Annotated in this window: 49 protein-coding genes, 1 tRNA gene and 1 pseudogene; 18 read left to right on the top strand and 33 right to left on the bottom strand. The window is 45.9% G+C overall.

Features of this window, described 5'->3' with window-relative positions:
- Window positions 1-279 precede the first annotated feature (279 nt).
- The 7 genes from Q1A23_RS11955 to Q1A23_RS11930 all read right to left on the bottom strand — a co-directional run bounded on the left by Q1A23_RS11955 (window position 280) and on the right by Q1A23_RS11930 (window position 7,500).
- Complete coding sequence (locus Q1A23_RS11955) at window positions 280-423, bottom strand: hypothetical protein (RefSeq protein ID WP_299823659.1); 144 nt, start codon at window positions 421-423, stop codon at window positions 280-282.
- Window positions 424-466: 43 nt separating this feature from the next.
- Window positions 467-1,030: a hypothetical protein gene (locus Q1A23_RS11950; protein WP_299823657.1), complete on the bottom strand. Its 564-nt coding sequence runs from the start codon at window positions 1,028-1,030 to the stop codon at window positions 467-469.
- A gap of 227 nt (window positions 1,031-1,257) precedes the next feature.
- A complete protein-coding gene (locus tag Q1A23_RS11945) occupies window positions 1,258-1,827 on the bottom strand; it encodes a hypothetical protein (protein WP_299823655.1) in 570 nt (189 codons plus the stop codon).
- A gap of 328 nt (window positions 1,828-2,155) precedes the next feature.
- Window positions 2,156-2,926: a DUF4238 domain-containing protein gene (locus Q1A23_RS11940; RefSeq protein WP_363322046.1), complete on the bottom strand. Its 771-nt coding sequence runs from the start codon at window positions 2,924-2,926 to the stop codon at window positions 2,156-2,158.
- Window positions 2,916-3,251: a DUF4238 domain-containing protein gene (locus Q1A23_RS19600; RefSeq protein ID WP_363322045.1), complete on the bottom strand. Its 336-nt coding sequence runs from the start codon at window positions 3,249-3,251 to the stop codon at window positions 2,916-2,918. Before Q1A23_RS19600 ends, Q1A23_RS11940 begins: the two co-directional genes overlap by 11 nt.
- A 407-nt stretch (window positions 3,252-3,658) precedes the next feature.
- Window positions 3,659-5,539: a UvrD-helicase domain-containing protein gene (locus Q1A23_RS11935; RefSeq protein WP_299823653.1), complete on the bottom strand. Its 1,881-nt coding sequence runs from the start codon at window positions 5,537-5,539 to the stop codon at window positions 3,659-3,661.
- Between the two features lie 11 nt (window positions 5,540-5,550).
- On the bottom strand, window positions 5,551-7,500 hold the full coding sequence (locus tag Q1A23_RS11930; RefSeq protein ID WP_299823651.1) for an AAA family ATPase: 1,950 nt from the start codon (window positions 7,498-7,500) through the stop codon (window positions 5,551-5,553).
- Window positions 7,501-8,055: 555 nt separating this feature from the next.
- On the opposite strand from Q1A23_RS11930, the gene Q1A23_RS11925 reads away from it, so the two are divergent.
- Complete coding sequence (locus Q1A23_RS11925; protein WP_363322044.1) at window positions 8,056-8,346, top strand: hypothetical protein; 291 nt, start codon at window positions 8,056-8,058, stop codon at window positions 8,344-8,346.
- 448 nt (window positions 8,347-8,794) lie between these two features.
- Here Q1A23_RS11925 and Q1A23_RS11920 read toward each other — a convergent pair whose 3' ends face one another.
- The 7 genes from Q1A23_RS11920 to Q1A23_RS19595 all read right to left on the bottom strand — a co-directional run bounded on the left by Q1A23_RS11920 (window position 8,795) and on the right by Q1A23_RS19595 (window position 18,872).
- Complete coding sequence (locus Q1A23_RS11920) at window positions 8,795-9,826, bottom strand: sodium:calcium exchanger (RefSeq protein ID WP_299823649.1); 1,032 nt, start codon at window positions 9,824-9,826, stop codon at window positions 8,795-8,797.
- Window positions 9,827-9,953: 127 nt separating this feature from the next.
- Window positions 9,954-11,981 (bottom strand): heavy metal translocating P-type ATPase, encoded by a 2,028-nt coding sequence (locus Q1A23_RS11915; RefSeq protein WP_299823647.1) that lies wholly within the window; start codon window positions 11,979-11,981, stop codon window positions 9,954-9,956.
- A gap of 6 nt (window positions 11,982-11,987) precedes the next feature.
- On the bottom strand, window positions 11,988-12,359 hold the full coding sequence (locus Q1A23_RS11910) for a DUF3703 domain-containing protein (protein WP_299704601.1): 372 nt from the start codon (window positions 12,357-12,359) through the stop codon (window positions 11,988-11,990).
- Window positions 12,360-12,388: 29 nt separating this feature from the next.
- Window positions 12,389-12,835 carry a transcriptional repressor gene (locus tag Q1A23_RS11905; protein ID WP_299704598.1) on the bottom strand — a complete coding sequence of 149 codons (447 nt, stop codon included), beginning with the start codon at window positions 12,833-12,835 and terminating at the stop codon, window positions 12,389-12,391.
- Window positions 12,836-12,845: 10 nt separating this feature from the next.
- On the bottom strand, window positions 12,846-14,033 hold the full coding sequence (locus Q1A23_RS11900; protein WP_299823645.1) for an efflux RND transporter periplasmic adaptor subunit: 1,188 nt from the start codon (window positions 14,031-14,033) through the stop codon (window positions 12,846-12,848).
- Between the two features lie 25 nt (window positions 14,034-14,058).
- Window positions 14,059-18,447, bottom strand: coding sequence for a CusA/CzcA family heavy metal efflux RND transporter (locus Q1A23_RS11895; protein WP_299823643.1), 4,389 nt, complete (start codon window positions 18,445-18,447; stop codon window positions 14,059-14,061).
- 107 nt (window positions 18,448-18,554) lie between these two features.
- A complete protein-coding gene (locus Q1A23_RS19595; protein WP_363322043.1) occupies window positions 18,555-18,872 on the bottom strand; it encodes a DUF6660 family protein in 318 nt (105 codons plus the stop codon).
- Window positions 18,873-19,174: 302 nt separating this feature from the next.
- Between Q1A23_RS19595 and Q1A23_RS11890 the strand changes: the two genes are divergently transcribed.
- Both Q1A23_RS11890 and Q1A23_RS11885 read left to right on the top strand, forming a co-directional pair.
- Window positions 19,175-19,378, top strand: a complete 204-nt coding sequence (locus tag Q1A23_RS11890) for a hypothetical protein (RefSeq protein WP_299823640.1) — start codon at window positions 19,175-19,177, stop codon at window positions 19,376-19,378.
- 599 nt (window positions 19,379-19,977) lie between these two features.
- Entirely contained in the window at window positions 19,978-20,523 is a 546-nt protein-coding gene (locus tag Q1A23_RS11885; protein WP_299823636.1) for a hypothetical protein, read from the top strand.
- Window positions 20,524-20,641: 118 nt separating this feature from the next.
- On the opposite strand, the gene Q1A23_RS11880 is transcribed toward Q1A23_RS11885, so the two are convergent.
- The 3 genes from Q1A23_RS11880 to Q1A23_RS11870 form a co-directional block, all read right to left on the bottom strand.
- Window positions 20,642-23,284: a DEAD/DEAH box helicase family protein gene (locus tag Q1A23_RS11880; protein WP_299823633.1), complete on the bottom strand. Its 2,643-nt coding sequence runs from the start codon at window positions 23,282-23,284 to the stop codon at window positions 20,642-20,644.
- Window positions 23,285-23,331: 47 nt separating this feature from the next.
- Window positions 23,332-24,942 (bottom strand): site-specific DNA-methyltransferase, encoded by a 1,611-nt coding sequence (locus Q1A23_RS11875; RefSeq protein WP_299823630.1) that lies wholly within the window; start codon window positions 24,940-24,942, stop codon window positions 23,332-23,334.
- Window positions 24,943-25,101: 159 nt separating this feature from the next.
- On the bottom strand, window positions 25,102-26,076 hold the full coding sequence (locus tag Q1A23_RS11870; protein WP_299823627.1) for an ADP-ribosylglycohydrolase family protein: 975 nt from the start codon (window positions 26,074-26,076) through the stop codon (window positions 25,102-25,104).
- Window positions 26,077-26,208: 132 nt separating this feature from the next.
- On the opposite strand from Q1A23_RS11870, the gene Q1A23_RS11865 reads away from it, so the two are divergent.
- Window positions 26,209-26,436, top strand: a complete 228-nt coding sequence (locus tag Q1A23_RS11865; protein ID WP_299823624.1) for a hypothetical protein — start codon at window positions 26,209-26,211, stop codon at window positions 26,434-26,436.
- 112 nt (window positions 26,437-26,548) lie between these two features.
- On the opposite strand, the gene Q1A23_RS11860 is transcribed toward Q1A23_RS11865, so the two are convergent.
- The 3 genes from Q1A23_RS11860 to Q1A23_RS11850 all read right to left on the bottom strand — a co-directional run bounded on the left by Q1A23_RS11860 (window position 26,549) and on the right by Q1A23_RS11850 (window position 29,190).
- Complete coding sequence (locus Q1A23_RS11860; RefSeq protein WP_299823621.1) at window positions 26,549-26,851, bottom strand: hypothetical protein; 303 nt, start codon at window positions 26,849-26,851, stop codon at window positions 26,549-26,551.
- A gap of 325 nt (window positions 26,852-27,176) precedes the next feature.
- The gene (locus Q1A23_RS11855) at window positions 27,177-28,409 is read right to left on the bottom strand and encodes a hypothetical protein (RefSeq protein ID WP_299823618.1); all 1,233 of its coding nucleotides are present in this window, start codon (window positions 28,407-28,409) and stop codon (window positions 27,177-27,179) included.
- Between the two features lie 358 nt (window positions 28,410-28,767).
- The gene (locus Q1A23_RS11850; RefSeq protein WP_299823612.1) at window positions 28,768-29,190 is read right to left on the bottom strand and encodes a hypothetical protein; all 423 of its coding nucleotides are present in this window, start codon (window positions 29,188-29,190) and stop codon (window positions 28,768-28,770) included.
- Between the two features lie 239 nt (window positions 29,191-29,429).
- On the opposite strand from Q1A23_RS11850, the gene Q1A23_RS11845 reads away from it, so the two are divergent.
- Window positions 29,430-29,951 (top strand): hypothetical protein, encoded by a 522-nt coding sequence (locus tag Q1A23_RS11845; protein WP_299823609.1) that lies wholly within the window; start codon window positions 29,430-29,432, stop codon window positions 29,949-29,951.
- Between the two features lie 254 nt (window positions 29,952-30,205).
- Here the strand turns inward: Q1A23_RS11845 and Q1A23_RS11840 are convergent.
- A tRNA-Arg gene (locus Q1A23_RS11840) sits at window positions 30,206-30,279 on the bottom strand.
- A 176-nt stretch (window positions 30,280-30,455) separates the two neighbouring features.
- On the opposite strand from Q1A23_RS11840, the gene Q1A23_RS11835 reads away from it, so the two are divergent.
- A complete protein-coding gene (locus tag Q1A23_RS11835) occupies window positions 30,456-30,878 on the top strand; it encodes an organic hydroperoxide resistance protein (protein ID WP_299823606.1) in 423 nt (140 codons plus the stop codon).
- Window positions 30,879-31,051: 173 nt separating this feature from the next.
- On the opposite strand, the gene sucC is transcribed toward Q1A23_RS11835, so the two are convergent.
- Window positions 31,052-32,254, bottom strand: coding sequence for an ADP-forming succinate--CoA ligase subunit beta (gene sucC / locus Q1A23_RS11830; protein WP_299823604.1), 1,203 nt, complete (start codon window positions 32,252-32,254; stop codon window positions 31,052-31,054).
- Between the two features lie 148 nt (window positions 32,255-32,402).
- On the opposite strand from sucC, the gene Q1A23_RS11825 reads away from it, so the two are divergent.
- The 9 genes from Q1A23_RS11825 (at window position 32,403) to Q1A23_RS11785 (ending at window position 46,768) form a co-directional block, all read left to right on the top strand.
- Entirely contained in the window at window positions 32,403-33,497 is a 1,095-nt protein-coding gene (locus Q1A23_RS11825) for an AI-2E family transporter (RefSeq protein ID WP_299823602.1), read from the top strand.
- Window positions 33,498-33,582: 85 nt separating this feature from the next.
- The gene (locus tag Q1A23_RS11820; RefSeq protein WP_299823600.1) at window positions 33,583-34,248 is read left to right on the top strand and encodes an ABC transporter ATP-binding protein; all 666 of its coding nucleotides are present in this window, start codon (window positions 33,583-33,585) and stop codon (window positions 34,246-34,248) included.
- Window positions 34,249-34,730: 482 nt separating this feature from the next.
- The gene (locus Q1A23_RS11815; protein ID WP_299823598.1) at window positions 34,731-35,516 is read left to right on the top strand and encodes a hypothetical protein; all 786 of its coding nucleotides are present in this window, start codon (window positions 34,731-34,733) and stop codon (window positions 35,514-35,516) included.
- Between the two features lie 371 nt (window positions 35,517-35,887).
- A complete protein-coding gene (locus Q1A23_RS11810) occupies window positions 35,888-36,460 on the top strand; it encodes a hypothetical protein (RefSeq protein ID WP_299823596.1) in 573 nt (190 codons plus the stop codon).
- A gap of 132 nt (window positions 36,461-36,592) precedes the next feature.
- On the top strand, window positions 36,593-38,530 hold the full coding sequence (locus tag Q1A23_RS11805; RefSeq protein ID WP_363322042.1) for an ATP-dependent DNA helicase RecQ: 1,938 nt from the start codon (window positions 36,593-36,595) through the stop codon (window positions 38,528-38,530).
- A 471-nt stretch (window positions 38,531-39,001) separates the two neighbouring features.
- The gene (locus tag Q1A23_RS11800) at window positions 39,002-43,690 is read left to right on the top strand and encodes an Ig-like domain-containing protein (RefSeq protein ID WP_299823594.1); all 4,689 of its coding nucleotides are present in this window, start codon (window positions 39,002-39,004) and stop codon (window positions 43,688-43,690) included.
- A 5-nt stretch (window positions 43,691-43,695) separates the two neighbouring features.
- Window positions 43,696-44,691, top strand: coding sequence for a PorP/SprF family type IX secretion system membrane protein (locus Q1A23_RS11795; protein WP_299823593.1), 996 nt, complete (start codon window positions 43,696-43,698; stop codon window positions 44,689-44,691).
- A gap of 11 nt (window positions 44,692-44,702) precedes the next feature.
- Window positions 44,703-45,899, top strand: coding sequence for an OmpA family protein (locus Q1A23_RS11790; RefSeq protein ID WP_299823590.1), 1,197 nt, complete (start codon window positions 44,703-44,705; stop codon window positions 45,897-45,899).
- A gap of 134 nt (window positions 45,900-46,033) precedes the next feature.
- Entirely contained in the window at window positions 46,034-46,768 is a 735-nt protein-coding gene (locus Q1A23_RS11785; protein ID WP_299823587.1) for a head GIN domain-containing protein, read from the top strand.
- Between the two features lie 85 nt (window positions 46,769-46,853).
- On the opposite strand, the gene Q1A23_RS11780 is transcribed toward Q1A23_RS11785, so the two are convergent.
- The 4 genes and pseudogenes from Q1A23_RS11780 to Q1A23_RS11765 all read right to left on the bottom strand — a co-directional run bounded on the left by Q1A23_RS11780 (window position 46,854) and on the right by Q1A23_RS11765 (window position 49,161).
- Complete coding sequence (locus tag Q1A23_RS11780) at window positions 46,854-47,957, bottom strand: serine hydrolase domain-containing protein (RefSeq protein WP_299823584.1); 1,104 nt, start codon at window positions 47,955-47,957, stop codon at window positions 46,854-46,856.
- Between the two features lie 513 nt (window positions 47,958-48,470).
- Window positions 48,471-48,695 (bottom strand): VF530 family protein, encoded by a 225-nt coding sequence (locus Q1A23_RS11775; protein WP_299823582.1) that lies wholly within the window; start codon window positions 48,693-48,695, stop codon window positions 48,471-48,473.
- A gap of 46 nt (window positions 48,696-48,741) precedes the next feature.
- Window positions 48,742-49,011, bottom strand: a pseudogene (locus tag Q1A23_RS11770) (nuclear transport factor 2 family protein); the annotation flags it as partial.
- A 15-nt stretch (window positions 49,012-49,026) separates the two neighbouring features.
- The gene (locus Q1A23_RS11765) at window positions 49,027-49,161 is read right to left on the bottom strand and encodes a hypothetical protein (RefSeq protein ID WP_299823580.1); all 135 of its coding nucleotides are present in this window, start codon (window positions 49,159-49,161) and stop codon (window positions 49,027-49,029) included.
- Between the two features lie 103 nt (window positions 49,162-49,264).
- On the opposite strand from Q1A23_RS11765, the gene Q1A23_RS11760 reads away from it, so the two are divergent.
- A complete protein-coding gene (locus Q1A23_RS11760) occupies window positions 49,265-49,888 on the top strand; it encodes a YdcF family protein (protein ID WP_299823578.1) in 624 nt (207 codons plus the stop codon).
- Window positions 49,889-50,135: 247 nt separating this feature from the next.
- Here the strand turns inward: Q1A23_RS11760 and Q1A23_RS11755 are convergent, their stop codons facing one another.
- Together Q1A23_RS11755 and Q1A23_RS11750 are read right to left on the bottom strand one after the other, a co-directional pair.
- Complete coding sequence (locus tag Q1A23_RS11755; protein ID WP_299823576.1) at window positions 50,136-50,516, bottom strand: SRPBCC domain-containing protein; 381 nt, start codon at window positions 50,514-50,516, stop codon at window positions 50,136-50,138.
- A 107-nt stretch (window positions 50,517-50,623) separates the two neighbouring features.
- Entirely contained in the window at window positions 50,624-51,754 is a 1,131-nt protein-coding gene (locus Q1A23_RS11750; RefSeq protein WP_299823574.1) for a helix-turn-helix domain-containing protein, read from the bottom strand.
- Window positions 51,755-51,780: 26 nt separating this feature from the next.
- Between Q1A23_RS11750 and Q1A23_RS11745 the strand changes: the two genes are divergently transcribed.
- Window positions 51,781-51,939: a hypothetical protein gene (locus Q1A23_RS11745; RefSeq protein ID WP_299823573.1), complete on the top strand. Its 159-nt coding sequence runs from the start codon at window positions 51,781-51,783 to the stop codon at window positions 51,937-51,939.
- Window positions 51,940-51,941: 2 nt separating this feature from the next.
- Here the strand turns inward: Q1A23_RS11745 and Q1A23_RS11740 are convergent, their stop codons facing one another.
- Window positions 51,942-52,736 carry a S1/P1 nuclease gene (locus tag Q1A23_RS11740; RefSeq protein ID WP_299823571.1) on the bottom strand — a complete coding sequence of 265 codons (795 nt, stop codon included), beginning with the start codon at window positions 52,734-52,736 and terminating at the stop codon, window positions 51,942-51,944.
- Between the two features lie 181 nt (window positions 52,737-52,917).
- On the opposite strand from Q1A23_RS11740, the gene Q1A23_RS11735 reads away from it, so the two are divergent.
- Window positions 52,918-53,865, top strand: a complete 948-nt coding sequence (locus tag Q1A23_RS11735) for an NADP-dependent oxidoreductase (RefSeq protein ID WP_299823569.1) — start codon at window positions 52,918-52,920, stop codon at window positions 53,863-53,865.
- A 75-nt stretch (window positions 53,866-53,940) separates the two neighbouring features.
- Here Q1A23_RS11735 and Q1A23_RS11730 read toward each other — a convergent pair whose 3' ends face one another.
- From Q1A23_RS11730 to arr, 4 genes are all read right to left on the bottom strand, one after another.
- Window positions 53,941-54,378, bottom strand: coding sequence for a GNAT family N-acetyltransferase (locus tag Q1A23_RS11730; protein WP_299823567.1), 438 nt, complete (start codon window positions 54,376-54,378; stop codon window positions 53,941-53,943).
- A gap of 159 nt (window positions 54,379-54,537) precedes the next feature.
- Window positions 54,538-56,151 (bottom strand): M1 family metallopeptidase, encoded by a 1,614-nt coding sequence (locus tag Q1A23_RS11725; RefSeq protein WP_299823565.1) that lies wholly within the window; start codon window positions 56,149-56,151, stop codon window positions 54,538-54,540.
- 307 nt (window positions 56,152-56,458) lie between these two features.
- The gene (locus Q1A23_RS11720; RefSeq protein WP_299823563.1) at window positions 56,459-57,004 is read right to left on the bottom strand and encodes a dihydrofolate reductase family protein; all 546 of its coding nucleotides are present in this window, start codon (window positions 57,002-57,004) and stop codon (window positions 56,459-56,461) included.
- A gap of 5 nt (window positions 57,005-57,009) precedes the next feature.
- Entirely contained in the window at window positions 57,010-57,450 is a 441-nt protein-coding gene (gene arr, locus Q1A23_RS11715; RefSeq protein WP_299823561.1) for an NAD(+)--rifampin ADP-ribosyltransferase, read from the bottom strand.
- Window positions 57,451-57,671 lie beyond the last annotated feature (221 nt).

The following is a 57,671-nucleotide window of genomic DNA, read 5'->3' as shown; positions in this document are numbered from 1 at the left end:
TAACTCATCTATCAATTTCAGTTCTTAAACATAGATTGTTTGACCGGGATTGTTTACCCTGTAGAATTACAGATAAAGGATTTCTCCTGTGCAGCCAGTTAGTTAACTAAACCAACACCGTTTTCTTAATGGTGCAAGGAAAGGGAGAATAGCATGTATCATGCAGGAGACAGCACGTTCACTCAAAATCGATAGGGTACACCTTTCTATGCCTAACTGCCAACCGTAGGGCATCCATGTTCACAGTCCTCACTCCATATTTGGTCTTTCTCGTATCTATCACGACCCGCTGTTCGCTGCCACCTTCACCAGTCTGGTAGGTGAATACCCGCTGCCCCATCCGAGGTTATCTCTATAGCGCTGCTCCCCGTCCAGTCCGAATGGGGAGTACGTGTTGCAAAGCAGGCTACATATTTCGAGCATGGTCAAAAAAACCACCGAGAGGAGGCTTGTGCTATAAGTGGTATTAGTACAGGTAGTCGGGGTAAGTCGTCTTATATTTAGTCAAAAAGGTCTCCACTCGTATTATCGTAGAAATAACAGTGCCTCTTTTTACTCCGGCTCGGTTAAGATACCTATCGTCTAAGGTGTCTATTCCTTCAAAATTTCTTGCCGCTCTTAATTCAGCACGTTTACTTTCATAGACTTCTATAAAGGCTTTAACATCAAATTTCTCCATTTCTTTGAGGTTGATGTAAATCTCCATCAAGTCATTAAACTCATCCGTTTTAAAGGCCTTAAAGTAGTCCTTCTCAGTATGGGCCTTATAGATATTGGTGTTAATAAGGTTATAGTGGCTCACACCTATGTTGCTACTTTCACCCTTAAATGCTTCAATCATCGAATCATACTCGGTGATGTGGACCTTTAGTTTCTTCTCTTGCAGAACTAAGTCGGTATAAATCATTTTTCTGATTGTCTCCAAGCGCCTGTGCTCAACAACAGCGTCATAACCGGCTTTGAGTAGCAGGGCAATGAGGGCACCTAAAAAGGCGGTAAGTATCTGGTTAAATGTGATGACTAACAGCATGGGTGAAGTGTCTTTTATCAAAGATAATAATCTTGGAAACTCATGAATCAAAGCAGCGATATTAGTCGCAGGTTTGATACACTAAATATGACTCTCCTAGATGGTTTAGTATCCCGGTGAGTCAATTGTATACTTGTCATAGATTTCTTTACTGGTTTGCTGAACTCAGAGAAGGTAGCCAAGGGGTTCAGCATGACCGGGAAGCAAGAAATTGACAATTTCGTTTATTAATATTGCCTCGTTTTCATTAGAAAAATTTTGTGTTTGTCAGCTAACTTCAATTGACCAGAATTAGAGATAAACTTCATTGATTTTAAATAACCAAACCTCTGATGTCCCTCTACAAGTTGGTATGGTGGTTCCATTTCGCTCCACAATGGTTTTATTGAATGCAAGGGGGCCACTTCAAGTATTATAGGTGGTGTCCTCCATGTTCCATAAGACTTCCAGTACTCTTTATCAATGTCTGTGCAATAAAAGTCATTAATTGTAGTGTATCCACCTCTTTTAAAAACTAGAGGCTGAAAGTCTTTTATCACGTTTATGTCTTCGAGCATTTCGTATGGCCATTCACACAATTCAAATTCTACATTTTTAAAGTCCAACCAAGAGTAATTTCTAATAGTATGGGGTTGACGGTGATGTGGATGAATCCATTGCCTAAAAACCTCTTCTGGAATATGTGCATATTCTTTTTTGAGCTTAATCCGTGAGTAGTACTCTTCAAATGGTTCAATAATACCATCCATGTTTACGTTCGACTCTAGGTCTAACCAACTCTTGCTTTTCAAGTCCATTTGATTTCGTATGTGATGTTTAAGGACAATATAATAAGGGGAGCTGAGGGTATTTTCAACTTCTGTACATCCTTAATCAAAGAAGGTGTAGGGTTTCACTCATTTTCTATGCTATAAGTTAACACCTACACGAGCCGAGTTGAATAATGTCTACGCCCCAAGTGGGCAACGAGCAGCAAAGGCTCCTTCTCATCCAATCAACTCGCAGAGAACACCGTGCGGAAAAATCAGACGGAGCCTTTCACCTGCTCTTGGTGCTTATTAATACTCTACAAAAGCTTCCGGTAACAATATTAAGTACGAACAAATCTTGTAAACCAGAAATTATTTATATGTCAAGGCCCATTGCTTTCATTTGGTTGTATGTATGCTGTAAGTCTATACTTTCTTCATATAGCTTATGATGTTTTAGGTTCTTCATAAAGTCAACTAATTCATGATTATTATTTGTGACTCCTTTTTCTGTGAGTAATGCCATAGTGCCTAATAATTGTATCTTTTCTTTAAACTTATTAATAATAGGGTGGTTGTCAGTGGCAGGTTTTCCATATTCTTCATGGTCGATAAGGAATTTGTCGACACCAGTACTAGTGCCAATAATCCATCTTTCAGCATTTTCAAATACACTATTGTTTAAAACAACATGTTGAAAGAAATCATCTTTGTGGTAAAACACCATATTAATAATAGCTTCTTCTTTCTTCGGTGCAATGAATAAAGCATGCTTAGGGTCTAATGGCACATATATTGAATTTCTAGCATCAAATAGATTAAAGCCATCACCGAGAGAGTTACTTATTTCTACTGGATTGTCACTTGTGATAAACTCTTGGTCTCCGATTAACTCAATCACAACCAATCCATCAAGAGCCTTAAACTTCACAAATTCATTGAGTAGAGCGAGTTGTGTTTTTATATAGTCGACTCTATTTGTTTCTTTTATTTCTTTTTTTATTTCGGTAAATGACTTTTCACTTGTGTCTATTTTATAGCCTAAGAACTCTACTGTATTTGCTTCTGAATCTTTCATCACTTGTTCTACAAGTTCAGCAGCAAAAGCCACAAAGCGGTTTAAAACTTTGGGGGTTCTAAAATACATGCTGAGTGTAGTGTATAAAATGAAGGTTCGTTCTTCTTCCGTGATTACTTCCTTTTTTTTCTTGAACTAGAAGCCTATAAACGTCCGGGTACTTACTCTCTATATTGTCAGCAAAGAAGTTCTCAATATCATATTTATTGTCACCCTCTAAGTGTTTTAAAGTATAGAGGTCGGTTTCCACACAGATGTCGGCTATACTTATTACAGGTACAGTTTTTCCAGTTAATTTATTAAAAGCTGTAATCAAAAATTTGTCATCATTTTTTGTATGAGCAAAATTTCTTAAATAAGTCCGAGGTATGAAATGCTGATGTGGTTTTTTCATTTTGAGTTAAAATAATTATTTCAAGAAATTAGCGTCATAAAAATAGCTTACTATTTATGAATACGATTATTATGTATAATACGTGGCTGACATTGAGCGTCGACCCACTTTCTTGTCTCAACCTTTTTTTGAATACACACTTTAGGTCACAGTCCTAGTTGATAGAGCACTATCTCATTTAGACCTCCTGAATTTACTCTATGCGGGGAGTGAAGGTGACTTTTAATCACGCTTTAACTGCCATGTCATGTAACTGCCCAGTGTGGTCACCCTGACCTTTCTTCTGCCGAGCCTGTCTGTCAGCCCATCTATGACCTTCATCATACGACTGTGCCTCTCACCATATAGTGATTTAGGGGTTCACCCTTATTAACCGAAGTACAGATAGTTACATATACACTTTTGTTTTAAAGGGAAAGTTTTATCAACTCCCATCCGTTCTCGGCCAAGTCTGTCTCGTGACCTTCGATATGCTCTTTATATACAGCAAGGCAGAGTAGGTGTGAAGGCCGTGTAGCAGCAACATAAGACGTCCTAAGCCTTCCTCTGTTCGTTGCTATGTCCCTTGGCTTGTTCTTACCCGTCAGAAATGGCAATATTTTTTTTATATCATATGTTCTGTAAAATGTTTCCAGAAACAGGGTGGCGCAATGTGTCTCTCCCTTTACACCATGTATGGTATTAAACTCAATTTCAACACTGGTTCCCCCTTTGGAGAAGGTGTATATATTGCCGCTCGAACTATTGCTGTCATCGGTAATAGGTGTTTGTTGCTGGGGGGTGAAGAATTCTTGGACACATTCGGGACCTTTCGAATAAAAGCTTAGCAGGGAATGTGCTGAATTTTTAAGCTCCTCTAATGGGAAAGAGCCTTGCCTTATGCTTTGAACCCAGTCACTCAGGTTAAGGGACAGGAGACTGTAGTCCTTTGGATAAACATCCTTTAAGTATCTTTCGAGTCGTTTAGCTGTAAAGGGTTTATCTGATGCATCTTTTACATGGGCTAGTGTTAGCGCACGTGCCAGTGCACTTAACAAAGTATGTCTTATCATTCCCGGGGTTGGGTAAGTAGAGCTAAAAACCTGACGTATGTAGCCATCAATGTTATCAAAACTGACTCTGCCCGGGGCAGGTGGCTGCTTTTCGAAAGCATCAAAGTATGAATTTATCCCCTTACCTGTGCTTTGCTCTTCCTTTCTAAAACCAATTGCTTTGAACACTCCGTTGCCTTGGTCGGTAAGACGATAGTCGATAATTAATTCACCAAACTTGTCCTTAACAAGGTGAATCGTTTTATTATCGAATATGATGATTTTAGGTGGTATTTGTAGCCCGTTCTCCCACCCATGTAATGTCTGCCGATGGACACCAAGGCATTCGACCCTCTCGGCAATAGCCTTGGAGAATCTAACGCTTTTATTCAGTTCCAGTCTATTAGTCGGTACCCAGTGCTCCTCCTCGGTAGCCGAGTTCTGACCATAGATAGCCTGATTAACATCACCAACCTTTTGAAGCAGTACCTCTGGTACATTAAATAAATGGTGAATAATGTGATACTGGTACGCTTGCATATCCTGCATTTCATCGACAAAGACATGGGCAAACCTCTGACGTATGGATTCTGCCAGCTTAGGAAATTTGCGTAGGTACCTAGACGCTAGGGAGTAGGCGTCATCAAAGCAGAGATACCCTTCGTGTAGCAACTTTTCCTTATATGCTTTAAGCTGTATAGCGCTGTTGGTGGTGGAGGCAACACCTAATGGTGTTCCGTTAATATCCTTTGCCACATTGAAGGTATTGTAGCAGAAACGGGCGTTCTCTATATCAAAGCTCCTTCTTGCGAAATAAGTCTGTGCTGCTATGTACTGGCGACTCTTGCTTAGCTGCTGCGCCCGCTGGTAGTAGCCTTCATCATCAATGCAGTAGGGAGACTTTTTATAGTAGTATCTATAGCCTGGTATCGCCAAATACTTGTCAATAAATGACTGTATCGTCCCTAAATGATTTGGATAGGTTATAAACCTACCGGAGTGGCTAGGCAGCTTCTTCTTAATTTCTTCTACTGCAACATTAGTATGCGTAATCACCGCTATACCTGACCTATGGGCATTAGGTTTCTTTTCACCTAATAGAAGGAGCTTTGCGGCCAGAGTTGTCGTCTTGCCGCTTCCGGGACAGGCTTGTAAATCCAAAGACTCGAAGTTCTGGATAAAGTTAATCTGTTCATCATTGAAGACAATACCGAATTGTTGTTGCATCCCTGCAATGTCCTGGGCGTCTATATGCATGGCTGGATGTGTTAAACTGACGGGGCTGTTGTGGTGACACGGTTTCTTGCACTAGATACCGGTGCGCTTGCAGGAGATGAAGTTACGTGAGTTATTGCCTTTACCAGATAATCTAGAAATTGGTCGGTCTTCACTTCCTGCACCGAAGATTCTGCCTTACATCGCTTGTCCAGCAATACACTGAACAACTGAGCTACTACAGCCTTTGACACCTTTTTCTTCATGACAGGTGCGCATATCTCTATGGCCACTTCCTCACGTCCTTTGCTAATCCAGTCACCTGTGAGCTTTGTTGTCAATGAAGCTTTGACCTCTTCCTCATATTCCCTTGTTAACGGCTCTTCTAAGTTCTTCGTTTTCGAAGCCAGTTGAATCGCTAGGTATAGTTCATTCCTAAGAACGCTGAGCGCTAACTCATACTCTAAGGTCCAATTCTTAGAAACCGCTGTCAATATATCCGGGCCTGAGAACTTACTTTCCTTTTCTGCAATGATTTCACTGACTCTATCAGGTGTGAAGTCATCCTCTGTCTTCCTGTTCGGCTTCACCAAGCCTTCACTCTTTGCTAAAGCAGGTGGAATGTCTCTGTCCGTGACGCAGGCCACCGGTATGCCTGTGCTCTTGCCATCCTGACGCTTGAACACGTTGGCGTACCTGAGAAGGGCAGTACTGTTTACGTTCACGATAGAGACCCCATACTTATGTAGTGGCTTGCCAATATAGTTGGCTAGTGACGGCAAGAGAAGGTTCTCCGAAGGCCCTTCGACTAGTATTACACTATTTGCGAAGAACAGATTTGCCTTTGTATCATCTAGGAATCTTCTTAAAAACTCATAATCCCCGGAGGAAAGCTTGGTGTAGCTGGGTCCCAAAGGGAAGGCTGCACCGTTTTTGCAAAGAACTAGGTTCTCAATCTTAACCTTCGATGCTAAGGCGGGACTATGTGTTGTTATGATAGCCTGAAATCCAAGCTCACTAATATTTTGCTCAATAAAACTGACTAGGTTAATTTGGGACTGTGGGTGTAGGTGAGCCTCAATCTCCTCTATTAGGGCCAGTTTTAGGCCATCATAATCTGCCGCACTCCTCAGAAGTAGAAGCTCTGTGGCGATGAACAATAGGTTGTTTGAGCCAAGGCCGAGGTTATCGTGTTGGGTGTGGCCATTATGGTTGAAAATATTCAATTCCAGCTTTTCCAGTATCTTCCTAAGGTCTGTGTTTGAGACGGAGATACCTGACATCAATTTATTATTGGCTAGACCAAACTCTTTAAGGTAGTTGCCATTTATGCTGTCAAGTATACTTTTTCCATCACCGTTTTCGAAGTAGTCGGCGACATTGGTATTAGCAGCTTCCATGATGGACTCTAGCTCATGCTTATTGTCCTTCTTGAACACCTCGTGTGATGCCAAAATCTGGGAAAGGCGGGACCCTCTTCTTGGTATTAACTCTTGATGTGCGTCCCTAAGAGGTTTTAGGTAGGTGGCCCTAAGCTTCTCTCTAACTTCCGATGTAAGAACAATGCCTTCGTCATCCGCCCCGGCACGTACATCATACACTACTCTGTTATACAAGCCTGCCGAATCACTGATTTTGGCACGTAGCCCAAGCCTTAAAATATACTCGCCATTCTCATCAAAGCTCAACCATTCAAGGAAGGAAGCAGAGGCTTGGGACGAAAGTCCTGCCAGTACGCATTCTATACTAAGCGTGTTGCTCCTGTTGCCGTGCCTATCAACGTGAAAGTCCTCTTCCTCCAATCTGACCCAATCATTGCTCTGTGTCCCAAGCAGAAGTTTGAGGCTGTCTATGATGGCTGTTTTTCCAGAATCATTCTCACCAACAAGCACATTGAGTCCTCTATTGAGGTTAAGACTTAGTCCATAATCCTCATTACCTTGGTCATCAAGGCTTGTCCCGTACTTCCTAAAGTTCTTTATTCTAAGGCTCGCTATATACATCTCCTCTATATTTTATATCTAAATATAGGAATATTATTGAAACTGATAGCTTGTTAAGAAGGCTAGTGCTGAAATAGCGGATATAAGCGTTTGCAGGTATGTCTGCTCAATCTCAGAAATGCTGTGAAGGTTTAAAAACCGGGTGCGGAATATTGTAATCCTTCGGATATGAAATCCGACAAAATTATATTAAATCTATTGTTGAGTAGAAATGTTTAGGACACTTCTATTCTTCAATGAGAACATGTTTACTCATGTATCAAAGCAGCAATATTAGTCGCTGGTTTGATACACTTAATATGACTCTCGTAGATGGTTCAGTAACCCGATAATTCGATTGTATACTTGTCATAGATTCCTTTACTGGTTTACTGAACTCAGAGAAGTTACCCAAGAGATGCAAATGTTCAGCAGGACCCGGTGGTTATGAATCCACAGTTGTTTTTAATCAATGATATTAGTGAGGCTCTTGGTAACTTATTCATCCAATTTTTGAGCTTATCAATGTATATCCTATCACCGATGAAGCGACATTTTTAGGAATTTGGGAAGACATTGCCGCTGGTGGTGTACTTCACCATCATGTTCGTGGTCAGTTTCATCCTCGGTAAGGTGCTGGTCGCTAACTACTCCAAGAACACGGCCATCTCCTTCACCGCCACGGGCAACAACTTCGAATTGGCCATTGCCGTGGCCATAGGTATCTTTAGCATCAACTCCGGGCAGGTCTCTGCTGGCGTAATTGGCCCGCTGGTGGAAGTGCCAACACTGATTCTGCTTGTGGACGTGGCATTCTGGTTCAAGAGGAAATGGTACGGGAAGGAAGAAGGACTCGTCACCTCCTAGACATGCCTATAATACACGAGCCGGAGCCGTCCAGTAAAATGGGTGGCCTCCTATGATTGTTTATGAGTTGACGGAGGTGGAGAGAGATAGGGGAGGAGTATATGAAATTACAAGTAGGGGTCCGCTGTGGCCTCCTACTTGTCTGTTTTACTTATATACCCGCTTAACCCGAAGGTGACATCGACTGGCAGTATCGTCGCTGACACTACTCTTGCCACTTGATTCGTTAGTTGAGCAGGCTCATTCGCTATCAATAACCTTATAATACTATCAAGCCACATGAGTGGCAGGGGACACCTTGTGACGTGCACCCATATTGGTTACCATAACTATCTCCGCTGCCTTCTAACCCTGCTTGTGTGGGTTGAGGCGAAGGCAGGCGCCTTACCACTAGGTGACTGTGCAACCTTCCTTCTGTATAGGCCTGAAACTCCACCTCTCCTTTGAATTAGTTTCTCGCTGATTCACCGCCTAGTATATCCAGCACCCCAAATAATACGACTGCCACATACACTAACAGCAAGGCACCAAAGGCAAAGATTTGCCACCTCCTGAAGCCGTGCTCTTTATCTGGACCTCCCCAATGGATGAACACAGCATATAAAATACCTACCAGCCCGGCAAAGCTCAGAATGGTAACAAAGAGCGGGAAGTTCTGCACCGGTACTGTCACCAGAGCGAGGGGAAGGAAGGCCACAGTCAGAGTAACGGCGTGGTCTCCGATTACACTTGTAACGCCTGAGGTTATCTGGCCTGACTTTGCTACGCTCCAGGTGGCAAAGACCTCTGGAAGTGCGGCCATGGGTGCGGTGATGAACAGGCCCCCCACGATTTTCGACATTCCTAAGGCAGTAACGATGTTCTCTGTGGCGCGAACCGTCAAGACTGCGCCTAACCCTAGGGCTGCAAGGCCTGCCACTGCTAAGTAAATCTCTTTCTTCTTCCATTCCACCCTTTCCCCATCCTGCTTTCCCCGGAGCAGGGCTTGGGCTAGGTACAGCACATACATGCCCAGCATAATCCAGCCGTCAATCGGTTGCAATCCCCGCCATTGCTTTGGTACTGTAAGGATGGCCACTACCGCCACTATTATAAGGTATGGGATTGCCTGCACTGTCACTGCAGTTCGGTCTACTTTCAGTAAATGCTCCTGAACGTGCTGCCCGTGTCCCTCATCAGCGTTTTCCTTCGTGAGGTGACGGGTAGCGATGTATGCTGTCATGACCATTAGGGGAATAGCAATCACGTTTGAGCCAAACATTGTGCCCAGACCTATGTCAGCCACTCCCGTTGCGGCGCTTGCAACGTTAATGCCAATCTCAGGGCTTGCTGCTGCTAGACCAACCAAAGCCCCGCCTGCAGCCACAGAGAAGCCCCACTGCTTCCTTAACTTCTTCAGGGGCTTAGCTAGGTGCTCGGCTCCCCAATGCGCTGCCCAAACAGCCGCAATCAATACCAATGCCCAAACCCAAGGACTCATATAGTACCCCCTTTCACTGCAATGGATTTAAGTGTAATTTCTTTTTCTCTTTACCTTAGCCAAAGCCTTTCTCTCTCATTGAGAAGACCTACGGAAGATGGTTTCAGCAATGGGTACAACCGACGGATTAGTCAAAATGCATTCGTTGAATCCGCACTGCATTCAGAATAGCCAGAAATGCCACGCCTACATCGGCAAAGACAGCCTCCCACATGGTCGCCAACCCTCCGGCACCCAGTATCAGCACGATGGCTTTCACCCCAAAGGCCAGGGCAATGTTCTGCCAGACAATCTGCTTGGTCTTCTTGCCGATATTGATTGCGGTAGCTATTTTGGCGGGATTGTCCATCTGAATCACTACGTCCGCCGTCTCAATGGCCGCGTCTGAACCAAGGCCACCCATGGCCATGCCCACGTCGGCGAGCGTAATCACGGGCGCATCGTTGATGCCATCGCCCACGAAGGCTACCGTTCTGCCCTCAGCCTTCAGTTTCTCCACATGGCTCACCTTGTCCTGCGGGAGCAGTCCGCCATAGGCCGCGTCCAACTTCAGCTCGGCTGCCACTTTCTGCACAATGGAGTCCTTATCGCCGGAGAGCATCACCAGCATTTTCACCCCCAACTCCCGCATTCTCTTTACAGCAAGCGGAGCGTCTTCCTTCGTCTTGTCAGCGATGGTGATATAGCCTGCGTAGGTTCCGTCCACGGCCACTATCACTATCGTCTCCACAATTTCTTTCAGGCTAGGGTCATACGGTACCTTGTACTTATCCAGCAGCCTGGCATTACCAACCAATAGAAGCTTGCCGTCAACACTCCCTTTTAGACCGTGGCCGGAGATTTCCTCCACCTCACTGACCACGTGTTGCTGGTATACCTGACCCGCCTCTGAGACGATGGCCTGTGCGATAGGGTGCGTGGATTTGCTCTCGAGCGCAGCCACGGCCGACAGGAACCACTCCTTCTCGGGCAGTACCGTCTCCACACGCTGCACTTGAAACACCCCCTCGGTCAGCGTACCGGTCTTATCCATCACCACCGTGTCCACCTGCGTCATCAGGTCCAGGAAGTTAGACCCCTTGAATAGGAGTCCGTTACGTGAGGCTGCCCCAATACCACCGAAATAGCCGAGCGGTATGGAGATAACCAGGGCGCAGGGACAGGAGATTACCAGAAATATCAGCGCCCGGTAGAGCCACTGGTTGAAGTCATAGCTCTCCACAAGGAAATAAGGAATAAAGACAAGGCCAATGGCGAGGAAGAACACGATGGGTGTGTATACCTTGGCAAACTTGGTGATGAACTGCTGCGTCTTGGCCTTCCGGCTGCCTGCTTCCTCTACCAGCTTCAGTATTTTTGAAAGGGCGCTGTTCTCATACGCAGAGGTGACTCTCAGCTCAATAACGCGGTCCAGATTAATCATACCTGCCAATACTGTCTCACCTTGCTTTTTCGTGTCAGGTTTTGACTCGCCTGTCAGTGCGGCTGTGTTGAAGGAAGACTTTTCGGCGAGCAGTTCCCCGTCCAGCGCCACTTTCTCACCGGCCTTCACCTGCACCACATCGCCCACCTGCACCTCTTTCGCCTTCACTGTGACGATGCCGTCATCTGTCACCAGTCCCACTTCATCAGGCCTGTTGTCGATGAGCGCCTTGATGGAACGGCGGGAGCGCAGCACGGCCGCCTCCTGAAAATGCTCCCCAATCACATAGAACAGCATCACGGCCACGCCCTCAGCATACTCCCCAATGTAGAAGGCACCCAGGGTGGCCATGCTCATCAGGAAGAACTCGTTGAAGAAGCTGCTCCTAAGGCTCTTGATGGCATGCCATACCACGCGCCAGCCAACCAGCACATAGGCTATGCCATAGGTTACAAGCCGCACATATCCGGAGAACCAGGGTGTGTCGAGGTAATCCAGCAGAATACCTCCCAACAGCAGCACAAGGCTAATGGCCGTTGGAATGTAGGAGGACTTTGCCTCCTCCTCGGCATGCTCATGCTCCATAGCACCAGCCTGCTTGGTCCTGCCATCCGCAGTGCAGCATTCCGCACCTACATTGGGTCCAGGGGCCTCCGCAGTTCTGGGAGAGGTAATCTCCAGTGGTTTGAAATCCTCTTCTATGCTTTTTGATGTACTATCGCTCTTATTCATAATATTCTAATGGTTAATAGCAGATGCTATGATTCGCTTTAAGTCATTCGGGATGGGCATTGGCCGGAGGGGCGGAACATTGGCTCCGCCTGTGTTGCCCACTGGAATCTTTCCGGCCCAGGACTTTACCCCACCTACCAACAGACGGGGAAGCTGTCCAATCACTTCTGTCGTGTTCTTTGTCCTGAGACCGAATCTAAGCATCTTCCAGTGTACGGTTGTATGCTCCAGCGGGTATGGCTGCCCCAGGATATGCGCTCTTTCTAAATGCTTCCAGGCAGCGACAGGATTGCCCTCTCTCCAGCAGGTGTGGTAAGCGGTCAGTTCCTGTCGGTAAAAGGGCCTGAGCTTGGCGGGCATGTTCCAGTTGAGTTTCATGATGTGCTTTCTTGTCCAGTTATGTAAAGCTACGCCTCATCGCCCTGCAATCGCATTGCATTTTTGGTGGCGCAACTGCCGCAGAGGCCCTTCACCACCAGGCTAGCCTCCTCCATGGTAAAGTTGTCAGGCAGCGGAATCTTTGGGATGCGTGACATCGGAAGGCAAAATGTTTCCTGGCATTTGCTGCAAGAGAAATGAACATGCAGGTCTTCAGGTGCACATGCACAGCCTTCTTCGCAGAGCGCATACTTCGTAGAACCTGTTCCGTCCTCTATACTATGTACAAGTCCTTTATCCTCAAAGGTTTTAAGGGTACGGTATAAGGTAATCCGGTCTGAGCGAAGGAAGTGTGCCTCCAAGTCATTCAGGCTCACTGCCGAAGACTGGCCTTGCAGGAAGTCCAGCACCATCAAGCGCATGGCCGTCGGGCGGACGCCCTTTTCTTGCAGGATAAGTTCTAAGTTTTGTAGCATAGGGAATTGTTTAATGATGGCCTCCTTCTTCTTCCGCATTTCGCATCTTGGAAAGCAAAGAGTAAGCTCCTTTGGTTACAAAATTGGCGGCAGCGGTATCAATCCCGGCAGGAAGCGCCACCTGCACGTAGCCTCCTTCCTCGGTCCCTCGCTCCACGGGCACCATGCGGAAACGCTTTATCACCGTCTCGCCTTCTTTTTCATCGCCTGTGTAAAGGAAGATATAATTGTTGCCATTGTCATGCACCACAGCAGCCTCCGGTAGGGCCAGTACTTCCTGGCCGTTCAGTGCCACCCTCGCCTGCACGTACATGCCCGGCAGGAGGTCTTTGTCTTCTTCCTCCATGTGGGCGTGCACCTGCACCGTCCGCTCCGCGCTTATCTCTTTTCCAATCAGGTAGACGGTGGCCTCGTGCCTTGCCACTGTCTCATTGGGCAGGGAGTACAATACTTTTTGCCCCTTTTTCAGCGTCGGCACGTCCTTCTCAAACACCGTCAGCTCCACGTGAAGGTGGTCGGTATCAGCGATGCGGAACAGTACGTCCGTCGGGTTCACAAACTGCCCAATGCTGGCGTTGATGTAAGTCACGAAGCCCTCAATCGGGGCATAGATGGGGAGAATGCGGCTGATGTTACCTTCCCGCAAAGAAGCGGGGTTGACGCCGATGATGCGCAGTCGCTCCCCCAGCCCCTCGACCTGTGCCCTTACAGACTTGTACTCGGAAGCAGTCCGCTGATACGTCTTGGCTGAGGTGACCTGCTCAGCGGACAGTTCTTTCTGCCTTTCGTACTCCAGTTCCAAAAATCCAAGGCGGCTTCTGGCATCCAGGTAATCCTGCTGCAGTGTCACAAACTCAGGGTTCTCAATCTTTGCAATTAACTGCCCCTTCTTTACACGCATGCCTTCCAACAGCTCCGTGCTCTTCACATAGCCGCCCAGGGGAGCGCTTACAGATGCCATGTTCTGTGGCGGCAGGTCCAGCTTGCCTGTCAGCGTCAGGGTGTTACTCAGGTTGCGCATCTCAGGCTTGCCCAGCGCTATGCCAGCCACCCTATACTGCTGCTCAGTTAGCTCTGCCTCGTTGGGGTTCTCTTCGCCATGCTCCTCCGTGGCCACTTCCGTCGGTTCAGACTCACTGCCGCAGGATAAAAAGAGCAATGCACCTGTTAGGTAAAATATATAGATAATCCTTTTCATATGGGATAGATTCTGCTTTTGTTGGTTACTGTTGGTTTTCTGTAATGTAGTGGAGTTCAATGACAGCCCTGTCATAGGCGTAAAGTGTTTCCAGATAGTTCGCCTGGATGCTCAACGCCCTGCTTAGGCTCAGGATATAGTCTTGATAGTTGATTTCCCCTACCCGGTATGCTTTGGTGGCGTGGTCTATGATGAGCCGCGCCTGCGGCAGTGCCGTGCGTTCATAGTAATCCAGGCTTCCCTGCAGCTTCAGCGCCTGCTGTAGCGCGGCCGCTATATCAGCCCGCAGCTCGTTGCGAGTATCCTGTAGGTTCAACTGGGCTACGTCCGTCTGTATCTTGGCAGCCTCTATACGGCTCCTCTGTGGCTTTGCCCATAGCGGGATGGCCACGCCGAAGGACACCTCCTGCGGCGGCTCGAACTCTTCTATCCCTCTTTTTCCATGACTTCCGGCAATGGTTCGGTTCGTGTAGCCTAACTGCAGGTCCGGCAGTAGCCTGGCCCGCTCCAGTCCTTTCTCCGCCTGCCGCACCTCAACCTGTTGCCGGGCCAGGAGGAGTCTCGGATTCTGCTCCAGCATTTCCTCGGTTATGCTTGGCAGAGGCAAGCGGTTCAATGTCGTGTCTGCCGTGGCTATCAGCGTATCGGTGGCCAGCAATGCCTGCAGGCGCTGCTGAAAGACGTCCCTGTCAGCCTCCGCCTGAAAGACGCTGTTGCGCACCTCAGACAGCTGTGTTTCGGCCGTCACCTTCTCCAACAGGTTGGTTTCCCCGGTCCGGAGCCTCACTTGGGCAGCCCTGAGGAAAGCCGCATACAGGCTATCCTGGTAGGTGAGCAAGCTGAGGCGGGAGCGCGCGTAGACTATACCGTAGTAGGTGAGCCTTACATCGCGGACTATTTCCCGCTGTCGCTGCGTCAGACCGATTCTGCTTGCTTGGGTGAGCTCCCCGGCAAGCTTTGCCTGTCTGGCATAGACAGTCGGAAAGGCAAATGTCTGCGATACCGAAACCTCAGAGTCATACTCTCCAGACTGTAGCTTACCGGTAGAGTACTGCAGCTGCGTCTTATTAATGTCCCAAGCTGTTCCTGTAAGCGACTGGCTTCTTTTGATGTCAAGCCTGGCGGCCTCTACTGAGGGGTTCTGGCTGATTGCCTTGGCAATGGCCTCATCCAGCGTGTACACTTCTACTGGCCGCTGCTGTGCCTGTGTCTGCTGTGACTTGCCCATAAGCAGGGCAACTGAGGCAATAATGGTTACTATGGTAGTTGCCCGTAATCCGCTGCCGCTCGAGTTGTGTTTTTTTCTATTGGAGACATAACTTTCGATGAGTATGTAGAGCACGGGCAGCACCACCAGCGTCAGCATAGTGGAGGTGATAAGTCCGCCAATCACTACGGTGGCCAGTGGTTTCTGCACCTCAGCCCCGGCTGTGTTGGAGAGCGCCATTGGCAGAAAGCCCAGGGAGGCCACGGTAGCCGTCATCAGCACAGGTCGAAGACGTATGGAGGTGCCATTGAGCACCACCTCACGGAGGCTCTGAACGCTTTCCTCCTTGCGTTGCCTGTTGAACTCGGCGATGAGCACAATGCCGTTGAGCACCGCCACACCGAACAGGGCGATGAAGCCTACACCGGCCGATATGCTGAAGGGCATATCCCTCAGCCACAGGGCCAGTACGCCCCCGATGGCCGACAGTGGAATGGCCGTGAAGATGAGCAGCGAGTGGCGCACGGAACCGAAGGTGAGATAGAGCAGCAGGAATATTAGTGCCAAAGCAGCCGGAACAGCCACCGAGAGACGCTGGTTTGCCTCCTGAAGATTCTCAAACTGCCCCCCGTAGGTCACAAAGTAACCTGTGGGTAGTGTTACCTGCCGGTCTATCTTCTGCTGCACTTCCTCCACCACACTAGCGATGTCCCGCCCACGCACGTTGAATCCCACGATGATGCGGCGCTTGGCATCCTCGCGCTGTATCTGGTTCGGTCCCTGCCGGTACTGTACATCGGCCACCTGCTCCAGTGGCACCTGCAGTCCGCTTGGCGTGGTGACGTAGAGTCGGCGCACATCGGCGATATCCTGTCTGTCATCCTGTTTGAGCCGGACGACCAGGTCAAAGCGGCGGTCGCCTTCGTACACCATCCCGGCGCTCTGCCCGGCGAAGGCAGCGTTGATGACTTGGTTAACCGCCTCCACATCAAGACCGTACTTGGCTATCTGTCCCCGGTTGATGTCCACCACAATCTGTCGCAGTCCGGACACTTGCTCCAGGTAGAGGTCCTCAGCCCCTTCCACGGTAGAAACCACACGGCCGACCTCTTGGGATAGCCTGGTCAGTTCCTGTAAATCCTCTCCGAAGATTTTGATGCCCACGTCTTGGCGCACTCCTGAAATCAGTTCGTTGGAGCGCAGCTGTATAGGCTGTGAAACGCCAAACGTAACACCAGGTATGTCCTCCAGCGCCTCCGTCATCTGGCTGGCCAGTTCCTCCCGGGTGCTGGCGCTCGTCCACTCGTCCTTGTCCTTGAGGAGGATAGTGACGTCAGCGGATTCCATGGGCATAGGGTCTGTCGGAATCTCAGCTGCACCGATTTTGCTGATTACCTCCTTGACTTCCGGGAATCGCTCCTTTAGAATCTGTGAGGCCAGCGACACCTTTTCGATAGTTTCGGAAAGCGAGCTGCCGGTCAATAGCCTTGTCTCCAAAGCAAAATCGCCCTCCTCCAAGGTAGGAATGAACTCACTGCCCATGCGGGAGAAAAGCACTAGGCTCAGGGCAAACAAAGCGAACGCAGAAACAAGCACCAGTGCCTTGAATCGAAGGGCACCCCTGATTACGGGGTTGTACATACGCTGGAAAAAGTCCATCATCCTGTCGGAAATGTTGCGCTTATGGGTGGTGTTCTTGCTCAGCAGCAGCGCCGACATCATGGGCACATAGGTGAGCGAGAGGATAAAGGCACCAAATATGGCAAAGCAGACGGTCAGCGCCATGGGGCGGAACATCTTCCCTTCAATGCCCACCAGCACCAGAATCGGCAGGTATACAATCAGGATAATAATTTCACCAAAGGCAGCGGCGGTGCGAATCTTACTGGCAGATTCATATACCTCCTCGTCCATCTGCGCCTGCGTCAGTCTTCCCTCTTTGCGCAGGCCCAGGTGGTGCATGGTTGCCTCCACAATGATAACAGCCCCGTCTACGATGAGGCCAAAGTCGATGGCCCCGAGGCTCATCAGGTTGCCTGACACACCGAAAAGGTTCATCATGATGATGGCAAACAACATGGCCAGCGGGATGACAGAGGCCACCACCAAGCCAGCACGCAGATTCCCTAAGAAGAGCACCAGCACGAAAATCACTATCAGGGCACCCTCAATCAGGTTCCGCTTCACGGTGCTCATTGCCCGGTCAATTAACTCGCTTCGGTCCAGAAAGGCCTCTACCGCCACGCCTTCCGGCAGGGACTTTGCAATCTGCTCCATTCGCTCTTTCACGCGACCCACCACCTGGTTGGTGTTCTCCCCCTTGAGGAGCATCACGATTCCCCCCACTGCTTCACCATTGGCATCGGTAAGGGCACCGTAGCGGTTGGCGCTTCCGAACTGTACCTGGGCAATATCAGCCATAAACAAGGGTGTGCCGTTGGAAGTATTGCTAACCACCACTTTTTTAACCTCGTCCAGGCTCTCTATCAGACCCTCGCTGCGTACAAAGTAGGCGTTTGGCTTTTTGTCGATGTAGGCACCCCCGGTATTACCGTTATTGCGTTCCAGCGCCTCCAGCACATCGCTGATGCTTAGGTTGTGGGCTTTGAGCCTGTCGGGGTCAACAGCAATCTCGTATTGTTTCAGGAAGCCGCCGAAGCTGTTGACCTCGGCCACACCGGGCGTGCCGAGCAGTTGTCTGCGTACAATCCAGTCCTGTATGGTGCGCAGGTCCATAGCTGAGTACTGCTCCTCATACCCTGGCTTGGCATGTACCACATATTGGTATATCTCCCCAAGGCCGGTAGAGATGGGGGCCATCTCCGGAATCCCTAGACCAGGCGGTATGTTACCCGTGGCCTCCACAAGCCGCTCGCTTACCTGCTGACGTGCCCAGTAAATGTCCACGTTCTCTTCGAAGACAATGGTTACCACAGAAAGGCCGAATCGGGAGATGGAGCGCACCTCCTCAATTTTAGCGATAGTGGACATGGTTTGCTCCACCGGGAAGCTGATGAGCCGCTCCACTTCTTGGGCGGCAAGAGAGGGGCTGGTGGTTATCACCTGTACCTGATTGTTCGTAATGTCAGGTACTGCATCGATGGGCAGCTGTGTGGCGGAATAGCCGCCCCAGATAACAAGCGCAAGGGTAAAAATTCCGATAATGAGCTTGTTATGGATAGAAAAATGAATAATTTTATCTAGCACCTTTTAATTCTTTAATCCCAAAAACCACATACAAAAGTATGCGCACGCCTCTTGAGGCCACACAGAGGTGCGGCAGCACGTGTTTACTTACTTAAAAAAGAAATAAGTTAAGCTTTTGGAGGGTGCCAAAAGGGGAAAGACGGAGAAGTACCACCACCAGGGAGGTAGGCGCTCAGGTAAGAATCTTGCGGATTATGAGGTGGCTCTTCTATTTGCGGGCAGCTGAAAGATAGTGTGATGCCCCCGCAGCAGTTACATTCGCAGAGGGGAGAGCAGAGGTCCGCGCCCTGTCCCGGGTCAGCATGACTGTGGGTAGCTTGGACTGTCGTTGTTTCATACTGGGCGTAGGCCATCCCGCTGTCCGTGCACGGCAGGCACGCCAGTAGAAAGATAACCATTCCCCATATGACAGACAGGTACTTCATTTGTGCAAAGGTAATAAATTTTAGCTACTCATGCTCTCTTGCTATTGTTCGTCCCTCGTTATAGAGACGCCAGAAAGCCTATCCACCGTAACGTATATCCTAAATGCATAGTTTTAACTCATCCAGCGCCCATAGGCCTTCTAACGACCTTCCGTTAGAATAATTAAAAACCGATAACTCTTTACAACTTTTCCATAACCTGTTTCTATAAGATATGATACACAACTTTTACTTATATGAAATCACATCAAAAATTACGTGCGGGAACAATAGTTAGAAAATTTTCGACGGCAAAAAATCAAATGGATAAGCTGTTTGACAGCTCAAGATGGAATCCGTCTGCGGTCCTGAATTATAACCACATATACTTCAGAAAGCTTTTAGGGGAGGGAGATTGTTTGTATTACGATGACGGACAAGTAAAACCAGGCTTCCAGCTACTGTACAAGGAGACGACAGGAGATGCTCAACCTAAGGTTATAGATTTTCAGCAGTTGTACATCTAGGCTGTCAAGCACTACGAATGGTATCCATTTTTGGATGGTTTCGACTTATACTTCAAATGCCTGAAAACACTTGATATTTATTTTTTAGAGTACCCCATGTATTTTCGGTTTGCATGTGACTCAGACGTTGAAGCTTGGGACTTTGAAAAAAGCTTTGCCTGGAGAAACAAAGTGACGGAAGCAGAAATAAGCCAAATAGATAATGTCACCTACTACAACACCCGAGTGAATAAGATGACCAACCTCGGCTTCTAACATCCACCTATGGTGGTAAACCAGGTTGGCATCCTCAGGTCTCAACTCTTCCACTCATCTTGGTAAATATGACCGTCACACTCGTAACCTACAAGGTTTTCGATGAAGGGGGCTCGGGCTTGTGAGGGCACCAGCACTAACAAACGTGTGTACAGCGCCTCATCCCTGTACAGACTTTTACTGCACGCCCTTACCGGAGCCAAGCTTTCTCAAGTATACACATGGAAGCATCGGCCGTACATGGCCCTGGGAATCCTTCATAGAGAAAAAAAACTTCGAACCCGATTAAAACTTTTAATATAGCTGACTCTATAATTGATGTATATCATAGAAACATTCAAGAAATGGGAATAGAACACAGTAAGACTACAGGTGCCACTGAGACAAGTTTAAAAGTGGAACAACACGGGGCATATATACCATACGATAGCTCTAGGTGGAAGCCATGCGTTTCGTTCAACTACAACCACATCTATTTTAATAACCTAAAGGAAAGAGAGGATTACGTGGGGGAAGAAGAGGACTACGTGGTGTATGAGTCCGGACATATAAAAAACGGCTTTCAGCTACTCTATTTAGAAAAACCGGTTTCCAAGGTCAAAGCAGTAAACTTCGATACGCTGTACATCTTTGCGATTGAACGGTATGAACTAGATAAGTATAATGACGGCTACACTATTTACTTTAGGTGTAGGGACTCTCTTGATATCTACACTCTGTTTCATCCTGATGAACTTGAATATAGTAGCCAGGTAGACTTTGATGAATACAAATATCAGAACCTAGCCTGGAAGAACATCACTACTGAAGATGAAATCAAGCAGAAGCCAAAAGGTTGGACCCGTATTTACAACACACGCATTACAAAACTGGCTAAGCTTGGATTCTAGCTGTGATAGACCTAGTAGGAGTCCACAGCGGACCACAATCAAACCTATAAATAGAGGGTAAAGGTAGATTTTCAGGGAATTCACCACAAAAAGTCTCCACAAGTGTGAAAAGGGTCTGTTACAACTGACTGATTAGCTCCTTTGCTTTACTCAGGTTATAGGCCCCCTCAATGACACTGCTCTCGAACACCATAAAGTAGTTGTATCCATTCCCGGCTTGCTGTGCCCACTGGTTGCCAAGGCGACATTTCGCTTCGCTATCGGAGTTGTCGCGGTCATCACCCTTGGTTTCTACTAGAATCACTTTACCTGACCTAGTATACAGGATGAAATCAGGGTAGTGATTGGATTTGAAACCATTGATGGAAAAGCCTTTGCCGCGCCCCAGGTTACGGTGCCAGAACAGCACGTTCGGCAAACTGGAAAGCTCCATAATGTTACGCTGCTCAAAGTTATTCATACTACCTTCACGCTCGTAGAGCGAGCCTGCAATAGGAGCTCCCGGTGCACCGGGCACCAACGTTTCCGGGAACCTCCAGTTGGAGCTTGTGCTAATCTTGCCGATTTTAAGCTGCTCATTAAAACGCTGCTCGGCGTATGCGTCTGCCAGCGAACGGATTTTCTTCTTAATCTTATCGGTATAGCTATACTTTCGCGACAGGAAATCGCGAAGCTGCTCTGTGTTTAGTTGAGTGAGTATGCGCTCCACGTAAATCTTGATTTCCTGCTCGGCAATCGGATACATGTTCCCGATAAGCTGCATAATTTGGTAACCGATGTCTTTTACCTGGCTCTCTTTGGGCTTGGCCAGAATGTATTCGGCTATCGGGTCCTTTACCTGTTGCTCTTCAATTTTAGCGAAAGACGGAGTAAAATCGTTCTTTCTCGTTTCATGCAGGTCCACTTTATACATATCCGACGTGATGCTGTCGAAAGCGATTTTGGTGTCCTCGTCCGAGAGCCGAAATCCCTTTAGTAACACCTCTTGGTTTAAGATAACGGCACCTGTCTCCAGGTCGAAGATAGAAGAAGCCGGTACCTCCAGGAAAAACTGAGGTATAGCGAGTTGTTTTGCAGCCTCAGCAAAGGCTTCCCGCATCTGGTAACGCTGCACTTTGTCGCCCATTTCAGTAAAAAAGTTATCGGTGGTTGATGTTGCCTGCTGGTTTATCTGGCGCTCCGTCTCGTTTACCTGCTGCACGGCCATTTCCGTTATCTGCGATACCACAGAAGTGGTGGTAGCCGAAGGCGGATTATCCAATGTATAGCTGATTCTGGTTGTATCAATCTCATTCTCGTCCGGTGTATCAGGGTACTCTTCCGGGAAGAAGGCTTTGTTGAGCGACTGCTGCGGGGTTTCCTCCGGTTTTTGCTCTTCTAGCAGCACGTCTTTCTGGCGATAGTCTTTGCTACTGAAGCCGGAAGCCTGCAGACCTTTTACAATATTCTGCAGCGTGTCATTGAACTTGGCCGAGGCAGTAAGCACATAGGACACATTCAGGAGCGGATGGCCATGTTTCATAACATAGGGTTGACGCAGCACCCGGCCTAGTATCTGCTCCACATCCACTGCCGAAGACTTATCTGCAAGTGATGCCAGAATATAAGCAAAAGGGCAGTCCCAGCCCTCTTTTAGTGCGTTAATGGTGATGATGTACCTCACCGGGCAAAGCTCCGATAGTAGGTTCACGCCTTTCAACTCGTCCTTATTGGCGGTCTTGATTTTTATATGCTCTTCAGGTATGCCCAGTTTTAGCAGCTGCTGTTTCAGCTTTTCGAAGGTAGTGTTGTCTTCGCCAGTGCGGGGCTGTGCCTGGAACAGCACAATGGGTCGTATGTATCGTCCTCCGTTTTTGTACTGCTCCTTTGCTAATTGCTCCAGGTTCTGTTGCAGATGCAGGGCACTGTTCACGACTTCGGTTTTGTCGTGGTGGTTGTACACGATAACGGGCAGCTTGACCATGTGCTCCTTTTTGAGTTCAATGGCAGGCACCAGGCTGATGATGTTGCTGTTCTCTTTAGGTGTAGCAGTCAGGTCGAGCACAAAAGAGGGATTGAGGGCCTGCAGCATATCCACGCTCAGGTCGCTTTCGGCGTTGTGGCTCTCGTCTACCACAACCACAGGATTCAGGCTGCGGATGACGTTGATGAGGGCCGTCTCATCAGTATTTTCAAGTAGGTGCGAGCTGTCTCTATACTGCTGCGCAAACTGCGCCAGCTGGCCGTTCTCCTGGTATACTTTGCGGTCCTCCTTGCGACGGGCACGCAAGCTGGCAAAGCTCATCACCAGTATCGTCAATTGTTCGTTAACTACTGTTGGGTTAAAGTTGGAGCCTTGCAGCAGGTCATCTTTCTGATATACTTCCACACGGTGGTTAAAGAGAGCATCCAGCTTCTGACGGTAGGGGTGAGCCGGATTGCTCAGGTTCTTGACGGTCTGGTCGAGAAGGTTGCTCCACGGCACCAGCCATACCACAGCCTTGGGTTTGTCTACGGGGTAGGCTCTGAAGATGGAGTTAACGGCATGGCAGGCAATAAAGGTTTTACCACCAGCGGTAGGTACTTTTATGCAGATGTTGGCTGCACCGGGCACATTGTTTTTGTAGGGCCGCATACCCTCTCCGGTCAACGGATTGTAGGGGCCTATCTTGTCTTCCCAGAATTTGTTAAATGCTTCGCCCACTAGCTTGTGCTGCTGGGTATATTTCAAGAACTCTTCGAGGTGCTGAATAACCTGTTGCTGGTATGCCTTTAATTCCATGTGTTTCTCTTAACCTAACCTAAACTGTAACAAATACCTGAGCTGAATTAGAACCGCGATATATCCCGTGGTATTTTCTTGAACACGATGTTATGCTTTTGCAGCATCTCTTTTGGCAGCAGGCAGTTGTCGGCATAGATGACGTACTGTTCGGCACGGTGCGTAATGGTGGCCAGAAAATCGTAGTCGAGGTTGGTGATGTGGCTCGGCTCGTACACAAAGTAATAGGCCGTGCCGTGCAGGCTGCCGAGCAGGTATAGGTCTTGCCCGGGTATAGGGGCAGGGTAGGGAGTGCGGGTTTCGGTGTACCAGATGTACTCTTGTATGCGCGGCGCACCTACAGCTTCGTTCAGGTTTTGGTGCTCGTCGAACAGCGGCTCGCCTAGTTCGTAATAGCTGAAACTGCCGCCTGTTCCTGACACGGCTTTGCTGCCTTCGCCATAGCCCTGCATCACACGCTTTACCCGCTCAGCGGTTATACCTTCGGCATAATCTTCCATCTCCACCAGAATGAACTTGCGGTTGCCGCCATCCTCCTTGTTCAGGTTAAGTACCGCATGTGCCGTGGTACCGGAACCAGCAAAGCTGTCGAGGATAATGGAATCTTTGTCAGAAGCTATTTTTAAAATTCTATCAATTAGTTTTACAGGTTTAGGCGTGACAAACACATCATCGGAGCTGCCAAATGTTAGAACTTTAATTAGCTCCTTTTTGGCCAACTGTGTATGACCTACCTCATCATACTTCCAGAGAGTTTGTGGAACTACTCCATCCTGTACTTCACTCAGAAATCTCTTTATAGCTGGTACGTTATTGCCATCCTCACCCCACCATATTCTGTTATCAGCATCCATCTGCTTGAACTTCTTCTGAGATACACGCCAGTAGGTTCCTTTTGGTGGTGCCTCAACTACTCTTCCAGAAGGTGTGGTAATTGAGTATGTCCCTTCTCCATAATAATTTCTTGCTGAAAGGTCACCGGGTTTCCAAAGCCCTCTGTAGTCATTATCAGGATTTTTGTATCGCTTTACTTGCTCATCATTTCTGGGAAGTTTGTTAAGAGCCAATTGATTTATATTCTTGCTATAAGTTAAAATAAAATCATGGTCTTCAGACATAAATTTTGCTGAGTTTTTGGGCGCATATACTTTCTGCCAAATTATGGTTGAGACAAAATTGGCCATCCCAAAAATTTCATCCATCACCAGCTTTAGATTGGCTTGTTCATTATCATCAATCGAGATAAAGATGGCACCATCATCGGCCAGCAGCTTGTGCAGCAGTTTCAGGCGAGGGTACATCATGCAGAGCCATTTGTCGTGGCGGGTCAGGTCTTCGCCTTCTTTGCCCACCACCTGCTGTAGCCAACGCTGTATTTTGGGGTCGTTTACGTTGTCGTTATACACCCAGGCTTCGTTGCCGGTGTTGTAAGGCGGGTCTATGTAGATGCACTTCACGCGGCCTTCGTACTCCGGCAGCAGCGCCTTCAGGGCCTCCAGGTTGTCGCCGTGTATTATTTTATTCTCGCCGTTGTGTGCTGGGCTGTCCGGAGTGCTTTGGTCGGTGCTAAAGGTATAGGTTTGTTCCAGCACACGGAAGGGCACGTCTCGGTGGTGGTTTACTACTTTTTCTTTTCCAATCCAGTGGAGGGTAGGCATCGGGTAAGGGTGATTAACGTGTTAGTTGTAGAAGAGTAAAGATAGAAAGGATTTATAGAAATATGGTATCGTTTTGCATACCTATCGCTGAAGTAATGTAAAAAACAAAGCTTCCAAGGCTCAGGCATGGGGGAGGTTGTAAACGGCGCAAAGTTTCTATTAATTTTCGTACCTTCCGGAGAGGGAGGCTGCAAATCGCTTGGAGAGGTCACAGATGTCCTCGTAACGTGCCAACTCGGGTAACCATTGAGCCACATCATCAACTCCCCACTCTATAGAAGCTATTGAACAGGCAAGAAAAGAATTGCTATCGGTGTCTTCCCCCATTGAAACCACCCTATCCAAAGCGTTCCGAAAGGAGGAAGCCCTGAAAACACTCCAGAGGCTGCATTCGAGAGTATGAATGCAGTAAGGTGAGCTATAAACCTTATCCTCTTCCAAGTCAGGTATTTTTCCTTCCAATACCCGGTCTAGGGCGCTAATATCATCCTGACTAAATGAGGTGGATGGTAGGTAGCTTTTAATGAGTTCGTTCGTTGCATGGTACGCATGGAATCTATCCATGGTAAGGACATGTTGTATGTAGACTACATAGTAAAATGCCGTTAGTATAGCAACCGGGTGGCGGTGCGTGATGCTGCTCACCAGCATAGTGTGCCTAAAAATCTCATCTAGGCTCATTCCCAGCGTGTAGAAGGCGAGTGCAAGGCTCCTACTTACGCCAGCGTTGCCTGCACTCATGGGGTGGTCATCTCCGCAGAATTCAGCTCTTTTGTAGCCTTTTGCATACCTTCTGAGAGACTTGGCAGTCGTTATTCCCACATCGAATATCTCTCCTCTAGCAGACCAGTAGGCCTTAGCGGGGTCAAACCACTGGCTGAACCTTCTCGCCATATCCTCCAAATCAAAGCCGCCAATCAGAGACTCCGTGGCGCAGAACAAAAGGCTAGAATCATCGCTGTACGTTAATGGTGGCTGGTTAAATGCCATATAGCCCAGAGGCTTTTCAATGACTGGGTAATTGTCCCGAATGTAGTCACGGGAGCAGAATTCCAGACCCAAAGCCCATGCGTCCCCGAACGCTGAGCCGATGTAGGAAGTGGTTATTTTCTCCGATAGTAGTTTGTTATCCATACACAAAGGTATAGGTTTTGTGTGTTAATTTGTTGGTCCTTAGGTGAATATGGGTGTAGAAGGAAGTGCTGCAATGATATATACTTATGACCGGCAACAAATATGAAGTCGGAATAAAAAATAACAACTTTTATGATAAAAGGTAGAAACACGAAACCGACTTTTGACGAGAAGCGAGAATACGAAAAGCAAATGCATGATGAGATTAATGGAGAGTCATACCACTTCCCATTTGCTAACTTAGCGGAGGCCTTAACCCTAGATGCTATTGAGTTACTTGCCGATACAGACAATGCTACTGATGCAAGTAAAGCTGGCCCTGTAAGTGAGATTGAGAAGCTACTTGGAGATTACTTCTAATTTAGATGCTGTGATATATGGTCAAACAACAGGTGTACTCAATCGACTACACCTGTTGCGGCCATGCTTTAATTGTTTAAAACCAAGTGTGCGGCTATTTTAACCAGCACGGCTATTCCTTTAGAGTAATCACCACCTGAACAGTATACAGGCGCAAAAATTGTCCGAGGCCATCCGGCTCAACGACGCAGACATAATACACCTCGTAAGGATGTACGAGCACTAGGCTTTTCCAAAAGTCTGTGAAATCACTTTCAATTGCTATTTTCCTCATCAATGTTTTGTAGACTGGAAACAGTTCGTCTCTCAGCAGAAACAGCATTACCTCATACTCTTTACCCTTGCTAGTTAGGTTAACCGGGCTTGTGCTTCCTTTCCGGAACAACTGGTTAACATCCACCATTTTTCTTGTCATTCATTTTCTCTACCATCATTCCCAACTGGGTGACTGCAATGTCCAATGCCTGTACTTTGCTGAGGTGGACGCCCCTCGTTTGAAACAGCACCCTTTGGATGTAGGATAAGGTATAAGCGGTACGGTCATATACCTTTGCGCTCTTGTAAAGATGTGGCATGTAGCTTTCTTATTTTCAGTATATATAAAAAAGTTCTACCTGCTTTCTACCTACATAGTACGGTATAAGTATTACCTGTTGGAGTTACGGGATGATTCGAAGTAGCATCGTGTTTATACTACCAATCATGGTATAGAGGCTGACTAAAAAAGCCACAGGTTAGCCCTACAGCTGTTCAATGTTGATGGTTGGGTTCACGCCATAGTTTGCAAACTCTTTCAACATAATCTGTTTGACATAATCTGCATTGCTTTCGGTTACGACTAAGGAATCATGAATTGGCAGCGCAAAAATATTTCGAAGGTCTGCCAGGTGCCTCACTACTCTGTCTATTATGATATTTGACTCTGCCTGCTGCATCTTGATAGAAAGGTTCTTATAGTTCACTTTTTTCTCCTGTATAATTACTTGGTAACAGTGCGGGAAGGCTCTCTTAAATATCTTGGCCTCCTTATAAGTGTACTTAGGGTTGTTTTTGCAGTAAAAAATATGTGCAAAGCAATCCTCTTTGAATGATTTCCGGATTTTGTCCCGGTGCATAGGGCAGGCAGGTATGTCCATTAAGTCCATCATATGTTCGTAGAATTGGCCGTTTTCGCAGAGGTTAATGTATTTGGCCACATCTGGAGGCAATGTGCAGGGATAATATTCTCTGAGTACAATAGATAATAACAGCGGTTGAGAGTTGCGTATGTCGAGGTTTACAAGTGTTTCTCCGGAGTTTATATACAAGAACCGTCTCAATCGCTTGGGTAGACTTGTTAGATTATTGTGGACCCTGTTACCAGACGTGTCTCTGACCATATAGAACTCCCTATTTTGGATTTTATGAATCACGAGAGTATCATTGTTATACATCTCCACCGTATAATCAAGGTCATTGTTCAGCATCTCACGTATCATAGTCAGAGCGCCCACGCTGTCTATCTGCAAATCATTCAAATTGAAGTTGATGAACTGCAAGTGAGGCGTTTCTTTAACAGCTTTTTCAACAGCTTCCCGGCTCTTCCTGACAAGCTTCCTCTCAAAATTCGTGTCGATTATCATCATCTGTCGTGCCTCAACCTGACGATATGTAGGGGTAAGCCGATACCAGTAGCATTTAGCTGCAAATGAGTGGTAAGTGCCTCCATTGGAGTAGATTCCGTCCCGTTCGATAATACCGTTATCTAATAAAAAGCTCATGATAGGCATATACTGTTGGACTGTCAGCACATCCCTCATGACAGCGGATGATAGGCTCACGTAACCGTTTCGGGTATCGTTTAGCCGGTTCAAAATCCTTTCCTCAGAAAGTTTGTGCACAACGTAGTGGTACTTATCAATGTGTTTGTGTCTGATGGTAGGGAGCATTCCCTTCAATTCAAGGTTACTGGGTACAAATAGGTATTTTGTCATTTCTCGTTTCGTTTCTACTTATTGAATCGAGAATCAGAAAAGTTTTAAATCACTCGCATATTTATTTTAAAAACCCTTACCACATAAAAACCCTTACCACATAAGAGAGAAACATATGGGGGAAATATAGAGAAGACATTATAAAGGATAATAAAGGTTAGACCCTCCCCCCCCCCCTCGTGAGAGGGGAGGGGGTAATGGAGTTAATATTCTATATTATTATATAGTTGAATGGAATGTAAATTGGATAGCTATTGGGAAGAGGTTGATAGTGATATAGAATTGGTTAAATCTAAACAGGTACATTTGAAAGTGAAGATTCTGTTGCCTCTAGTGTTAATATAAAGGTCTGTGTCAGTTAACGTAAAGGTTTTATGTGTTGCTTTCTCGTTGTATGGAATCTATCTCTAAAACTCTTTAATCTTTTCTCTACAAGCCTCGGGGAGGTGTATACACAGTTCCTATCGTTCAAAATTTCTACCTCTATTTTAAGAGTGCTGAGTTGGAATACGGGCAGCTGGATAATTGGCAGGTCAATACATGGTAACCTCTCATATATTCCGACATTGAAAGTATAGCGTTCTTGCCCAATTTGGATGAACATATCTAGTATGTTGTAGATTGCTTCCGGTAATCTTTCAGACTGGAAAATCGTGTGATAGTGTTCTTCTGCTTTGGGACTAAGGCTTAAAGTGACTGAAAAGTTATAATTTTTATAATATTCTGTGTAGGTATAATAATTGGAATCCAGTAGGGCGTACAACATTTCGAACTCATCCATAGTATAGGCTTTTCCTTTATATATCAAAGCGCCATCCCCGGTTTGGGACAGCCGGTACACTTCGTCCCGCCTTGTTAACTTGACATCTATTAATGAGCTACACTATGAAGGGATGTGTCTGTTGTAGTAACACAGAGCACTTAACATGGTCTTACATTGTAACTTTAAAATTTTTCTCCTTTGGATTTAAAACTTTTGCCATACTGACTATATAATAGGTGTACATAGTAACACCATAGATGAAGAAAACATCAAGAACAAGCAAAAGAATCAATCCTGCTAGCATTCAGAAGCAGGTTAAATTAGAACCGCTCTTTTCACCGAGCTGTACCCCCTTTCTTTTTAAAGAAGACAAGTACAGGGCCAACTTTAAAATACTCATGGCTGAGCATGATGATGCTTACCAAACAATCTATTGTGAAGAAGGTGATGACATAATAGGCTACCCAATTGAGAGCTTTTTACTTCTGGCGAAGGGAAGTTGCTATTTTGTTCGAAGCATAGGTAGCGCTGAGTATGTTAAATTATTTTATCATATACACACGAAACAAGTATATGGCTTGTTCGGAAACGACTCTTGCTTCATGTGTGAAGAGGATGAAGTTGAAATTGATGAATGCATAGCACACCCTTTGGATATAAACGTTGAGCAGGCCTTTAAGCTGGTACATGAGTACGCATGGTACACTACCTATGAAGAAAGTTACAGGAAGTGGAAGATAGACCAATTACTTACTGCTATTAATAAGAGTAACAGTTGATGCCGTTGTGTAAAACCGACAAATTTTCATGACTGTTTAAGATTGCCGGGTAAAACAAACGCTATAGGAGTTGTCGACTATAGTCACGATTTAACTAAGAATATAACTTTACTGTTAATAAGCGCTCGAAATTTAATCTAACATTTGAGAGATTTAATCTAACATTTTAGCTATTTGTTAGATTAATAAGCTGTTTTTAAGACACAAAGCGCTGGCTTCCAATTAGAAGGCCAGCGCTTGTGTTTGTTAAATAGTGCACCCGAGAGGATTCGAACCCCTAACCCTCGGAGCCGAAATCCGATATTCTATCCAGTTGAACTACGGGTGCAGAACGTTTGCAAAAATAGCAAGTATGCGCACAATACGAAACTTCTGGTATAAAAAACTATGCTTATTTTACGAAAAGCTTGCTATACCTAATTATAGGCAGTAAGAGTGCAAACAAACACACGGTTTCTGTAGTTAAAATAACCAACTGATTTCAAACTACATTAACCACGCATTATGGAAAAACTGTATACGGCAGAGGTTACTGCCACAGGCGGCCGCAAAGGTCATGTTAAATCATCAGATGGTGTATTAGACATGCCACTATCTGTTCCCGAGACCCTGGGAGGTGTTAAAGGAAAAACAAACCCCGAGCAATTATTTGCTGCAGGCTATGCAGCGTGTTTTCAAAGTGCTTTATTAGTAGTGGCTGGCAACCACCACGAACGCTTAAACCCGGAGTCTACTGTTACTGCGCATGTCGATCTGAACAAAACTGATGAAGGGGGATATGGGCTGTCGGTAAAGCTGGAAGTAGATCTGAAAGGCGTAGATAAAGAAAAAGCCCAGCAGATGGTGGAAGAAGCACACCAGATTTGCCCTTACTCGATTGGGGTTCAGGGTAATATTGATGTGCAATTAGAGATTGTAGAAAATTAGCATTCAGAGGTTGAAATGTTCAGGTCGTTTTTAAGTGTTTAGCAACTCAAGGTTGCACCTGACTGAAGTGGGACTGGAATTTACTTTAAGTAATTCTGAAATTTATAAAGTATAAAAACAGAAAGGGCTGCCAATTACGGCAGCCCTTTCTGTTTTTATTTAGTGTAGCTGATTTAAGCTCCAACTTCAGCTAAAACCTGCTTTACTTTTTCAGCAGCTTCTTTCAAAGCAACGGCAGAGTATACTTTTAAGCCAGACTCGTCGATGATGCGGGCACCTTCTTCAGCGTTTGTACCTTGCAGACGAACGATGATCGGAACACGGATATCACCAATGTTTTTGTAAGCCTCAACCACACCATTTGCAACTCTGTCGCAACGAACGATACCACCGAAGATGTTGATCAGGATCGCTTTAACGTTCGGGTCTTTCAGGATAATGCGGAAACCAGCTTCTACCGTCTGTGCGTTTGCCCCACCACCTACGTCAAGGAAGTTAGCGGGCTCGCCACCAGAAAGCTTAATGATATCCATTGTTGCCATAGCAAGGCCGGCACCGTTTACCATACAGCCTACATTACCGTCAAGCTTTACATAGTTCAGGTTAGATGCGCTTGCTTCAACTTCCAACGGATCTTCTTCTGTTGTATCGCGAAGTACAGCCAGGTCTTTGTGGCGGAACAATGCGTTGTCATCTAAGTCAACTTTAGCATCTACAGCCAGAATCTTGTTGTCTGATGTTTTCAACACAGGGTTGATTTCAAACATAGAAGAGTCTGTCTCAACGTAAGCTCTGTAAAGGTTAGTGATAAATTTCACCATCTCTTTGAAAGCTTCGCCTTGTAAGCCAAACGCGAAAGCGATTTTGTTTGCCTGGAAAGGTCTTAAACCTGTAGCCGGGTCAATCCATTCTTTGATGATTTTCTCAGGAGTTTTCTCAGCAACTTCCTCGATGTCCATACCACCTTCTGTAGATGCCATGATCACGTTCTGACCTTTTGCACGGTCAAGCAGAATGCTCAGGTAAAACTCTTTTGGATCAGACTCGCCTGGGTAGTATACATCCTGTGCAACAAGTACTTTCTGTACCAGTTTACCTTCAGGGCCTGTCTGGTGCGTTACCAGCGTCATACCCAGAATGTCGTTTGCAATCTGCTTTACCTGGTCCAGGTTTTTAGCAAGTTTCACGCCACCGCCTTTACCACGGCCACCCGCATGAATCTGTGCTTTAATAACATGCCAGCTAGTGCCTGTTTCTTCAGTAAGCTTCATAGCTGCCTTTACTGCCTGGTCTGGCGTTTCAGCCACGATACCCTCTTGTATGCGTACACCGTAGCTTTTTAATATGTCTTTAGCCTGATATTCGTGTATGTTCATGCTTTCAGTTTTAATGGACGCACGAAAGTACGTTTTATTAGCCTTAAATTCAAGTAAAGCTTTTTTAAAATATTGCCTTTAAACTACACACCTTCTATTATACTTCAACCTGCAGCGCAGTTTGTAACGAGACGCAGGTAATACAAGTATGAAAGTATATGCAACTATTCATCATTCAGACCAGGTAAGTATGCCCGACAATTATTCCTATGCCAAGCGTGTGGCCCTTGCGGCATTTATTGTAGCCTTAATAGCGGCGGCATTTTACATGCTTGGGCAACATGCTTACTTTTTTCTGCTGGTGTTTGCCGGTATTTTGCTGGCGGTGCTGTTTAGCGGCATCGCTGAGTGGCTCCAGAAAAAAGTTAACTTAAAACATGGTATTGCCCTTTTGTTGGCTGTGCTTATATTTTTTGGGACGCTGGTTGGGGCTTTCATACTTATTGCGCCCACCGTTGGCGAGCAGGTGCAGGAAATGGAGCAAACAATACCCACCTCTATGGATAAAGTACAGAATTGGTTGGGGAGCTTTGGGGTAGGGCAGAAAATAATGGATGAAGTACCCGAAGACATGAATGAAATGCTTCCTGAAACAAAAAGCATTTTCTCTAAAGTAACATCTGCCTTTTCTACCACCATAAGTATACTTGCTGATATTGCCATTGTGATTATTACGGCAATTTTTCTGGCATCTAACCCCAAGCTTTACACAGTAGGATTCTCGAAGCTATTTGCGGCAAGGCACCGCACCCGGGTGCTCGAGGTACTGGATAAATGCTACACTACACTTAAACTATGGCTACTGGCGATGCTGATGGCCATGACAGTAATAGGTGCGAGTACTGCCATTGGCTATACTTTGGTTGGTTTGCCATTGGCTTTTGCGCTGGCTTTTATCGCCTTTCTGTTTGCTTTCGTGCCTAACATCGGCCCCTGGATTGCTGCGCTGCCGGCACTATTGGTTGGTTTAACCGTTAGTCCCCAAATGGCGCTTTATGCGATGCTGGTTTACGGGGCAATACAAATGGTGGAAAGCTATGTTGTTACGCCACTTATCTTTCAGAAAACCGTTGATCTGCCTCCGGCGCTTTTGCTCTTCTTCCAGGTGCTTTTGGGTATACTGGAGGGTGCGATAGGGTTGCTGCTTGCAGCGCCCATACTTGCGGTATTGCTAATCGTCATAAACGAGTTGTATGTAAAAGACGTGCTGGAGAAAGATCAAAAGCAGTTTGCCTCAGAATAGAAGCCACTAAACCACATTTATCATTTATTTTGTAGATTTGGCAGAATTATAGCGGTAACGCAAGCCAACAACAGATCTTAACAACGTGCTGCAGGTAACAAACATCCACAAAAAGTATGGCTCGCTTCAGGTACTGAAGGGAATCGATTTAAAAATTGGAACGGGAGAGATCGTCTCTATTGTAGGAGCCTCGGGTGCCGGCAAAAGCACGCTGCTGCACATTTTGGGTACCCTGGATACAGCAGACTCCGGTGAAGTTGTGTTTGAGGGCAAGAACATTGCCCGCATGAATGCCTCTGAAATGGCCCGTTTCCGTAACAGGCACATTGGCTTTATTTTCCAATTTCATAACCTGCTGCCAGAATTTACTGCCCTGGAAAATGCCTGCCTGCCCGGCTTTTTAGCTGGCCGCCCTGAAAAGGAAGTTACCCAACGGGCAGAGGAATTGCTGGGGATGCTTGGCCTCTCGCACCGCCTGCACCACAAACCATCTGAAATGTCGGGTGGAGAGCAGCAGCGCACAGCCGTTGCCCGCGCTTTAATTAACTCCCCTAAAATCATATTTGCTGATGAGCCAAGCGGCAACCTGGATTCAAAAAACGCACAGGAACTGCACGATATCTTCTTCAGGCTCCGCAACGAGTTCAGGCAGACATTTGTGATCGTGACCCATAACGAGCAGTTGGCAGGCATGGCCGATAGAACGCTTGTAATGAAAGACGGCCAGATTGTTTCTGAAGTAGAAATTTAAAAGTTTATAGTGTTATTCCGCTAGTTTAGCGCCAACTAAACTTGTGGCGCAATAGCCTTTGCCCTTGCAGCTTTTAGTTTTAGAGCAAGCTACCAGGGCAAAAGCCATACTTTATACTTTGGAAAATTGGTTCCGCATTCAATTCTCAAAGCAAGGTTGTTTCCATATAGAGTTTTTGCAGCTTTACCTCTAAACTACCTGGTGCTTTGCAGTAAAGTATAAAATCATATGCTTTACCACAGCCAGTAATCCTACTTCTCCAGCCCCTAAACTCTTAGCTCCCAAACCCGTACGTATACTTTACCCTTTGCTCAACTTTTAGCCAGTTACAGCATTGAGAGTAGGGTAAATAGTTTTATGAAAAATAATTTGTAACTCATTGATTTACAATGATATAAAATCTATATTTTTTGTAATTTTTTGCACTATTTGCTTAGTGGCTGTGTTTGATATATGTACTAAAACATGAAAGCTAATAAAATATGAATCAACCAGTTAAAGAGACGAAGGTGCAGAAAAAAGCGAAGATTGAAAGCTATGATATTGCCAAGTCTGATGAGACGCTTCACTTAGCTGTTGACTTAGCTAAGTTTATTAAAGAGAACCGTTTATACCAGAATATACAAGGGAAAGAGTACGTAAATGTGGAGGGATGGCAGTATGCCGGATCTCGCTTGGGTATTCTTCCTGTTGTGGAGCACGTGGTAAACATCAGTACCGACGACGAAATAAAATATCAGGCTAAAGTAAATCTGCTTGATCTGCGAAGCCAACAAGTAGTTGGAGCCGGATTTGCAATTTGCTCAAACAAAGAGCAGGGCAAGAAGTATTACCAGGAATTTGCAATTGCCTCTATGGCCCAGACAAGAGCCATTGGTAAAGCTTACCGTAATATTTTGGCCTGGATTATTCGCGCTGCCGGCTATGAACCCACTCCTGTAGAGGAGATGGATTATGCAGGCAATGAGCAAACTGCTAAGCCAGCGGTTCCAACAGAGAAAAAACCAACAATGAAATCCGCTTCTTCTTCGGCAACAGTTGCTGAAACTGCAACTACAGAAGAGCAAAGTGCCAGCGTGCGCTACGCATCTGCCAAGCAGAAAGAGGAAATCATTCGTTTGCTGAATAACCCGACCATTACGCGTCAGGAGAAAACTAAAATGCTGCTTAATATCAACCGTTTTGATGAGGAGCGTGCGGCGCAGGCCATCGAAAAACTGAAAAAAGTGATCGAAGACCGTGAAGACGGACAATCTGCAGCTGCATAATATTTTTTGTAGCAATACCAGTAGCATAAGCCCCACCTCTTTTGAGGTGGGGCTTTTACTTTATAGGGCAATACATTTTTCATATATGGCTTTTAAACGCTTTGCTATTTTAATTTAAAGTAGCTTTTCTCAGCAACACAAAGCCTATACTTCAGGATCAGCTGCTTAGTAGGAGATTTTGGTTTTACGTAAGCTTATAAGGTATTCCCCTTTAGTTTAATTACTTATTTACAAGCTTATTTCGCCTGTTGTTATGGTAGATATACTCAGATTCAGGTACAGTTTTATGAGTTGTTATTAGTATAATTAAAATTATTCATAACTTTGTGATATTAATAAGTTAAAATTATACTGTTCTAATTTCCACAACTATGAAAAAAACAATTTTTGCTTTGCTAGCGCTTGTAGTAGTGCTAGCTGGCCAGTCTGCTTATGCTCAGAAAAAAGCTTATGAGCAAGGAGATTACATCTTGAATGCAGGCGTATCGCTTGGCTACTACGGCTACGGGTATGTAGGCAGTCGTACTGGTGGCTTTTTACCAGTTACCGCCTCCCTGGAAAAAGGAGTTCACGAGTTTATAAGCGTTGGCCCTTACGTAGGCTATGCCAGCTGGAAGTATAAAGGAGCTGGCTACAAGTATAGCTGGAACTTTACTTCAGTTGGGGTTAGAGGTACTTTTCACGCGGTATCGCTGTTAAACGAAACGTTAGACATGAGCATCAACGAAAACAAAGTTGACCTCTACGGTACTTTGATGGCGGGCCTGGAGTTCAGGTCGTTTTCCGGAGATGAGTTTTTGGAGGATTACGCCAACGAGACCAATTTCTTTGTAGGGCCTGTACTTGGTGCCAAGTATAAATTTAACGATAAAGTAGGCATATTTCTGGAAGCAGGCCGTGGTGCCTTTGGCTACAGCACATTAGGTGTATCGGCTAACTTCTAAAGTCTGCAACAATAGCTAAAAAGGCTTCAGCACGCGTAGGTGCTGAAGCCTTTTTAGTTCTTTTAATTTTCTAGTCTCTTATTTACCTGCTCTCTTTAGCTGGTATAGGCGATGGGCATAAGTTTTATAACTTTGTGCAAGTATATACCTATCGCTGTGCAGGACATCCACCACATACTTAAAACCTACTGGGGCTACGAGCAGTTCAGGCCGTTGCAGGAGGATATTATCCGTTCGGTGCTGGCGGGGCAGGATACGCTGGCTCTTTTGCCAACTGGCGGCGGTAAGTCAATCTGCTTTCAGGTGCCGGCTATGGCTTTGGAGGGGCTTTGCATCGTAATTACGCCGCTCATTGCCTTGATGAAGGACCAGGTGGAGCAGTTGAAGAAAAGAGAGATAGCTGCGGTAGCCATATACTCCGGCATGAACCGCCGGGAGATTGACATTGCCCTGGACAACTGCGTGTATGGTAGTGTTAAGTTTTTATACTTGTCGCCGGAGCGTTTACTGACAGACCTGTTTAAGGAGCGGGTAAAGAAGATGAACGTTAGCCTGCTGGCAGTAGATGAGGCACACTGTATCTCGCAATGGGGCTACGATTTCAGGCCGCCATACTTACAACTGGCCGAGCTAAGGAATACACTTGCCGGAGTGCCGGTTATAGCCCTTACTGCCACAGCCACAGCGCCTGTTAAAACTGATATACAGGAAAAACTGAACTTCCCGAAGCCGAACGTTTTTCAGAAGAGCTTTGCCCGTTCGAATCTTTCATACTCCTGCCTTTACACAGAGGACAAAGTAACCCGCTTGTTGGAGATTCTGCAACGCATGCAAGGGCAAAGTATCGTGTATGTGCGCAGCCGCAGGCAAACCGTTGAGTTGACTAAGTTTCTAAAGGCCCGCAGCATTTCTGCCGCTGCTTACCATGCCGGGCTAAAGTTTGAGGAGCGCAGCCAAGTGCAGCAGCTTTGGATAGAAGATAAAGTTAGGGTAATGGTAGCCACTAATGCCTTTGGTATGGGCATTGATAAACCTGACGTCCGGCTGGTAGTGCACCTTGACCTGCCGGAAAGCCTGGAAGCTTATTACCAGGAAGCAGGCCGTGCTGGCAGAGATGAGAAGTATGCCTATGCCACCATACTTTACGGACCAAACGATACCAAAGAGCTGCTGCAGAAAGTAGAAGATGCTCATCCGCCTGTAGAGTTTATACGCAGGGTGTACCAATGCCTTGCCAACTATTACCAGTTGGCAGTAGGAAGTGGCTTGCTTAGCAGTTTTGATTTTGATCTGGCTGAGTTCTCAAAAAACTACAAGTTACAGCCGTTGCAGGTGCACCACGCCATAAAACGCCTGGAAAGCGAGGGCTACATTCAACTAAACGAAAGCTTCTACATGCCCTCCCGGTTATACTTTACAGTTGAAAATATCAGGCTCTATGAGTTTCAGCTGGCGAACCCCGCACTCGATAAACTAATCCAGGCAATAGTACGGACTTACGGTGGCGAGGCTTTCGTTAATTTTGTGAAAATAGCTGAGCCAAAACTGGCAAAGCAACTAAACATGCCAGAGCAGGAGTTACGCAAAAAACTGGAGTACATGCATAAATTACAGCTGTTGGTTTACGAGCCGCAGCACGACTCGCCTCAGCTTGTATTCACAAAACCACGCCAGGATGCCTCTACCTTAGTGCTGGATATTGGTAAATTAAACCAGCTACGAAAGCGGGCACAGGAACAGGCCAAAGAAATGGCCTACTACGTAGAGGCTACCAACCGCTGCCGTACGCAGCTTTTGCTTGCCTATTTCGGGGAAGTTACTGTTGCTAGCTGCCGGATCTGCGACTACTGCCTTGCCGAGCGCAAAAAGGAGCGTGAAGTGCAAGTGGAGCCCCAGCTTCGTGGTAAAATTTTACAGTTGCTACAGATCAAACCATACTCCCCAAAGGAACTGGTACAGGAGTTCGAGCCGAGACATCAGGAATACATCATATCTTTTTTAAGAGAATCCTTAGATCAAGGTACCATCATCCAACTGCACAACGGCAAATTAAAACATCCTGGTGCCTAGTAAAGAATAAAACACTATATATTATATTTTATATAGTGTTTTATTTATTTAAAACGCTAATTATAGACATTAAATAGTATTATGCCGTGTTGTACTATCAATGATTTAACATCTTTGTAAAGGATGTTGATTAGTAAATTTTTGCTTCTACATTTGCGGGCAAAAAAATAGAAATTTATAGCATAACATCTACTAACCCAGTCTTTTATGGTCAAAACTTCCTTCCCTTCATACAGATGGGACAAGGATAAACTATACGCATTTCTCAAACTAAAAATGAGACGGCTGCTAGTATCCTTTATCTTTATTTTAGCCTTAACAAGTGCCAATTTATCAAAGGCTCAGTTCTCTGAAGATTTTAGCCCTTCCAAGTGGTCATTTTATTCAAATACTCAAGGAGGGGATGGACATGTAGATGTATCTGGGGCTCCAGGCTCTATTACTTTGTACGGTAGTGATAACAATTCGGGAATGTACAGTAATGACCTTGCTGAATCTTACTTCATCACGATGCCTTATTCTGGGAAAATTTCATTTAAATATGAATTTGAAAATCCTGATATTGAGGTAGCTCATTATATAAATGGTGGTACTGAAACCTTGATATCGAATGGAGGCAATGGCAGTATTACGGACGTACTTGTAAAAGCTGGAGATAAGTTCGGCTTTAAAGTTTACAACTATGATAACTGCTGCGGCAGAGGTGTTCTAAAAATTTCAGATTTTGTTGTTGTAGCTGATATCACTTTACAACCAGTTAGTACAATTGCTTGTGCTGGTGGAAGTGCTGAATTTCGTGTTGAGGCGCTCGAACCAACATCTTTTCAATGGCAGGTTTTTAATAATTCTTGGATAAACCTATCTAATGGTTCTAATTACTCAGGGGTAACTACAAGCAAATTAAACATAGCAAATGTTAACGGCTTGGATGGAGTTAAATATCGATGTGTCGTTAATACGATAAAATCTTCCAACCTTCTCTCTGACCCGGCTACGCTTACAGTAAATGAAGTTACAACCATACAGGATCAACCACAAAGCGTAACTGTTAAAGTTGATACAGAAGCCTTATTTGAAGTTGCGGTATCTGGTAAACCTGCTCCATTAATACAATGGCAAACATTTGCTAATGGTTCTTGGATTAATCTGGCAGAACAAAACAGTACAATTTTAAAGTTTAATGCAGGCGCTGCTCAGAATGGCAACAAGTTCAGAGCTAAGGTTTCTAATTCGTGTGGTGCTGAAATTATTTCAAATGAAGTAACATTAACTGTAAATACACAAACTGTCCCCTCCGTATCAACTACAGCTGCATCAAGCATTACAGGCAACTCAGCATTATTAGGCGGAAATGTAACAGCTGACGGTGGAGCCGCTATCACAGAAAGGGGCATTGTATGGAACACAACTGAAGCCCTTGACCTGAATACAGGAAATAAGGTTGCCATGGAAACAGGGCCAGGAGCTTATGCTTATGTGGTGGAGAATCTACCAGCAGGTACCAAAATATATTTCAAGTCATTTGCAATCAATTCTTTAGGTGTAAGCTATGGTGACGTAAGGGATTTTTATACCCAAACTGCGTTAGCTACTATCGAGCGACAATCATCATCTGTTTCTAATGCAGGTAATGTTGAGTTTCTTGTTAAGTTCAACCAAGCGGTAGCTGGGATCACAATCTCAAATTTTACTTTGACGAGTTCTGGAGTTGCAGGAGCAATTATCACAAGTGTTGCAGGCACAGGTAATACATATACTGTAACTGCAAGTACTGGTAGTGGTGATGGGACGATTAAATTAAATCTTGCTAACACAACGGGGGTGGTACCAGAAGTAAGCAATGTACCTTTTACTAATGGTCCAGCCTATACGATCGATAAATCTTTGCCAATCGCCAATTTAATTATTAATGGCGACGCATCATCAGCTACTTCTGCAGATGTTACTCTAACTCTGACATATCAGGATGGTGAGGGTAGCGGTGTAACTGACATGCGCTTTTCTAACGATGCACAAAACTGGAGCGCATGGGAGACTGCTGCAGAGACAAAAGCCTGGTCTGTAACTGATGGTGACAGCTACAAGGTAATTTATGCACAGTTACGGGATGCAGCAGGAAACGTAGCGACAACTAAAGCGGGAATTACATTAGATGCAACTGCTCCTTCTTTAATAAGCATAAATCGCCATACACCATCGGCAGCTACTACAAATGCAACCTCTTTAACATACCGTATCACTTTTAGTGAGCCAGTTAGTGGTTTAAGTATAGCTGCGTTTAAGTTATCCAGCACAGGTACGGCCACGGGTGTAATCTCTACAGTTACCAGCTATTCAACTACAGCCTTTGATGTTGTAGTAAGCGGGGCAACTGGCGATGGCACAATTTCGCTGATGCTTAAAGACGATGGCGCAGGTATAGTTGATGTGGCCGGTAATACATTCGCGCCAGGTAACTGCCAGAACGAACAGTATTTACTTGATAATACAGCACCAGTAGTAACTGGTATAAACAATAACAGCCACTACAACACGAATGTAACAATAAGCTTTAATGAGGGAGCAGCCTTGCTAAACGGCAGCACATTTGTAAGCCAAACTACTGTTAGTGCAGACGGCGCCTATACTTTAGTTGTAACTGATGAGGCTGGAAACACTACAACTGTGAGCTTCGCTATTGACAAGACACACCCAATTGTAACAGGTGTAGCGGATAACGGCAAGTATAACTCTGACAGAACCATCAGCTTTAATGAAGGCACAGCTACATTAAATGGAGAGGCTTTTGCAAGTGGAACAGTTGTAAGTGCAGAGGGAGTTTATACTTTAACTGTAACAGATGCCGCTACAAACAGCACCACAGTTAACTTCATAATTGATAAAACCAAGCCTACTGGTACAATTGCAATCAATGATGGTGCGGACTTTACAAATAACAGAGAAGTAACCCTAAGCATCACATCTGCAGACGGCACAGGTACTGGTGTAACACACATGCAGTTCTCTAATGGCGGTAATAACTGGAGTGCCTGGGAAGAAACAGGCACATCTAAAGTATGGCTGCTAACTGCAGTAGAAGGAGCTCAGGTTGTTATGTTACAGCTGAAAGATGCAGCTGGCAACGTGGAGCTGCTGCAAAGCCAGATTACATACGATGCTACCCGACCAACTGTAGTAGCTTCTAGTTTGGTGCCTGCTACAACAAATGCTGCTTTCGAAGTTAAGTTTACCTTCAGCGAAAATGTAAATGAGTTTGATGCCGAAAGTATAACTGTTGAGAATGGTACAGTAACAGACTTTACTGCGGTAAGCAACAGCGCTTATACGGCCATTATCACTCCTGCAACAGAAGCTATAGTTAAAGTAAGTATAGCGGCAGACAAAGCTGTAGACGCATCACTGAACGGTAACACAGTATCAAACGAAATCATAACGCTGTATGACATTACAAAGCCAACAGTAGAGCTATACTCCAAAGCAGCAGCTTATGTAAATGCTTCCTTCACAGTTGCCTTTACTTTCTCAGAGGCTGTTTCCGGTTTTAATTTGGCAGACATAGTTGTTACCAACGGTGTGGCTTCTCTTTTTGAAAGTGCAAACGGGCAAGTATACACAGCCCTGATTACGCCAACCGCTGACGGAGAAGTAAATGTAGCTGTTGCTGCTGATGTGGCATTTGATGCAGCTACAAACGGAAATATAGCACCTGTTGTGCTTACGCGCATGTATGATGCTACAAAGCCTGAACTTGTAGTTTCTACTACTGCTCCTGATCCTACAAATGCAGCGTTTAATGTTACCTTCAAGTTTTCGGAAGATGTAGCTGGTTTTGAGCCGGCGGATGTGACTGTAACAAATGGCGCTCTCTCTGACTTCAGAGAAGTTGACGGACAAACTTACGTTGCGCTTGTTACACCTGCTGCTGATGGCGGGGTAACAGTAGCAGTAGCCGCAAATGCTGCGCAGGATATTGCTACCAACGGTAACAAGGCCTCTAATGTGTTACAGCTGCTTTACGACGCAACTGCACCAGCCGGCTATACTTTGGCATTCAACGCAGCCCGTGTGGATGTAACGAATGTAACAAACATGAGCTTAAATGTTACAGGCGCAGAACCTGGTACAGTATACTTCTACAGCATCGCCAGCAACAACGGCGGAACAGACCTTACTGGCACAGCGCAGGTAACGCAGGATAACTTTGAGCTGAACGCACTCGACCTGACTAGCCTGAACGACGGTACCCTGACTGCAACTTTATACTTAGTGGATGCAGCCGGTAACAAAGGCACAAACGCTACGGCCGAAGTGATCAAGATCACGCGCGACATCGTGGCGGTAACCGTGCCGGAGGTAATCAAAGTACCGATCAGAACAACTTATTCCAACGTGCCGATGCCAGCTAAGGTAGAAGTTACTTATTCTACGGGTGCTACGGAGCAGCTGACCGTAACCTGGAGCCAGTGGAACTACAACGGCCTGGTAGCCGGAGCCTACGAGCTGACAGGCGCACTTATACTTGCCCCGATGACTACCAACCTGGCGCAGCACATAGCTAAAGTGACAGTAGAAGTACAGCCGAATATAGTGCCAACAGCGCTTGCCTTCAGCACGACTACTTTCAAACCGGAAGCTACTGCAGACGATATGATCGGAAACTTTACTACCACCGACCCGGACGACAGCGAATTTGTCTATACTTTGGTAAATGGCGATGGCAGCAAAGACAATGACCTGTTTGAGCTAAGAGGTGATAAGCTGTACCTGAAGTCGAATAAAGGCCTGTCTGGTATCACGCAGCTTTCAATCAGGGTCCGCAGTGCCGACCCATACAACAACACCATCGAAAAGGCCTTTAATTTAAAGAAGGAGCTTTACGCCAAGGCAGAGGATCAACTGAAGATCGTGAACGCTTTCTCTCCTGACGGAGACGGCATCAACGACAACTGGACCATCCCTGAACTGAGATTCTACAACAACGTGGAGATCGAGGTATTTGACCGTTCAGGTGTGCGCCTGTTCCATACTACTAACCCGGAAAAAGGGTGGGATGGCAGAGATGCGAACGGACAAGTGCGAAAAGGTGCTTTCTTGTACATCGTGCAGGTGAAGGACATTAACATGGTGAAGAAAGGTGTTGTGACAATTCTTAAGAAATAATTATAATGAAAAAGTATATCATAGCTATTGCAGTTATACTTTCTGCTCTGGGTGCACAAGCCCAGAGCAGAAAACACATTGCCAACTTCTCGTTGTTCCAGCAGTACTACAACCCAGCCTTAACTGGTTTTGAAGGCTCTATGGTGAAAACATTTTACCGTAACCAATGGACAGGCTTTGAAGATGCGCCTAAAACTATTTTCGCATCAGCAGAGCTTGACATGGCCGACTTAAGCGCATGGAAGGAAAATAACCAGCTGAAAACACAGCGTGAGGACAGGTATAACAGACAGGGCGGTGCAAAGCACGCCTTCGGGTTAGCCATACTTAACGACAGGTTTGGTGCTTACGCTGAAAGCCAGGTTTTTCTGAGCTACGGATCGCGCATACAGTTAAGCGAAAGCCTGAGCCTGCGCTGGGGTACAGCAGTTGCCGTTAGCCAGCAGCGCCTGGATGGTAACAAGCTAACCCTTGACCAGGAAAATGACCCGCAGTACCAGGACGTGCTGGGGCAGAATAACAAGCTGAGCAAACTGGACCTAAACTTTGGCCTGATGCTGACACATGATAAATATTACCTGGGTTACGCAATGCAGGACGTGGCAGAGGGTGGTTTGGCAACTGCCGGAGACAATTTCCTGAAGAACATGTATACCCGCAAGCACATTGCCCAGGCCGGTTATCGCACAGCTTTGACGGAGCAGGTAGGACTTGTGCTGAATGGTATTTACCAATATGATGATAAGGTGAAGGAAACGCTGGAAGGACAGGTAAAAGCTGTTTACCAGAACATGCTGTGGGTTGGCGGCGGTTACCGCAAAGACCTGGCTTATACTTTAAATGCAGGTGTACGGGTAGATCAATTGAAGATAGGGTACGTGTATGAAGCCCCAACAAGTGATGCCAAGAGCATTGGCAAGAGTACAAACGAGATCATGCTGACATTCAACCTGCTTCCGGCAAAGTATCCCAAGTACGGCAAGAGTGTAACCATCTGGTAACCTGAAATTATATGAAGAAAATAGTTTACTCTGTAGCATTTTTTATAGCAGTTGCCTTTACTGCACAGGCACAAACACCAATCAAGGAAACGCGCGAAGAAGTGGCCGATGTGACCTTGTTGGATGACAACCTCCTGATCTATACCAAAAAAGACAAAGAAGGCCAGTTTTTGTACACCGAGAAAAAAGGTAATTCTGAAACAGCTAAAAAAGAAGACGTGCTAAATGCCGGTTTGGTAAACACCGTAGTTGGCAGCAACCCAGAAACAAAAGAGGTATTCGTATATCACCGGAGAGGTCGCAAAGAAGAAGTGATAGCGTTTTATACTTACAACGAAGGCGTTTTTGCTAAAACAGGTGAGCGTAAGTTGCCCAAATTCAGAAATAACTCCTACAACCTTGGCTTGTTCCTTACTCCGGATAAAAACGATTTGTTTATTTCTGGAGAATTAGCCCGGACGAAAGGCTACGATGATATTTACCAGAGCAACTGGGATGGCAAGCGTTGGAACAAACCAAAGAACCTGGGAGGCAACGTGAATACGCGCCAGCCGGAGTTTGCGCCTTTTCTATCCGGCGACTCGCTGTACTTTTCCAGAAAAGCAGGGGAGGCCGCTTATGTGTACGCGGTGCCTTTCAAGGCGGGTGTAGCAGGGCAGGAGCCGGTAAAACTTGCGAGGCAGGTTAATCAGGAGAATGCCTTTAATGCCTACTACAAAAAGCAGGGAACGCAGGAGCTTTGGATCACGGCAGATGCCAAGAACGGTTACACAGCCTATACTACGGGTGCCGAGGTTGCTGAAGAAGTTTATACCGAAGACATCTCTTTTGAGGGTGCGGTATCAACATCACAATATCCAAGTACTGCATCAGAGGTAAAGGCGAATGCTCCGGAAGTGAAAAGCCGCAAAGCTGACCTGCAGTTGCTGTATGGTTTTAATAACCTCTACTTGGATAAAGCAGCTGTAAAAGAGTTACATACATTCCTGGAGAAGCAGCAAAACGAAGCGCGCATCTATATTACAGGATACTCTGACAGAAAAGGATCAGCGACAGCCAAGCAGCATGTTAGCCGAAAAAGGGCAGCCTATGTGGAGTGGTACATCAAGCATAAACTCCCACACAAGAACTTCTGGATCTCAAGCGACCACGCTATACTTGAAGAGCAGGGCGCAGCACACCGGAAAGTAGAAATAAGAATAGATTAACAAATAAAGGGCTCCTGTAGAGCCCTTTATTTGTTTTAAGACCCGTCCGCTATAATTATTAAGAGGCTGATGCAACTAAAGCAAAGTTGATGGAATCTTTCCTTCATTACGCACTATCAAAACCTAATCAAACTATGAAAAAGAAATTTAATGTTAAAGAACACCATACTGGGTTTGCAGTTGCTCTGTTGTTTTTATCAATTATTCTTAGCGGCTGCAACGATACCAATTGCATTAAAGGCGAAGGAAGTATCGAAACACGCACGCTTAATTTAGATCCGTTTACGAGTGTAGATGCTAACGGCGACTTTATAGTATACATTACTCAAGGGGCTACACAGCAGGTCGAGGTAAAAGGTGAATCAAATATCCTGGACCAACTAAGAACCGATATCCGCAACAATACCTGGAAAATTGAGCATAGGGACTGCGTAAGGAGAAGCAAGCAAGTGGAGATATACATTACCATGCCGGTAGTGGATGCGTTAGCGATGAACGGCTCTGGGCGAATAAACTGCCAGGGCAACTTTATCGCCGAAGATATTCCGGTGCAGGTAAATGGATCTGGTAAGATAGAGTTGAATGTGGATGCCAGGCAGGTGATGTCGCGTGTGTCTGGTTCAGGGGAGATTGTGCTGGCAGGAGAGGCCGTACGCCATAGCGTAAATATTTCCGGGTCTGGCAGGGCAGAGGCTTTTGCCTTGCAAGCCGAAAACGTAACAGTAAACATATCAGGTTCGGGCGTGGCTGAGGTTAGTGCTGCTGCAACGTTAACGGTAGATATCTCCGGAAGCGGCAATGTATACTACCAGGGAAACCCGACTGTTAGCCAAAATGTATCAGGATCGGGTAGAGTGATAAAACGATAGTAGTGACAGCACAGCTTTAAGGAAAGCATGAAAAAGCCCCAGGTATGTTTGCCATACTTGGGGCTTTTTTGTAGGTAAAATTTTATTAACGCTGTGAGAAAAAGGCATTTATACTTTTGTAAAGATCCTGCACCCCAGCGGTTTCGGTTGTGTTTATCTGAAACACAAAGGCCTCTTTCGTTTCCGGGTCGTAGTATACCTGGGTTAAATAACCCGGAAAGAAGCCGCTGTGGCCATAAAGTGTTTTCCCGTTCAGGTTATACTTCATAATCCCCAGCCCGTACTCTGCTCTGACTTCCGGTGCAGGTAGTGTGGCTGTATACTCCGCTAACAATGCTGTACCGAAAACCTTACCATCAAAAATGGCGACCATCAGTTTTGCCATCATCGAGGGTGTAAAGGCATAGCCGCCGCCGGTCCACTCAAACTGCATGTTGTACCTTGATTTTCCTATTGCATCCAGCGCGGGGCCGTTAAAACCAAGCGGATCGTTTTCGCCGGCAAAGCCATTTACTAAGCCCGGGATAATACGCTTGTTGGTAGGAACAAACATTTTAATGTGGTTTGGCTTCAGGATATTTTCTTCGGCATACGTATAAAAATCCTGTCCAGAAACCTGTTCTATAATAGCGCCAAGTATAAGATAGTTGGTATCAGAATATGCAAAGTCCTCGCCGCACTCAAACTTAGGAGCAACAGCCGAAATATACTTTACCTGCTCCAGCGGTTGCCATACTTTGTCGGGGTGCTGCTTTACGTCTTCTTTAAAATTTGTGAAAATATAGCGGGCAAGGCCGGTGCGGTGCTGCATGAGCTGCCGAACAGTAAGGCAAGTATAATTAGGAATGGCGGTGGCCCATTCGCCTTTCAGGTAGTTGCTGATGGGGGCATCTAGTTCCAGCTTTTTTTCCTGCACCAGCTTAAGCGCTGCCGCTGCCACTACAATTTTACCGGTGCTGCCGCCCATCATCAAACTACTGGGCTGCAGGAACTGCTTACGTGAGGGGCTGGTATGGCCGAGTGCCTGAGCAAGGTTGACTTTGCCTTTAGAGTGGCCAATCAAAATGCCCGGATAGGCTTTGTTGTTAAAATGCTGAGAGAGTTGCTTTTGTAGGGTAGCTGTGGTTTGTGCTGCTGCATCTAAAGCAAAGAGCAATGCCAGTAGCATGCTGAGGTAGATTTTTTTCATAGTTATAGTTCGCTAAAGTATAAATATAGCCAATTTATACTTTAGGGTTTACTTTCATACTAATAACTCAGCAGGCTTTTGAGCATGTTGAAGAAAAAAAAACTACTACTAAAAGCAGCAGGGAATCAGGTTAAGTTGTTTGTAGTGTAATAATTATGTTAAACAGTAGTTTGTGAAGTATGTCTCTTGGTGACCTTACCAGAAAAGTGCACCATCTCCTCTAGCTGCGGACTGCATTGCAGCGAGAAGAAATCATCGCCAACAGCCACAACTACAGCTATGAGGAAGGTCTACAAAGGCAACAAACGCTGGAAAGGTTAGGTGTTAGATTGCAGCATTTCGATGGTAAAGCGTGATTAATCAAATGTAGGTCAAACTATTGAGCTTTGGCGTATGGTACACAAGCAGCAGTAGGAACCCCCTCTACCCCCCGGGAGGGAAATTTATGATATTATTGATTGGGCTTGTAAGTATGAGCAGGGAGGAACCCGGCACTAAGGAAACAAACTCTTGTTATCCTCTACGCAAAGTATACAAGTATAAACTCTCCACCTTCTCACGGGCCCATGGGGTTTTGCGCAGAAAGGCCAGGCTGGATTTTATACTTGGGTTATTCTTGAAGCAATTGATATTGATCTTTGTGCTCAGTTGTTCCCAGCCATAATAAGTTACGAGGTGCTCCAGGATCATTTGCAGCGTTTTACCGTGCAGCGGGTTGTTTTTCTGTTCTTCTGCCATAGGGTACAAAGGTATAAAGTAGGAACTACAATTTATACGGTCCGGCTCAGTTACTGACAGGCGGAATAAACGTTACCTCTACAATCAAACCGTTTTTTATACGGTAAACGGCAATGGCATCGGTGCGGGGTTGCCCTTTGGTGCGCTGCACTTTCTCCTGGTCTATCACTACATCGCCGGCAACAATGCGGTTCACTATTTCGCAATGCAGATCGGGGGTGGCGGCAAACATGGCTCCGTAACGTTTCCTGAGTTCATCGCGGCCCTGGTAGGTAAGCACACCCGGCTGGCGGTATACTTTTACATCCTCACTAAAGGCGCTGGCAAATCTTTAGATGTCACGGTTGTTGTAGGCTTCCAGTTGCTGTTTTACCGGCGCTAACAGCGCCTCGTTGTCTGTGTGCTGTTGGCTGTAAGCGGTCATGGTTACAAGTATAAGTATGGCAGAAAGTATAAATCTATTCATGCTGGTGTTACTGAGATATCGTTGCAAGTTACCACTTCCTCCAGAAATCATTTTATACTTTAATGCAAGTTACCAAACAGCCATTGCTCCGTATATTCCACCTATGCTAGAAGAACTAATTATCCGTAGCCTTTGCGACACGTTGCCGCCGGCACCCGCTGATGCCGTTTTCCTGTTCGGCCAGACAGAGGATAACCAGCAATCGGTTTTTGCATCCGCAGTATACTTGCTAAGTAACAAGCTGGCTAAAAAAGTGATGTTTCTGGATACAGAGCCTTTGAGCGGTTACCCAGGCTTCGAAGGGTGGCAGCAGGAACTGCAAAAGCTGGGAGTAAAGCCGGAGGAGATCGAACCGGTTCCTGTAGCTACAGGTACAACCAGCCTGAACACACGCATAGAGGCACAAAATGCCATCAAACATGCCAAAGCAATCGGATACCAGCACCTGATCGTGATAGCATCGCCGTTTCAGCAGCCACGCGCTTTTATGACGGCTGTAACCGCTGTAGAGGAGCATTACCCAAAGCTAAAAGTATACAGTTACCCCGGCAGAAATTTGTCGTGGTGCGAAGAGGTGGTGCACTCGCAGGGGAAGGTAACAGGGACGCGCGCCGAACTGATAGCCGGCGAAATGGAGCGCATCCACAAGTATGGCAATATGGGCGACCTGGCTAAAGTAGAAGAGGTGCTGGATTACCTGAACAGGAGAGACACCGGAAAGCTTTAGCAGGCAAGGCTTGAGTTAGAGTCTTGATAGTTAGTAACCTACACGCTTTGTGACCCCTGTTTGAGATAGTTTCTAGCGGTACTATATTTGGCCTTTTTTATTTTAACAAACCCAAAAACTTAGCTGGTGCATGATCAGGGACAGGTCGCAACCTGTCCCTGAAATGGTTCAGTTGATTCTTTAAAAACCAGCATTTGTGCATCATGCTAATCGGTGCCTTTTAGCGTAGCCGCAAAATTAGAGGCAATTAATCTTCGTAAAACTCTATAAGCGCACCAAAGTATGCCTCATTCCAACCTTCGGTAATGTCATCAAAATCCTGATCCGGAATATTGGTGTGCCTTAGCTCTGCCGAAGTGCCATACTTGTGCGGGTGCAGTTTAATTGTCACGATAGATGGTTCTTCCTGCTCGCCGAAGTACCATTGCTGCACAATCTTTTTATTCTCTTCAAACTCCAGGTTTTTGCCCACAATGCTGCCCTCAAACAGTTCAAACTCCGAGCCCGGCTCCGTAGACATGACAGCGTTTTCGCCGGACCATAGTTGTATAGTAATTGCTTTTGTTAGGGCCACATATACTTCTTCAGGTGATGCCGGAATGATGTAGTATTTCTTATAATCTTTCATGCGGATGCGCTGTTTTGTAATTGTTGGCAAGTTAGAAAAGATACGGCTGTAGTAATACGAAAGACTGCAAAAAGTATAGCCTCGACCAGATTTTAGAGAAAAGGGAATTACGCCTGCTGCGACCTGCGCTCCGATACCAGGGCCACATATTCTTTAGGCGTCATACTTTCAGATGTTTTGAACACGCGCTGGAAAGTGGCCATAGAGTTAAATCCCGAATCCAGGGCAATGCCGGCAATGGTCATGGTTTTGTTATCCTGGCGCTCCAACCGGCGCTTCACTTCGGCTACTCTGTAATCATTCACAAACTCGCTGAAGCCCTTTTGCAACTGCTGGTTTAGTACCGCCGAAATTGTTTTAGCACTTATGTTGATATGGTCGGCCAGCTTGCTTACTGTCAGTTCAGGGTCTAAGTATAGCTTATCGGTCTCCATGGCTTTGGTAAGGGCATTTACACACTTTTCAACGGTTTCCGGGTCAATGCCATCAAAGTATAGATTAGACTTTTTCTGCGCCTCCACCTGCACCACTTTAATGCGATAAAATCCCGTTAAGCCCAGCCAATAAATAAACAGCACCTGCAGTACCTCGATAGGGTAGTAGTAACTATTTTTGTTTGCTTTAAAAATGACAGGATAGATGGTTGTGATGGCCCAGGCAATACCCCACAGCAAAGTGAACAGGTAAAGGGTGAGAAGCCATTTTTTAGGCGCTTGCGCCTCTGGGTTTTTATACTGCAACCATATCTCCCTGCCTGTAAGCACCAGGTAAAACAAAAAAGCCACTACAGCAAGGTTATCCGAAACAGCGTTGTGCAGTATATCTAGGTCAGCGCTCCAGAGGCCCAGTACTGTGCCCCGTTGGTTAAGGGTGGCAATCAGAAGTATAAACAGGCGCAACGCAAACTGGAAGCCTACTATGCCAAAATGCTTTATAAGAGTGCTTCGGGGGGGACTTTTTGGTTGCGTAAAAGACCGGATGTACAAGTATAAACAGGGCCCTAACCCAAAAATAAGCACGTTCGGGAAAAGGCTGAAAAAGTAGTTGAAGGTAGTACTGTCGGAGCTCCAGCTAAAAGTCTCGAGGCCGTTGTAAACAAGTATGAGCACCAGCAGCGCCAAGTAGTTTTTCTTGCCCGAAATACGTTCTTCTGGTTTCGAAAACAACAGTACCAACCCAAGTATAAGCCCCTGCAAAGCACCAAACAGAATAATGATATCGAAAAGGCTTAAGTACATGTTTGTTTCGGGCTTGTGCTCTTAGTATGAACTACGAATATAAAGAAGAAAATAGAAAATGGAGCAGGGTAACGAGACAAGATTTCTGCAACTTCAGACTATGTGCCTTACATGCAGCCGAAACAAAAATCCCCGGCAAAGTATGGCTCTTATACTTTGCCGGGGATTTTGTGTTTATAGTATAGCCTTATCCGAAGATCTCGTTAAGCAGGCCAGCCAGGCGAACGCCACCCTTCAAAAGCTGATCGTTTAGTGTATTAACGTGATCAAAGTTATAACGATAGCTTAGCTTGTCCTCCGGTTTAACGCCTTCGTACAGTTTGTCAGCAATCTGGTACGATTCGTAGATCCAGGTGCTCACCGGGGCTTGCTGCCAGGTGTTGCGCTGGTTTTTGCTTACGTGGTTAAGTACGGTAGCGTATTCGGTGTAGCTTAGTTGCTGGTACTCAATAAGCTGCTCGTCCCAAACACGGTGCAGGTTAGTAGGGGTGTTAAACCAGGTAAGTCTTACCCTGTTACCGCCTAAATCTTCTGGGCGGCCGGCGTGCATGGGCTGGTGTATGTCGCCAACCATATGAATGACCAGGCGCAGGTACATTTCTTTTTTAGCCTGCGGCAGGTCTTTTTTCTTAAGTTCTGCTACCATCATGTTCAGCTTCGTGTGGATGTTGGTAGAGGTATCCTGCATGATGCTGCTCGAAAACTGGTCTAGCGTAACACCCGGCTTCACATTAATGTAGTGCCACGAACCAAGGTAATCGTATGCCGGATCAGATTTTATAAAGTCGGCCCAGTTGCTGGCCATTGCTACTGTTTCGTTGCCAAGGATCTGCTGTATGTTCTTGCGCGCTTTTTTGCTCAGGTGTCTGTCTGCAATTTCGCCTACAATGCGGTGCCCCAACATGCCCCAGGCCATTGCCTGCGACGGTAGGTATACCATTAAACCAATCAGCACTAGTTTTTTGAAGAATTTTAAATCCATCTGCGTTTAATTTTATTCTGTGGTGATGGTGCAAAGGTCGGTAAAATTTGGGCAGATGAAAAAGAAATTATACCCTGTGTTTAGATGAAGTATAAGTGCCTGTTACTTATTAGCGCCAATCTATAACCTTTTGCGTGTGTTGCGGTTCTTAATGGATGTATAGCAAAATAGCACAATAAGTATGAAAGCATTTGTAGTAAGCGATCCCGGAGATACAACCAGGCTGCAGTTGCAGGAACTGGATAAGCCCACAGCCAAAGCAGGCGAAGTGCTGGTGAAGGTAAAAGCCATCAGTATAAACCCCGTTGATACCAAAACCCGTGAAGGCAAAGCCCTTTATAACTCGCTGGCAGAAAACCCACCTGTAATAATTGGTTGGGATATCTCTGGTGTGGTAGAGGCTGTAGGCGAAGGTGTAAAAATGTTTAAGCCCGGCGATGAAGTGTTTGGTATGGTAAACTTTCCGGGGCATGGCAGAGCCTACGCAGCGTATGTGGCGGCCCCTGAGTCACACCTGGCACATAAACCCGCCAACATACCGCACCACGAAGCGGCCGCAGCTACGTTAGCTGCCCTGACTGCCTGGCAGGTGCTGGTGCATCAGGCCAATATTAAGGCAGGGCAACGCGTTTTAGTACATGCCGCAGCCGGTGGTGTAGGCCATTTTGCGGTGCAGATAGCTAGGTATTTTCAGGCAACGGTAATTGGCACAGCCTCACCCGAAAATCACGAATTTATCCGAAACCTGGGTGCCGTTGAGCAAATTGACTATCACAAGTATAACGTGGAGGAGGTGCTGGCGAACATAGACATCGTGCTGGACTCGCTGGGGGAGGAGAACACCCGCAGATCGCTGGGAGCTATGAAAGATGGCGGTACTATTGTATCTATACTTGGCGGCGCAAAAGAGGCGGTGCAGGAAGAAGCTAGAAAGCGGGATATAGATGCAAAAAATTACCTGGTGCACTCCAGCGCTGAAGACATGGAAAAAATTGCCGACCTGATGCGAGATGGCCATTTAAAAGCCCACGTGTCTCATGTGTTTTCTTTTGAGGATTTGCCAAAAGCGCACCAGCAGGTTGAAACACACAAAACAAGAGGGAAAGTTGTAGTAAGTTTAAACGAGTAAACATCCAGCTAAGAAGTATGATTTAAGTATAAGAGCAGCGGCCGCAAGCTATAATGCGGCCGCTGCTTTTATACTTTACTGCTTTCGCAGCTCCATGTGCAGAATTGGGTAAGGCTTGCCCAACGCGTCTAGTTCAGACCTGCCGGTTGTTCTGAATCCCATGTGCTCATAAAATCCCATCGCCTGGAGGTTCTGTTCGTTTACATCTACTTTTGTAGCATCTAGCTGTATAACAGCATAGGTAAGAAGTTTTTTGCCTACTCCTGTGCCACGGCTACCAGGGTGAACAAACAGCATTTCCACTTTCCCGTCTGCTACGCCTACAAAACCAAGTATGGTGTTGCTTTTATCGCGTATGCAAGCCAGGTTTACCGCATGCAAATACTCATTTAGTATAAGCGGCTTAAAGTATAAAATATCCTCCTCTGGCAGGAAATGATGTGTAGCGCGCACCGAGGCTTCCCATACTTGAACAAGCTCTTCAAAATCAGATGCGGCAACGGAGGTTATCATGTACTGTGGGTAAGGTATAAATGTGGTTACAAACTGAATTATAGGAGCAGCATCCGTATTTCTGCTCTTAAAAAACTGAGATATTACATATAAAAAATGGCGCCTTTACTCATGCTTTAGAATTTTAAAATATGGGTAAAGGCGCCAAGTCTGCTCTTCTTAGCTGGTTTTTTTCTCTGTTGTTACCTTCTTCAGGTACCAGCCATTTTCATCTACCACCGGTGCCTGCTTGGTAGTTACTGTTACCGGCTCAGATGACAATTGCATACGCTGTGTCCCTTTGTCGGTCTTTACTTCCATTGGCAAAGCAAAGTTAATGTTACTTACCTGTATAGTATAAGTCTCGTCTCCGGTTTGCTTTACCAACACCTCTGGTACCTTTGTTGTGCGCAGGTACATATCAAAAACAGGCGTAATATTGTGGTTGGTGTTCGTGTTGATGTAGTTCTGAAGGTCGAAGGTTTTAACCTGATTGCCATACGTATAAGCAGGATCGCTGATAAAGCCTTTGATTGTCTTAAAGAAAGTATCATCGCCTAGTATGTAACGTACCGTGTGCATGATGTATGCGCCTTTGGAATAGATCTCGCCGTGGTAGGCTTCATCGGAAGTGGCGTATTCTTTTACAATGATAGGCTTTTGATTCCGGATGCCGCGGCCAATTTGTTTTACATGGTTCAGATAAGCTTCATGGCCACCGTGGGCTTCTACAAAAAGCCAGTCGCCGTAGGTGCAAAGGCCTTCCTGGATCCAGAAATCAGCCCAATCTTTTACACTCACTTTGTTGCCCCACCACTCATGGCCCAGTTCGTGGTACAGTAGCCAATCGTGGGTAGTGTCGCCTACTTTAGTATACTTGTAGTTATTGCCGTAAGCGTTTATCGTCTGGTGCTCCATGCCCAGGTAGGGCGTTTCTACAATGCCTATTTTCTCTTTCCAGAATGGGTATTCGCCAAAATATTTTTCCTGCGTTTTAACGCTGTTCTCCAGCACCGCCATCAGCTCTGGTAGTTTAGCTTCGTTCTGGCGCAACAGGTACATTTCCATTGGCACCGTGTTGCCATTTATAGTTGTATAGTTTTGCTTAGACTGTACAAAATCGCCAACTGTAAAGTTGATGCCGTAGTTGTTGATGCTGTAATTGGTTTTCCAATGATAGGTGATCTGGCCCTTGTTTTCTTTCTCTGATACAAGCAAGCCATTTGCCGCAACTTTATAAGGTGCCGGAACGGCAATGTGCTGGTCTACACCTTCTTCGGGTTCATCAGAGGGGTGGTCTTTGCAAGGCATAAAGATTTTGGCTCCTTCGTTTTGTGACGACAGGCCAACCCAATGCTTCCCATTGGCATCTTTGGAAAAAGTAAAGCCTCCCTGCCACGGCGGACGAACAGCCTCTGGCGTGACACCGGCATAGTTTACTTTTACTTTAACTCTTTGCCCCGGCTCATACTTTTTCTTCAGCTGTACATCCAGTCCATCTTTGGTTCTGGTAAAGTTGGCTTTTTTACCATCAACGCGTACCTCACTTACTTTATACCTGTCAATCAGGTCCAGCTTTATGTGGTCTATCGGGGATACTATGGCCACGGTAGCCTCTGCCCAGCCAGCTATTGACTTGCCTTCAGGATCCACCGCCAGGTTTAGGGTGTAATGCTTTACATCATAAGCTGCCTGCGATGGGTCTACAGGACCTCCCCAGGTCCAGTTATCGTCCTGGGCGTTTGCTTTTAGACAACCTAAAGCAAGTAATGCGATGATGAGGTGTTTTTTCATAGGGTGGAGTTTATAATGTATACTTTTACGACCTTTAAAATTTTAAGTGTAAGGTAAAGCCTGAGCCGTATTTAAATCAAAAATACACTTTTATTTTTACTTAGCTTCTTTTGTAAACAGGAGGTAACCAAGCACAGGCCAAGCCATGATCCGCGTTAATGTAAGTTTTCTTAATTTTGATAGTTTTTTGATTGTAAAGGAGTTGACTTTGTACTGCTGCATACTGTAACATGCATTAAACAATTTTACTTGTACCGATAATAGTGTGTCAGTATCGCTTTTGGTGATGCCTTAACGATTCGTTGCTTTACTGTTGGGGTTCGTAAATGAGCTGCACAACACCCGATTTAAATGTGTTGGTTTTAACCAAGTTTAGTGCTACTCGCTTTTCCAGGTCTTCAAACAAGGGTTTGCCACTTCCTAAAGCTACAGGATGTACCGAAATCCTATACACGTCTATAAGCCCTAGCTGTATGAAAGTTTTGATGAGGCTCGCCCCACCGTAGAGCCAGATGTCTTTACCGGGCTGGCTTTTTATCTCAACTACCTTTTTTGCTATGTCCGAATTAATAAAAGTAGCATTGCGATCCTGCCTGTTCTGGCTAGAGAAAACAAATTTATTTTTTGAGTGAACACTCTGCCAAAGCTTTGATTCTGTTTCGCTAGCATTTTGGTCGGGCTGGTAATTGCCCCAGGTGTCGTAACTCACTCTACCGTAGAATATGGTATCAATGGTTGATAAAAATCCTTCGAAATCCATATCATCATCCATAATGCACCAATCAGTTTCTCCATTAGGGCCTTGGATAAAGCCATCCAATGTAACTGCCAGGTCTAAGACTACTTTTCTCACGTTACTTACTCATTTAGTGAGTTAATTCCTTGTTCGTTAAGTCGCTTCAAGTGTTCTTTCATCGTGTTAACCTGCTCGGTTGGGTGTCCTTTCCAAACGGTGACTTCTCCTACAACTTTAAACGGCTGGGTAGAACGATACGATTTTGTAGGATTACCTGGAAATTTCTTGTCTGTTAAATCAGGGTCGTCTTCAATTGCGCCTGTTGGCTCTACTAAATAAATTCTTTCTCGTCCTTCCCCAAAGGCAAGTTCTGCTCCCCAGATGGCAGCATCTAATGTCGCAGTCAGAAAAATGTATTTTGCGTTTTTCTTTTGCCCATAATTCGAGTTAAAACCCACTTCTATCAGGTCGCCAACTTTTAAATCTGCCTTTGTGCCATGAAAAAAAGTCTGTGCAAAAGGTGTAGCACCTTGTCCGTTTAACTTGTTTTCGTCTTTTCCCATCCTCGAAATACTTAATAGTGTTTGCCTATACTTGTACCGTACAAAAGAAGCAAGCTATAGCCGAAAATTGGGTTATGTGCCGTATCAGGTGATTATGTTTAAAAATTCACCGCATCTTTTCTTACTTCCTTCTGCCACTTTTTGCCATACTTACGGCAAGGTGCTTGAAAATAAACTCCTATTACAATCTATGTCTTTTCGGAGGAACACAGCCATTCATC

It is taken from the genome of uncultured Pontibacter sp. (assembly GCF_947492645.1).
Classification (GTDB): Bacteria; Bacteroidota; Bacteroidia; order Cytophagales; family Hymenobacteraceae; genus Pontibacter.
This window is presented reverse-complemented; position numbering and strand designations above follow the sequence as displayed.

Bases quoted from the DNA above. Each gene is read 5' to 3' on its own strand.
- Q1A23_RS11955 (WP_299823659.1), bottom strand. From the start codon at position 423: ATGCTCGAAATATGTAGCCTGCTTTGCAACACGTACTCCCCATTCGGA.
- Q1A23_RS11950 (WP_299823657.1), bottom strand. From the start codon at position 1,030: ATGCTGTTAGTCATCACATTTAACCAGATACTTACCGCCTTTTTAGGT.
- Q1A23_RS11945 (WP_299823655.1), bottom strand. From the start codon at position 1,827: ATGGACTTGAAAAGCAAGAGTTGGTTAGACCTAGAGTCGAACGTAAAC.
- Q1A23_RS11940 (WP_363322046.1), bottom strand. From the start codon at position 2,926: ATGTATTTTAGAACCCCCAAAGTTTTAAACCGCTTTGTGGCTTTTGCT.
- Q1A23_RS19600 (WP_363322045.1), bottom strand. From the start codon at position 3,251: ATGAAAAAACCACATCAGCATTTCATACCTCGGACTTATTTAAGAAAT.
- Q1A23_RS11935 (WP_299823653.1), bottom strand. From the start codon at position 5,539: ATGCATATAGACGCCCAGGACATTGCAGGGATGCAACAACAATTCGGT.
- Q1A23_RS11930 (WP_299823651.1), bottom strand. From the start codon at position 7,500: ATGTATATAGCGAGCCTTAGAATAAAGAACTTTAGGAAGTACGGGACA.
- Q1A23_RS11920 (WP_299823649.1), bottom strand. From the start codon at position 9,826: ATGAGTCCTTGGGTTTGGGCATTGGTATTGATTGCGGCTGTTTGGGCA.
- Q1A23_RS11915 (WP_299823647.1), bottom strand. From the start codon at position 11,981: ATGAATAAGAGCGATAGTACATCAAAAAGCATAGAAGAGGATTTCAAA.
- Q1A23_RS11910 (WP_299704601.1), bottom strand. From the start codon at position 12,359: ATGAAACTCAACTGGAACATGCCCGCCAAGCTCAGGCCCTTTTACCGA.
- Q1A23_RS11905 (WP_299704598.1), bottom strand. From the start codon at position 12,835: ATGCTACAAAACTTAGAACTTATCCTGCAAGAAAAGGGCGTCCGCCCG.
- Q1A23_RS11900 (WP_299823645.1), bottom strand. From the start codon at position 14,033: ATGAAAAGGATTATCTATATATTTTACCTAACAGGTGCATTGCTCTTT.
- Q1A23_RS19595 (WP_363322043.1), bottom strand. From the start codon at position 18,872: ATGAAGTACCTGTCTGTCATATGGGGAATGGTTATCTTTCTACTGGCG.
- Q1A23_RS11890 (WP_299823640.1), top strand. From the start codon at position 19,175: ATGGATAAGCTGTTTGACAGCTCAAGATGGAATCCGTCTGCGGTCCTG.
- Q1A23_RS11885 (WP_299823636.1), top strand. From the start codon at position 19,978: ATGGGAATAGAACACAGTAAGACTACAGGTGCCACTGAGACAAGTTTA.
- Q1A23_RS11880 (WP_299823633.1), bottom strand. From the start codon at position 23,284: ATGGAATTAAAGGCATACCAGCAACAGGTTATTCAGCACCTCGAAGAG.
- Q1A23_RS11875 (WP_299823630.1), bottom strand. From the start codon at position 24,942: ATGCCTACCCTCCACTGGATTGGAAAAGAAAAAGTAGTAAACCACCAC.
- Q1A23_RS11870 (WP_299823627.1), bottom strand. From the start codon at position 26,076: ATGGATAACAAACTACTATCGGAGAAAATAACCACTTCCTACATCGGC.
- Q1A23_RS11865 (WP_299823624.1), top strand. From the start codon at position 26,209: ATGATAAAAGGTAGAAACACGAAACCGACTTTTGACGAGAAGCGAGAA.
- Q1A23_RS11860 (WP_299823621.1), bottom strand. From the start codon at position 26,851: ATGACAAGAAAAATGGTGGATGTTAACCAGTTGTTCCGGAAAGGAAGC.
- Q1A23_RS11855 (WP_299823618.1), bottom strand. From the start codon at position 28,409: ATGACAAAATACCTATTTGTACCCAGTAACCTTGAATTGAAGGGAATG.
- Q1A23_RS11850 (WP_299823612.1), bottom strand. From the start codon at position 29,190: ATGGATGAGTTCGAAATGTTGTACGCCCTACTGGATTCCAATTATTAT.
- Q1A23_RS11845 (WP_299823609.1), top strand. From the start codon at position 29,430: ATGAAGAAAACATCAAGAACAAGCAAAAGAATCAATCCTGCTAGCATT.
- Q1A23_RS11835 (WP_299823606.1), top strand. From the start codon at position 30,456: ATGGAAAAACTGTATACGGCAGAGGTTACTGCCACAGGCGGCCGCAAA.
- sucC (WP_299823604.1), bottom strand. From the start codon at position 32,254: ATGAACATACACGAATATCAGGCTAAAGACATATTAAAAAGCTACGGT.
- Q1A23_RS11825 (WP_299823602.1), top strand. From the start codon at position 32,403: ATGAAAGTATATGCAACTATTCATCATTCAGACCAGGTAAGTATGCCC.
- Q1A23_RS11815 (WP_299823598.1), top strand. From the start codon at position 34,731: ATGAATCAACCAGTTAAAGAGACGAAGGTGCAGAAAAAAGCGAAGATT.
- Q1A23_RS11810 (WP_299823596.1), top strand. From the start codon at position 35,888: ATGAAAAAAACAATTTTTGCTTTGCTAGCGCTTGTAGTAGTGCTAGCT.
- Q1A23_RS11800 (WP_299823594.1), top strand. From the start codon at position 39,002: ATGTACAGTAATGACCTTGCTGAATCTTACTTCATCACGATGCCTTAT.
- Q1A23_RS11795 (WP_299823593.1), top strand. From the start codon at position 43,696: ATGAAAAAGTATATCATAGCTATTGCAGTTATACTTTCTGCTCTGGGT.
- Q1A23_RS11790 (WP_299823590.1), top strand. From the start codon at position 44,703: ATGAAGAAAATAGTTTACTCTGTAGCATTTTTTATAGCAGTTGCCTTT.
- Q1A23_RS11785 (WP_299823587.1), top strand. From the start codon at position 46,034: ATGAAAAAGAAATTTAATGTTAAAGAACACCATACTGGGTTTGCAGTT.
- Q1A23_RS11780 (WP_299823584.1), bottom strand. From the start codon at position 47,957: ATGAAAAAAATCTACCTCAGCATGCTACTGGCATTGCTCTTTGCTTTA.
- Q1A23_RS11775 (WP_299823582.1), bottom strand. From the start codon at position 48,695: ATGGCAGAAGAACAGAAAAACAACCCGCTGCACGGTAAAACGCTGCAA.
- Q1A23_RS11765 (WP_299823580.1), bottom strand. From the start codon at position 49,161: ATGAATAGATTTATACTTTCTGCCATACTTATACTTGTAACCATGACC.
- Q1A23_RS11760 (WP_299823578.1), top strand. From the start codon at position 49,265: ATGCTAGAAGAACTAATTATCCGTAGCCTTTGCGACACGTTGCCGCCG.
- Q1A23_RS11755 (WP_299823576.1), bottom strand. From the start codon at position 50,516: ATGAAAGATTATAAGAAATACTACATCATTCCGGCATCACCTGAAGAA.
- Q1A23_RS11750 (WP_299823574.1), bottom strand. From the start codon at position 51,754: ATGTACTTAAGCCTTTTCGATATCATTATTCTGTTTGGTGCTTTGCAG.
- Q1A23_RS11745 (WP_299823573.1), top strand. From the start codon at position 51,781: ATGAACTACGAATATAAAGAAGAAAATAGAAAATGGAGCAGGGTAACG.
- Q1A23_RS11740 (WP_299823571.1), bottom strand. From the start codon at position 52,736: ATGGATTTAAAATTCTTCAAAAAACTAGTGCTGATTGGTTTAATGGTA.
- Q1A23_RS11735 (WP_299823569.1), top strand. From the start codon at position 52,918: ATGAAAGCATTTGTAGTAAGCGATCCCGGAGATACAACCAGGCTGCAG.
- Q1A23_RS11730 (WP_299823567.1), bottom strand. From the start codon at position 54,378: ATGATAACCTCCGTTGCCGCATCTGATTTTGAAGAGCTTGTTCAAGTA.
- Q1A23_RS11725 (WP_299823565.1), bottom strand. From the start codon at position 56,151: ATGAAAAAACACCTCATCATCGCATTACTTGCTTTAGGTTGTCTAAAA.
- arr (WP_299823561.1), bottom strand. From the start codon at position 57,450: ATGGGAAAAGACGAAAACAAGTTAAACGGACAAGGTGCTACACCTTTT.